The organism is Dyadobacter flavalbus, from assembly GCF_006149045.1.
Classification (GTDB): domain Bacteria; phylum Bacteroidota; class Bacteroidia; order Cytophagales; family Spirosomataceae; genus Dyadobacter; species Dyadobacter flavalbus.
Window position 1 is genome coordinate 749,730 of record NZ_VBSN01000027.1, and the last position, 57,671, is coordinate 807,400.

Annotated in this window: 45 protein-coding genes (2 of these 45 cut by a window edge); 24 read left to right on the forward strand and 21 right to left on the reverse strand. The window is 45.5% G+C overall.

What is annotated here, in order from left to right; translation table 11 throughout:
* The 10 genes from ruvA to FEM33_RS08475 all read left to right on the forward strand — a co-directional run.
* Positions 1 to 93 carry the 3' portion of a Holliday junction branch migration protein RuvA gene (ruvA, locus tag FEM33_RS08430; protein WP_139011591.1) on the forward strand. It extends 498 nt beyond the left edge of the window, so the window shows 93 of its 591 coding nt (coding positions 499–591); its start codon lies beyond the left edge, outside the window; the stop codon is at positions 91 to 93.
* 99 nt (positions 94 to 192) lie between these two features.
* Positions 193 to 7,347 carry a T9SS outer membrane translocon Sov/SprA gene (gene sov, locus FEM33_RS08435; protein WP_139011592.1) on the forward strand — a complete coding sequence of 2,385 codons (7,155 nt, stop codon included), beginning with the start codon at positions 193 to 195 and terminating at the stop codon, positions 7,345 to 7,347.
* A 75-nt stretch (positions 7,348 to 7,422) separates the two neighbouring features.
* Entirely contained in the window at positions 7,423 to 7,803 is a 381-nt protein-coding gene (gene gcvH / locus FEM33_RS08440) for a glycine cleavage system protein GcvH (protein WP_139011593.1), read from the forward strand.
* 77 nt (positions 7,804 to 7,880) lie between these two features.
* Positions 7,881 to 9,164 carry a dihydroorotase gene (locus FEM33_RS08445; RefSeq protein WP_139011594.1) on the forward strand — a complete coding sequence of 428 codons (1,284 nt, stop codon included), beginning with the start codon at positions 7,881 to 7,883 and terminating at the stop codon, positions 9,162 to 9,164.
* Entirely contained in the window at positions 9,161 to 9,721 is a 561-nt protein-coding gene (locus FEM33_RS08450) for a DUF4199 domain-containing protein (protein WP_139011595.1), read from the forward strand. The genes FEM33_RS08445 and FEM33_RS08450 overlap by 4 nt, the downstream gene beginning before the upstream one ends.
* A 67-nt stretch (positions 9,722 to 9,788) precedes the next feature.
* A complete protein-coding gene (locus FEM33_RS08455) occupies positions 9,789 to 10,304 on the forward strand; it encodes a DUF4199 domain-containing protein (RefSeq protein WP_139011596.1) in 516 nt (171 codons plus the stop codon).
* A gap of 38 nt (positions 10,305 to 10,342) precedes the next feature.
* Positions 10,343 to 11,071 (forward strand): gliding motility-associated ABC transporter permease subunit GldF, encoded by a 729-nt coding sequence (gene gldF, locus FEM33_RS08460; protein WP_139011597.1) that lies wholly within the window; start codon positions 10,343 to 10,345, stop codon positions 11,069 to 11,071.
* A gap of 231 nt (positions 11,072 to 11,302) precedes the next feature.
* Positions 11,303 to 11,848, forward strand: coding sequence for an RNA polymerase sigma factor (locus FEM33_RS08465; protein ID WP_229214147.1), 546 nt, complete (start codon positions 11,303 to 11,305; stop codon positions 11,846 to 11,848).
* Positions 11,845 to 12,726 carry an anti-sigma factor gene (locus tag FEM33_RS08470; protein WP_139011598.1) on the forward strand — a complete coding sequence of 294 codons (882 nt, stop codon included), beginning with the start codon at positions 11,845 to 11,847 and terminating at the stop codon, positions 12,724 to 12,726. The genes FEM33_RS08465 and FEM33_RS08470 overlap by 4 nt, the downstream gene beginning before the upstream one ends.
* Positions 12,727 to 12,805: 79 nt before the next feature.
* Positions 12,806 to 14,518 carry an FAD-dependent oxidoreductase gene (locus FEM33_RS08475; RefSeq protein WP_139011599.1) on the forward strand — a complete coding sequence of 571 codons (1,713 nt, stop codon included), beginning with the start codon at positions 12,806 to 12,808 and terminating at the stop codon, positions 14,516 to 14,518.
* Between the two features lie 81 nt (positions 14,519 to 14,599).
* Here the strand turns inward: FEM33_RS08475 and FEM33_RS08480 are convergent, their stop codons facing one another.
* The 4 genes from FEM33_RS08480 to FEM33_RS08495 form a co-directional block, all read right to left on the reverse strand.
* Complete coding sequence (locus FEM33_RS08480) at positions 14,600 to 16,408, reverse strand: hypothetical protein (RefSeq protein WP_139011600.1); 1,809 nt, start codon at positions 16,406 to 16,408, stop codon at positions 14,600 to 14,602.
* A 189-nt stretch (positions 16,409 to 16,597) separates the two neighbouring features.
* Positions 16,598 to 16,933, reverse strand: coding sequence for a HepT-like ribonuclease domain-containing protein (locus FEM33_RS08485; RefSeq protein WP_139011601.1), 336 nt, complete (start codon positions 16,931 to 16,933; stop codon positions 16,598 to 16,600).
* Positions 16,923 to 17,408, reverse strand: coding sequence for a nucleotidyltransferase family protein (locus tag FEM33_RS26690; protein ID WP_229214148.1), 486 nt, complete (start codon positions 17,406 to 17,408; stop codon positions 16,923 to 16,925). The genes FEM33_RS08485 and FEM33_RS26690 overlap by 11 nt, the downstream gene beginning before the upstream one ends.
* A gap of 14 nt (positions 17,409 to 17,422) precedes the next feature.
* Entirely contained in the window at positions 17,423 to 17,845 is a 423-nt protein-coding gene (locus FEM33_RS08495; protein ID WP_139011602.1) for a helix-turn-helix domain-containing protein, read from the reverse strand.
* Positions 17,846 to 18,036: 191 nt separating this feature from the next.
* Here FEM33_RS08495 and FEM33_RS08500 point away from each other — a divergent pair, with 191 nt between their 5' ends.
* Positions 18,037 to 18,285 carry a hypothetical protein gene (locus tag FEM33_RS08500; protein ID WP_139011603.1) on the forward strand — a complete coding sequence of 83 codons (249 nt, stop codon included), beginning with the start codon at positions 18,037 to 18,039 and terminating at the stop codon, positions 18,283 to 18,285.
* 126 nt (positions 18,286 to 18,411) lie between these two features.
* Here FEM33_RS08500 and FEM33_RS08505 read toward each other — a convergent pair whose 3' ends face one another.
* From FEM33_RS08505 to FEM33_RS08535, 7 genes are all read right to left on the reverse strand, one after another.
* The gene (locus FEM33_RS08505; protein WP_139011604.1) at positions 18,412 to 19,791 is read right to left on the reverse strand and encodes a putative oxidoreductase C-terminal domain-containing protein; all 1,380 of its coding nucleotides are present in this window, start codon (positions 19,789 to 19,791) and stop codon (positions 18,412 to 18,414) included.
* Positions 19,792 to 19,836: 45 nt separating this feature from the next.
* Positions 19,837 to 20,613 (reverse strand): glucosamine-6-phosphate deaminase, encoded by a 777-nt coding sequence (locus tag FEM33_RS08510; RefSeq protein ID WP_139011605.1) that lies wholly within the window; start codon positions 20,611 to 20,613, stop codon positions 19,837 to 19,839.
* A gap of 18 nt (positions 20,614 to 20,631) precedes the next feature.
* Entirely contained in the window at positions 20,632 to 21,810 is a 1,179-nt protein-coding gene (gene nagA, locus FEM33_RS08515; RefSeq protein WP_139011606.1) for an N-acetylglucosamine-6-phosphate deacetylase, read from the reverse strand.
* 179 nt (positions 21,811 to 21,989) lie between these two features.
* Positions 21,990 to 23,312, reverse strand: a complete 1,323-nt coding sequence (locus tag FEM33_RS08520; protein ID WP_139011607.1) for a sugar MFS transporter — start codon at positions 23,310 to 23,312, stop codon at positions 21,990 to 21,992.
* A gap of 50 nt (positions 23,313 to 23,362) precedes the next feature.
* Positions 23,363 to 24,757: a Gfo/Idh/MocA family protein gene (locus FEM33_RS08525; protein ID WP_139011608.1), complete on the reverse strand. Its 1,395-nt coding sequence runs from the start codon at positions 24,755 to 24,757 to the stop codon at positions 23,363 to 23,365.
* Between the two features lie 159 nt (positions 24,758 to 24,916).
* Positions 24,917 to 25,921, reverse strand: a complete 1,005-nt coding sequence (locus tag FEM33_RS08530; protein WP_139011609.1) for a Gfo/Idh/MocA family protein — start codon at positions 25,919 to 25,921, stop codon at positions 24,917 to 24,919.
* A 172-nt stretch (positions 25,922 to 26,093) separates the two neighbouring features.
* Positions 26,094 to 27,152 (reverse strand): LacI family DNA-binding transcriptional regulator, encoded by a 1,059-nt coding sequence (locus FEM33_RS08535; RefSeq protein WP_139011610.1) that lies wholly within the window; start codon positions 27,150 to 27,152, stop codon positions 26,094 to 26,096.
* Positions 27,153 to 27,606: 454 nt separating this feature from the next.
* Between FEM33_RS08535 and FEM33_RS08540 the strand changes: the two genes are divergently transcribed.
* The 4 genes from FEM33_RS08540 to FEM33_RS08555 all read left to right on the forward strand — a co-directional run bounded on the left by FEM33_RS08540 (position 27,607) and on the right by FEM33_RS08555 (position 35,349).
* Positions 27,607 to 30,693 carry a SusC/RagA family TonB-linked outer membrane protein gene (locus FEM33_RS08540; protein ID WP_139011611.1) on the forward strand — a complete coding sequence of 1,029 codons (3,087 nt, stop codon included), beginning with the start codon at positions 27,607 to 27,609 and terminating at the stop codon, positions 30,691 to 30,693.
* 26 nt (positions 30,694 to 30,719) lie between these two features.
* Positions 30,720 to 32,318, forward strand: coding sequence for a RagB/SusD family nutrient uptake outer membrane protein (locus tag FEM33_RS08545; RefSeq protein WP_139011612.1), 1,599 nt, complete (start codon positions 30,720 to 30,722; stop codon positions 32,316 to 32,318).
* Between the two features lie 142 nt (positions 32,319 to 32,460).
* On the forward strand, positions 32,461 to 33,870 hold the full coding sequence (locus FEM33_RS08550; protein ID WP_201747718.1) for a sulfatase family protein: 1,410 nt from the start codon (positions 32,461 to 32,463) through the stop codon (positions 33,868 to 33,870).
* A gap of 39 nt (positions 33,871 to 33,909) precedes the next feature.
* Complete coding sequence (locus FEM33_RS08555) at positions 33,910 to 35,349, forward strand: arylsulfatase (protein ID WP_139011822.1); 1,440 nt, start codon at positions 33,910 to 33,912, stop codon at positions 35,347 to 35,349.
* A gap of 24 nt (positions 35,350 to 35,373) precedes the next feature.
* On the opposite strand, the gene FEM33_RS08560 is transcribed toward FEM33_RS08555, so the two are convergent.
* The 3 genes from FEM33_RS08560 to FEM33_RS08570 form a co-directional block, all read right to left on the reverse strand.
* A complete protein-coding gene (locus FEM33_RS08560) occupies positions 35,374 to 36,081 on the reverse strand; it encodes an OmpH/Skp family outer membrane protein (protein ID WP_139011613.1) in 708 nt (235 codons plus the stop codon).
* Between the two features lie 62 nt (positions 36,082 to 36,143).
* Positions 36,144 to 36,761: a response regulator gene (locus FEM33_RS08565; protein WP_139011614.1), complete on the reverse strand. Its 618-nt coding sequence runs from the start codon at positions 36,759 to 36,761 to the stop codon at positions 36,144 to 36,146.
* A gap of 52 nt (positions 36,762 to 36,813) precedes the next feature.
* Positions 36,814 to 38,691: a tetratricopeptide repeat-containing sensor histidine kinase gene (locus FEM33_RS08570; RefSeq protein WP_229214149.1), complete on the reverse strand. Its 1,878-nt coding sequence runs from the start codon at positions 38,689 to 38,691 to the stop codon at positions 36,814 to 36,816.
* A 248-nt stretch (positions 38,692 to 38,939) separates the two neighbouring features.
* Here FEM33_RS08570 and FEM33_RS08575 point away from each other — a divergent pair, with 248 nt between their 5' ends.
* Together FEM33_RS08575 and FEM33_RS08580 are read left to right on the forward strand one after the other, a co-directional pair.
* A complete protein-coding gene (locus FEM33_RS08575) occupies positions 38,940 to 39,344 on the forward strand; it encodes a hypothetical protein (protein WP_139011616.1) in 405 nt (134 codons plus the stop codon).
* A 23-nt stretch (positions 39,345 to 39,367) separates the two neighbouring features.
* Complete coding sequence (locus FEM33_RS08580; protein WP_139011617.1) at positions 39,368 to 40,279, forward strand: hypothetical protein; 912 nt, start codon at positions 39,368 to 39,370, stop codon at positions 40,277 to 40,279.
* A gap of 17 nt (positions 40,280 to 40,296) precedes the next feature.
* Here the strand turns inward: FEM33_RS08580 and FEM33_RS08585 are convergent, their stop codons facing one another.
* Positions 40,297 to 41,484, reverse strand: a complete 1,188-nt coding sequence (locus FEM33_RS08585) for a M23 family metallopeptidase (protein ID WP_139011618.1) — start codon at positions 41,482 to 41,484, stop codon at positions 40,297 to 40,299.
* A gap of 162 nt (positions 41,485 to 41,646) precedes the next feature.
* On the opposite strand from FEM33_RS08585, the gene FEM33_RS08590 reads away from it, so the two are divergent.
* Positions 41,647 to 42,663: a GlxA family transcriptional regulator gene (locus FEM33_RS08590; RefSeq protein WP_139011619.1), complete on the forward strand. Its 1,017-nt coding sequence runs from the start codon at positions 41,647 to 41,649 to the stop codon at positions 42,661 to 42,663.
* Here the strand turns inward: FEM33_RS08590 and FEM33_RS08595 are convergent.
* The gene (locus FEM33_RS08595) at positions 42,660 to 46,835 is read right to left on the reverse strand and encodes a carbohydrate-binding protein (RefSeq protein WP_139011620.1); all 4,176 of its coding nucleotides are present in this window, start codon (positions 46,833 to 46,835) and stop codon (positions 42,660 to 42,662) included. The two genes, FEM33_RS08590 and FEM33_RS08595, sit on opposite strands and share 4 nt — an antisense overlap.
* 209 nt (positions 46,836 to 47,044) lie before the next feature.
* Here FEM33_RS08595 and FEM33_RS08600 point away from each other — a divergent pair, with 209 nt between their 5' ends.
* Positions 47,045 to 47,593 carry an O-acetyl-ADP-ribose deacetylase gene (locus tag FEM33_RS08600; RefSeq protein WP_139011621.1) on the forward strand — a complete coding sequence of 183 codons (549 nt, stop codon included), beginning with the start codon at positions 47,045 to 47,047 and terminating at the stop codon, positions 47,591 to 47,593.
* Between the two features lie 12 nt (positions 47,594 to 47,605).
* Here FEM33_RS08600 and FEM33_RS08605 read toward each other — a convergent pair whose 3' ends face one another.
* A complete protein-coding gene (locus FEM33_RS08605; RefSeq protein ID WP_139011622.1) occupies positions 47,606 to 47,872 on the reverse strand; it encodes a filamentous hemagglutinin in 267 nt (88 codons plus the stop codon).
* A gap of 136 nt (positions 47,873 to 48,008) precedes the next feature.
* On the opposite strand from FEM33_RS08605, the gene FEM33_RS08610 reads away from it, so the two are divergent.
* The 4 genes from FEM33_RS08610 to FEM33_RS08625 all read left to right on the forward strand — a co-directional run bounded on the left by FEM33_RS08610 (position 48,009) and on the right by FEM33_RS08625 (position 52,013).
* Complete coding sequence (locus FEM33_RS08610; RefSeq protein ID WP_139011623.1) at positions 48,009 to 48,686, forward strand: response regulator transcription factor; 678 nt, start codon at positions 48,009 to 48,011, stop codon at positions 48,684 to 48,686.
* Positions 48,683 to 49,951: a sensor histidine kinase gene (locus FEM33_RS08615; RefSeq protein WP_139011624.1), complete on the forward strand. Its 1,269-nt coding sequence runs from the start codon at positions 48,683 to 48,685 to the stop codon at positions 49,949 to 49,951. The genes FEM33_RS08610 and FEM33_RS08615 overlap by 4 nt, the downstream gene beginning before the upstream one ends.
* A 153-nt stretch (positions 49,952 to 50,104) precedes the next feature.
* Positions 50,105 to 50,884, forward strand: coding sequence for an SHOCT domain-containing protein (locus FEM33_RS08620; RefSeq protein WP_139011625.1), 780 nt, complete (start codon positions 50,105 to 50,107; stop codon positions 50,882 to 50,884).
* 259 nt (positions 50,885 to 51,143) lie between these two features.
* On the forward strand, positions 51,144 to 52,013 hold the full coding sequence (locus FEM33_RS08625; protein ID WP_139011626.1) for a mechanosensitive ion channel family protein: 870 nt from the start codon (positions 51,144 to 51,146) through the stop codon (positions 52,011 to 52,013).
* 48 nt (positions 52,014 to 52,061) lie between these two features.
* On the opposite strand, the gene ahcY is transcribed toward FEM33_RS08625, so the two are convergent.
* The 4 genes from ahcY to FEM33_RS08645 all read right to left on the reverse strand — a co-directional run bounded on the left by ahcY (position 52,062) and on the right by FEM33_RS08645 (position 56,550).
* Positions 52,062 to 53,378, reverse strand: a complete 1,317-nt coding sequence (gene ahcY, locus FEM33_RS08630; protein WP_139011627.1) for an adenosylhomocysteinase — start codon at positions 53,376 to 53,378, stop codon at positions 52,062 to 52,064.
* A 392-nt stretch (positions 53,379 to 53,770) separates the two neighbouring features.
* Complete coding sequence (locus FEM33_RS08635) at positions 53,771 to 54,361, reverse strand: carboxymuconolactone decarboxylase family protein (RefSeq protein WP_139011628.1); 591 nt, start codon at positions 54,359 to 54,361, stop codon at positions 53,771 to 53,773.
* Between the two features lie 114 nt (positions 54,362 to 54,475).
* A complete protein-coding gene (locus tag FEM33_RS08640) occupies positions 54,476 to 55,027 on the reverse strand; it encodes a peroxiredoxin (protein WP_139011629.1) in 552 nt (183 codons plus the stop codon).
* Positions 55,028 to 55,245: 218 nt separating this feature from the next.
* On the reverse strand, positions 55,246 to 56,550 hold the full coding sequence (locus FEM33_RS08645; RefSeq protein ID WP_139011630.1) for a UDP-N-acetylmuramoyl-tripeptide--D-alanyl-D-alanine ligase: 1,305 nt from the start codon (positions 56,548 to 56,550) through the stop codon (positions 55,246 to 55,248).
* Between the two features lie 87 nt (positions 56,551 to 56,637).
* On the opposite strand from FEM33_RS08645, the gene FEM33_RS08650 reads away from it, so the two are divergent.
* A protein-coding gene (locus tag FEM33_RS08650; RefSeq protein ID WP_229214150.1) for a T9SS type A sorting domain-containing protein crosses the window boundary here: on the forward strand, positions 56,638 to 57,671 show its 5' portion. It continues 1,234 nt past the right edge of the window; 1,034 of the gene's 2,268 nt are visible here — the first part of the coding sequence; its start codon is at positions 56,638 to 56,640; its stop codon lies off the right edge, out of view.

Sequence of the window (57,671 nt, forward strand, 5' to 3'; positions counted from 1 at the left end):
AAGGCAACCGCAGAAAAAAGTCTGGATGCAATTATCAAGCGGGAAGGACATTCGATTACCGTTGAAAACTTAATAAAGCTGGCACTACGTTAACAAGTATTGAAATGAAACCGGGTAAAAGTTTTTACGATAGCAAAATCGTTTTAATGGATTTGATTGTGGCTGCAACCTTCTTTAAATAAGCATATTCCCTTGTCATCAACGATTTACTCATTCCTTTTCAAGGCATTAACCATATCGACAGGAGCTTTGTTGCTAGCCAACATTTCTGTTGATATAGAAGAACCATATTCCGGCCAGGCGCAGGAATGGGCCATTATGGCGGATACGCTCAATGATTCTACAAAGAAGAATATAGACCGTTCCGGTAACCAGCTCATCATGCGCTGGAAAGATTTTTATTCCAACCGCGTTGCCGAACCCCGGCCGCGTTCTCCATTTTATCTGCGGGACCCGGCAAACATTTCCACTTCCATTGTACTTGACAGCGCAGGAAAGGTTGCCGTTTCTGAAAATATCCAGACACCCGACGGAAACCTTAAATTCCGTACACCGGAGCGCATGGATCTGGAAACTTATGACAAAATTCAGGAAGACCGTGCTTTCAGGAGTCTGTTGCGTGAATATGCCGGAAGGCAGGATGGAAAAAGTGCAATGGGAGCAAGGGGGCTGCTTCCAAAACTGGATATTCCGCCGGGCCTTTCCAAGCTGCTCGGAGATGATTTCATCAATTTCAAACCCACCGGATTTGTATCGCTGGATCTTGGCCTGATGCACCAGTTTCTGGATAATCCGGCCATTCCGATCCGCCAGCGGCGAAATACACAGTTTATTTTCAATGAACAGATCAGTATCAACTTTGACGCAAGACTGGGCGATCAGCTTGGTTTTCAGACTAACTTTGATACAAAGGCCAACTTCAATTTTGAAAATGCAATCAAGCTGAACTACAAGAATCCGGAAGAAAGCTTTATCCGGAAAATTGAGGCCGGAAACATTAACTGGGCCATTAACAGCCAGCTGATTCCGGGTGTTCAGAATTTGTTTGGTTTAAAAACCGATTTTCAGTTCGGAAGGCTGAATGCGACCTTTGTGGCTTCACAGCAAAAATCCAGCAAGGAACGGATTGTTTTGCGAGGTGGCGCGCAAAGCCGTGATTTTGAATTGAAAGCAGATACTTACGACGAAAACCGGAACTTCTTTCTTTCCCAGTATTTCAGAAATATATATGAAGGTTCTCTGCAGAATACGCCGACAATTACGTCCGGTGTTACGGTGACGAGAATTGAAGTGTACGTTACCAACCGGACAACCACAACAGAGTCGTTAAGAAATATCGTCGGTTTTGCAGATTTGGGTGAACCTGCACCTTATAAATCCGCCAATCCGAGCTTACAGCCTATCCGTTCCACTTCGCCGGCAGACAATGCCGCCAACGGGTTGTATAAAACACTTACAAGCACCGAATCATTTCGTCAGGTTGATAATGCCAACAGCGCAATAACCAGTCTTGGTTTTGAAAAAACGCTGGATTATGAACTGCTGCGCGGTGCCAAAAGGCTTATTGCAGAACGGGATTACACATTCAATCCGCAGCTCGGTTATATTTCCCTGACCAACGCGCTCCGAAACGATGAAGTGCTGGCCGTATCTTATGAGTACACATTAAACGGAAGATCATTTAAAGTAGGTGAGCTTACCGAAGATTATCAGGCAAGAGGCGATGATGAAGTAATTGCTCTGAAACTTCTGAAATCCTCAACAATCCGGAACAATACCAAACTTCCGATGTGGGACCTGATGATGAAGAACATTTATTCATTGGGAACCAGCCAGATCGACAAGCAGGGATTTCAGCTGAGAGTGATTTACAAGGATGACCAGACCGGAATTGATAACCCCAACCTGCAGGAAAGCAGCATTGCCAATGTTCCTTTGATACGTTTGATGGGGTTGGACCGCCTGAATCCTGTTAATGATCTCCAGCCGGACGGAAACTTTGATTTTGTAGAAGGCATTACTGTAGATAGCAAGACCGGAAGGATTATTTTCCCCGTTCTTGAACCTTTCGGAACAAACCTTTCCAAGAAGTTCGGTGCCGGCGAGGACCAGTTCCGCAGCAAGTATGTTTTCAATGAGCTTTACAGGACTACAATGATTGACGCCCAGCAAATTACTGAGCGTAACAAGTTTTACATCAAAGGTTCGTATCAGTCCAGCGGCGGAGCAGAAGTACAGTTGCCGTTTGGCGTTCTGGAAACTTCCGTTACCGTTACATCCGGCGGTGCCCCGCTTTCGCCCGGTTCCGATTACATTGTAGAAGCACAGATCGGACGCGTTCGGTTACTGAACAGCAGCGTATTAAATTCCGGAAGGGAAATTGTCATTGAGTACGAACGGCCGGATATGTTTCAGAACCAGATCCGTACTTTACTCGGAACCAGGTTGGATTATCTGGTGAACCGCGATATGAGTGTAGGTTTGACCGCGATCAAATACCGGGAAAGAACAGCCGGATTCCTGAAACGCGTGTCCATCGGAAATGAGCCGGTGAACAATACAATGATCGGATTTGATATCAATTTCCGCAAGGATGTTCCTTTCCTGACCAAATGGCTGGATGCATTGCCTTTACTGCAGACGAAGGAAATGTCGAGCATTCAGTTTAAAGGGGAAGTTGCCAAATTGTTTCCCGGGGTTTCAAAAGATGTGAACAACCGTTCGCTTGTCGACGACTTTGAAGCAACGCGTACCATTTATGACCTTTCCCGACAACCGCAAAAGTGGCGGCTGGCTTCCGTACCGCCTGAGTTCAGAACCGGGGTTGATGGCAAGACATTGAGCTATGGTTATAAAAGAGCCAAGATATCGGCATATACCGTAGACAATATTTTTGGAGGAGCACAAGGTTTGGGCGGCGGATACGAGCCGCCAACTAATATTGATGATAATGACCGCAAGAACTTTTACGAAAGACTGTTTCTTCCGAATGAAATTTTTCCAAACAGAGCCATTGCAGGTTTGGTGACTTATCCGCAGAACATTCTTGATATTGCTTACTATCCGAGTGAAAAAGGAATGTATAACTACAATACAGACCTGAATGCGGACGGACGTCTGAAAAACCCCGTTCAGAACTTCGGCGGATTGAGCAGGGCAATTACTTCAGATAATGACTTTGACAATGCCAATATTGAAAGCATTGAATTCTGGATGCTGGATCCGTTTATTACAGGTGACCAGGGAAGAGTAAGAGACGGTTTTGAAGGTGTACCTAATACAACCGGGGGAAAACTGATTTTCAATCTCGGGGATATTTCGGAGGATGTAATTCCGGATGAACGTTACAACTTTGAAAACGGCCTTCCGATTGTGGACAAAATCGTCGGTACCAATGTGGATTCTACTGCCTGGGGGTATGTAACCAAATCGCAGTATCTGATCAATGCATTCAGCAACGAATCCGGTGCACATGAAAGACAGGATGTAGGTCTGGACGGAATGAACAACGATGAAGAAAGGGTATTTTACAAACAATATCTTGACAGACTTCCTGCCAGTCTCAGCCCGCAGGCGAGAGCAAGAATCATCGCGGACCCCTCAGGTGACGACTTTCAGTTTTTTCTTGGAGCCGATCTTGACAGTGCCGATGCGAAAGTACTGCAGCGTTATAAAAACTACATAGGCATGGAGAACAATTCTCCTGAAAGCCGCGGAACTGCAACGGACGTTACACCGGCCTCAACCAATGTTCCTGACGGTGAAGACATGAACGTTGATAATACCATTAACGACAATGAATCGTATTATTCCTATGAGGTTGATCTTAAGCCTAATCAGCTTGCAATCGGGAACGGATATATTGTAGATAAAACGGTAACGGATGGGCAGAACTGGTATTTGTTCCGTGTTCCGATCCGGGAATTTACAGGCGTTGTCGGTAACATGAACGGATTCAAGTCAATCCGGTTTATGCGGATGTATCTGACCGGTTTTCAGCAGCCTGTTGTTCTCCGTTTTGCCCAGTTGCAAATGGTCGGACAGCAGTATCGGAAATACACTTCCAATCTGGATGCGCCCGGACTTCAGGAAGTTCCGGAACCGTATGATGCGAAATTTACGGTCGGAACAGTCAGTATTGAAGAAAACAGTGATACCAAGAGTGGAACAAACAAATACGTTTACAAAATTCCTCCGGGCTGGCAGCGTGATCAGGACAATACACAGCGCCCGCCGCTTTTGCTGAATGAACAATCCATGAACCTTTGCGTTACCGATTTGCGCGACGGAGATTCCCGGGCTGTTTATAAAAATGTGAGTCTTGATCTTTTGTTCCGTAAAAGGCTGCGCATGTATATTCACATGCAGAATGAGCAGAATGAGAACAAAATGGTTGGTGCATTCATGCGAATAGGAACGGACCTTACGCAAAACTATTACGAAATAGACCTTTCCACCCTGCGGGCTACCTTGCCTGGGGATCAGCCCGATACGGAGGTCTGGCCTGAAGAAAATGAACTGAACATTGCGCTTGCGGATCTGATTGAAGCCAAAGCACAGCGTAACAGGCAAATTGACAGAAACCTGAGCCTGCCTTATACAATCACTACTTCCGATGGCCGCTATAAACTTACGGTAGTCGGAAACCCGGATTTAAGTTCCGTAAGGGTTATGATGATCGGGATGCGTAATCCGAAATCGGTTGATGAACGCCCTAAAACATTTTGTATCTGGGTTGATGAAATGCATGTGGAAGGATTTGATGAAAGAGGCGGAATTGCAGCCATCGCACAGCTGAATGCCAAGCTTGCCGACTTTGCAACAGTAACTGCTTCCGGAAGACTGGAAACATTTGGTTTCGGAAGTGTTCAGCAGCGGATAGGAGAGCGGTCACGTAACTTCACGACGGAATACGGATTTTCATCCAATATTGCGCTTGACAAATTGCTTCCGCAGAGCTGGGGGTTCAGTATACCGCTTTTTGTAAGTTACGACCGGCGCAACGTCAAGCCGCATTTTAATCCGCTTGACCCGGATACTCCGCTTAATACATCACTGGATAATTTGTTGTCTGATGAAGACCGGGACGGATACCGGCGTCTGGTGGAAGAAAATACCGTCAAGCGAGGGATCAATTTTTCCAACGTGCACAAGGTTAAAGTAAATCAGGGAGCCAAGAACCATTTTTATGATTTTGAGAATTTCTCTTTTACCTATGCGTTCAGCGATGACAAACGACGGAATATTCTGACACAGGAATATGCACAACGCATGTACAAAGGCGGGATTTCCTATGTGTACAGCAGTCAGCCAAAGGCATTTGAGCCATTCAAGAAATGGACTGCAGTAAGCCGCTGGACTGATCTGATCAAGGACTTCAACCTGACTTTGCTTCCAAATACCGTTTCGATCCGTACGGATGTAGACCGTCGCTTCCTGAAAACGCAGCTGCGGAACGCGGACCTCACGACCGAAGGCATACAGCCGCTTTATGAGAAATATTTCTGGTTCAACCGTTATTATGATTTCAGCTGGAACCTGACGAGGAACATCACCTTGACCTACAATTCATCGGCCAATTCCATTATTGATGAACCGATGGGCGATATTAACACGGCTTCGAAAAAGGATTCCTTATGGAGCAACTTCAAGAAACTGGGCCGGATCAAGAATTTTGACCAGAAAATTGACCTTACCTATCGTTTGCCACTGGATAAAATCCCGCTTACGGATTGGATGACGGCGGACTATAAACATTCGGTGGCTTATCAGTATCAGGCAAATGCTTTGGGTCTGAAAGATACAACCGGACTTCCTTTCGGGGATATCATCCGCAACAGCCGTGAGCGCGGTATCAACGGAAAAGTGGATTTCGTGCTGCTGTACAACAAGCTCCGGTATTTGAAATTTGCCAATACACCAACAGTGGCACGGAAAAATTTTGCCAGAAGCCCGGGCGATATCGAAGACATTGACATGCGTACAACGGATGTTCTGAAAACCCTTACGCGGGCATTGATGACGGTAAGAGGAATCAATGTAAGTTACTCGGTCCTTGAAACAACTTCTTTGCCGGGTTATCTGAGAGCGCCGAAGTATTTTGGAATTGACAATACCAATGCGCCCGGACTGCCTTTTGTACTTGGTCAGCAGGACAGGAATTTCCAGATGAAAGCTGCGGAAAAAGGCTGGATTACCAAAAGTGAGCAGCAGAACATGCCGTTTCAGCAAACCATTGCCAAGAACTTCTCGGCCAATACGACGCTGGAACCCTTCAAGGATTTCAGGCTGATTATAGAAGCGCGGCTGACGCGGCAGGATGCGTATCAGGAATTTTACCGTCCGGATGCAAGCGGCAATTTTGCCTCGCAGAGTCCGTTGCGGAACGGGCAGTTCAGCATGTCTTTCATGTCTTTCCGGACTGCATTTGCCAAAATGAGACGGGACAATTCTTCTCCGGTATTTGACAAGTTCAGGGCATACAGGGCCATTCTCAGGGACAGGCTGAATCAGGAAAACCCGACTTCGGGCGAGTATAACGAAACTTCGCAGGACGTACTGATTTCTTCTTTCTTTGCGGCTTACAGAGGCAAAGACCCGTTGACAGTCCGTACCAATCCGTTCCTTAAATTCCCGATGCCAAACTGGGATTTAAGCTATAATGGCTTGTCGCAGCTGCCGATGTTCAAGAAACTGTTCAGTTCATTTTCTCTGAAACACAAGTACATGTCCAATTACAGCGTGGGTAATTTTACTTCTTCGCTTGATTACGAGGCTTTATACGTGAACCTTGCAGTCATGGGTTATCCATTGTCTTCCCGACTGAACGAACTCGGACAATACATTCCGGTATTTGCCATGAGCACCATTACGTTGGCAGAACGGTTTCAGCCGCTGGTCGGCGTGGAATTCAGGACACAGAGCCGGGTTACAGCCAGAATCGAATACAACAGAGACCGTACGGTTGCGCTGAATATTTCCAACTCGCAAATGGCGGAACTGTTTAATCAGGACGTAACGGTCAATATCGGTTTTACCAAAAACAACGTAGCGATTCCGTTCAAGATCAACGGCGTAAAAAAGAAACTGAAGAATGACATGACCATGCAGCTTGCCATGACATTCCGGGATACGCGGTCCATTCAGCGGAAATTTGACGGAGAGAACATTCCGATTGCGGGAAATATCAATTTCCAATTGAGGCCGACTGTTAATTATCTGGTAAATAACCGGTTAAGCGTTCAGTTTTATTTCGACAGAACTTTCAACGATCCGCTGGTTTCCAATTCGTTTTATCGTGCAAGTACTTCGGGTGGCGTCCAGCTGAAGTTCAATCTGGCAGAATAACATTTTGATTTGGAAAATACGTGCTACATCGTGTAATTTGCGATTCAAAGATTTCAAAACTTACCTTAATATACCATGAATTTCCCGTCAGAACTTAAGTATACAGAAGATCACGAATGGATTCGTATTGAAGGAGATACCGCTATCATCGGAATTACAGATCATGCACAGAATGAACTGGGTGATATTGTATATGTAGATATCAATACTGTCGGGGACGCTCTGGAAAAAGGTGAAGTATTTGGCTCTGTTGAGGCCGTAAAGACGGTTTCTGATCTTTTGATCCCGGTTGCAGGAACTGTAACTGAAGTAAATGAAGAACTGGACGGAGAGCCTGAACTGGTGAATACAGATCCTTACGGCCGCGGATGGATGGTGAAAATAAGTTTGTCAAGTCCCGGCGATGAAGACGGTTTGCTGTCAGCCGAAGATTATCAAAAATTAATAGGCGCCTGAAATTAGGTTGAAGCTCCATCAGGAGCTTTTTTTTTGAAACCGGTTTGATTCCGGCAATTCATTCTTGTTAGATAAATATGAAACTACTAGTTCGCTCTGTTCAGATTGTTGATAAAAAGTCTCCGTTTAACGGACAAATAAAGGATTTGCTGATTGAAGATGGTATAATTAAAGAAATTGGTGAAAATCTTTCTGCAGGTTCAGCCGAAATTATAGAAGCCGGTAAAATGTATGTGTCCGCCGGATGGCTGGATATGCGCGTTGCTTCGCGTGACCCCGGATTCGAACATAAAGAAGACCTTAAAAGTGTGCGGCAGGCAGCAGCGCACGGCGGCTTTACCGAAATTGTGCTGCTGCCCAACTCGCAGCCGGTTGTGCATAGCAAGGATACGCTGAATTACATTCGTCAGTCGGGAACGGATGAACTGGTGAAATTGCATGTGGCCGGATCGGTAAGCCGGAAAGCGGAAGGCGTAGACTTTACCGAAATGATCGACTTGCATGAAGCCGGTGCCATTGCATTTACGGACGGCGAGCATCCGGTTCAGAATGCGGACCTTTTCCTGAAAACAATCCTGTATCTTCAGCCGATGAATGCACTGCTCATGAACAGGCCGGAAGAAAGACAGCTTACACTTTACAGCCAAATGCACGAAGGCGTAACCAGTACGCTGATCGGTATGAAAGGAATGCCTTCGCTGGCCGAAGAAATGATGCTGACGCGCGATCTGAAACTGCTGGAATATGCACTGGAAAAAAGCATGTATAAAACAGACGTTCCGGCGCTTCATGTTTCCCTTGTTTCTGCAGCCGAATCCGTGGAGCTGATCCGGGAAGCAAAGAAAAAAGGGCTTCCGGTTTCCTGTGATATTGCAGCGCACCAGCTGGCATTTCACGATACGGACCTGATCAGCTTTGATACCAACCTGAAAGTAAATCCGCCTTTCCGCTCCGTTGCCGATTCGGATGCGATTAAAACCGGACTTGCAGACGGAACCATTGACGCGATTGTTTCGGATCACAGCCCGCATGACGAGGAAAGTAAAAACGTTGAATTTGATCATGCCGATTTCGGAATAACAGGGCTGGAAACGGTCTTTTCACTTGCCATCATGCATAGCGGCCTGAGCGTTGAAGATATTGTTGAAAAACTGACTGCTGCGCCGAGAAGAATTCTGCGGTTACCGGAAAGCAGCATTAAAGAAGGCATAAAAGCAAACCTGACTTTTTTTGAACCGGAAACGGAGTGGGATTTTAGTAAGAGCTATTCCAAATCAAAGAATACGCCATTTTTGGGAAAGGCGCTGACGGGCAAGGTAAGAGGAGTAATCAACAATGGTAAACAGGAGTGGTACAAATGAAATCAGTCATAGCATATTTTAACAAACCGATTCTTAAAATTCCCCTGCTGTTCGGACTGATAACGGGGCTGTTGGTTTTCGGGTTTTTTCTGGGTTTATACGCAATGGGTATCGTGCCGCTTGGCAACAATAAAGTGCTGGATTTCGGCATACATATCATTATGATTGCAGTGGCCTGCTGGTATTTCCGCAAGAAAGTCGGAAACGGGTTTCTGCATCTTTGGGAAGCACTGACGATCGGTTATGTCGTGAATACGATCGGTGCGCTGATTGCGGGCTGGCTCATCTATTTTTTTGTGACGTATGCAGATCCTTCTGTTTTCACAGATTACATTGCCCAGATGAAAGCATTGATGCTTGAAGGAAAAAGTGAACTCGTGAAAAACATCGGAGAAGCGGAATTTTCCAAAATGTATAACGGCGTAGGCGGCATGGAGCGGTCGGAGATTATTATGGATGAAGTGAGCAAAAAAACGGTAATGGCCATTATTCCCATTCTGATCATTTCGCTGATTTTCCGCAAACAGAATTACGGCGTTTTTCATAATAAACCGTAAATTTTACATCCGGAGTTTATCCTGAGGTTCCGGAAATGGAATTTGAATAAACCTTAAAAGCACTGAAATGGAAGAAAGAGCATCTACAGCCCGGGTTGCGCTTAAATACGGCGTTCTTACGTCCGTCATCATTATGGTTTATACCACGATTATAAACGTCTCAGGATTGTCGCAAAATCAGTACCTGACTTCACTGACGTTCATTTTTATGATTGTCGCCATTGTTCTTGCCATGAAGGATTACCGCGAGCAGAACAAAGGATTTATGTCCTATGGTGAGGGCCTGGGTCTTGGCACGCTGGTTTCGGCAGTAATGGGGCTTCTGAGTTCTGCCTTCAACATGTTTTACATGCAGTTTATCGACAATACCTTGCTGACGCAGGGAATGAATAAAGTCCGTGAGGACATGGAAAAAAGAGGCATGGACGATTCGCAGATTGATCAGGCCATGGAGTTGTCGCAGCGGTTTATGTCGCCGGGCATCATCTTTTTCATGGGCGTTTTAGGTTCTGTTTTAATGGGACTTGTAGTTTCTCTTATTATCGCTGCCATTTTACGACGTGAAAAGCCGGTATTTGAATAGCTTTTCCAGTTACAACAGCCTGTTAAAAATCCAGATTTGTGTTAGCAATTTTCCAGAAAGAAATAGGGAGTTTTTTCAATTCACTGATTGCCTACATCGTGATGGCAGTCTTTCTGACAACCGTTGGTTTGATCGTATGGGTATTCCCGGATTCCAGCATACTCGATTACGGTTATGCCGATCTTGGCTCATTCTTTCAGCTGGCACCTTACGTTCTGCTGTTTCTGATCCCGGCCATCACCATGCGCTCGCTGGCCGAAGAATCCCGGAACGGCACGCTTGAACTGCTGCTGACGAAACCGCTTCAAAACCGCGACCTTATTTTAGGTAAATTTCTTGCAAACTGGTTTCTGGTGCTGATTACGCTGTTGCCGACTTTGCTGTATTATTACAGCGTGTACAAGCTTGGAAATCCGGAAGGAAACGTTGATTCAGCCGCTGTTTTCGGATCTTACATCGGTTTGCTGCTTTTCAGCGGCGTTGTGGTTGCTATGGGCTTGTGGGCTTCTTCCGTAAATGACAATCAGATTGTCGCATTTATTCTGGGCGTTTTTCTTGCTTTCATCTGGTATATCGGGTTTGGCTCGGTAGCGGCATTGTTCGGGACCGGATTTGTTGCACAGATACTTTCCTGGGCTGCGCTGGACGAACAGTACCGCGCGCTCGGAAAAGGGCTTATCGATTCGCGGAACATTATTTACCTGCTCAGCCTGATTATATTTTTCCTTTGCCTTACTTACTGGCAGGTCGAAAAGCTCAGAAAGTAAAAGAACGGCCTCAGGCATTTCTCCGATCTAATCCTGTGAATTAATCGTATATGGTTAAAACACACGAAGATGACAGCTTTTACACTCACGACACATGCAGCCTTGCCTCTTCAATCGTACGGATCTTTTTGCCGGTATGATAAAACAATTAATTACAAAGCGTCAGCCCTGTTATTCCGAAATTTTACTAGATTGCCGACAAGTATTATACAATTAAATGTTAAGCAACTCTTGGCGACTAGCAAGGTAAAATACTCGGAAGAGGAATTGGTGGCAGCTCTGAAAAGAAATGAGCGAACCGCTTTTGAATTTCTGTACGATCACTACTCGGGAGCTTTGTTTAATATCATTTCCAAAACGCTGAGGGACGAAGAAAAAGCGGCTGATGTATTACAGGAATCTTTTCTGAAAATCTGGAAAAATATTGCATCATACAATCCGGAAAAGGGAAGGCTGTTTACATGGATTATGAACATTGCCCGGAACGGTGCAATTGACGCGGCAAGAATGGAGGGAAGAAAGCCAGTCATGGATGATATTGAAAACAAGGCAGTTCTGAATGAACCTGACGTGGATGAAGATTCACTGGCATCCAGTTCGGAAATGAAGGCAATCGTGAACATGCTCAGGCCGGAAAGGAAAATCCTGATTGATATGGCTTACTTTCAGGGCTATACGCATGAAGAAATATCCGAAGAACTGCGTATTCCTTTGGGAACGGTAAAATCCAGAATCCGGACAGCATTACAAGAGTTAAAACAATACTTTGCAGCATGAACATCCAAGCATACATAGAGTCCGGTATACTAGAAGAGTATGTATTGGGCACTGTTTCTCCGCAGGAAAAGCAGGAAGTGGAGTGTATGTCTCATATTTACCCTGAGATTAAAGAAGAGCTGCTGAGAACGGAAAGCGCATTGGAAGAATATGCACTGAAACATCAGACTGCGCCGCCAGCCTCACTGAAAGAGTCCATTTTTGCCAAAATGGATTTCGATACTCCTCAAAACACAGCTGAAACGAACGCTGACGAATCGCATGCCGATTCGGTGAATGCGTCTGAAAATGTGCCGGTTTTGCCTGTTTCAGAAAAAACAGAAGATTCCAACGTAATCACCAATGCATTTGATCGAACCGAAGTACGGGAAGTAACACCGCTCTGGGCTCGACTAGCCGTTGCAGCTTCCTTGCTGCTTGCATTATTTGCGGCCTGGTCGGCCAATGAGATAAACGGATTGAAGAAAAGCAATGAAAAGGTCGTTGCTGAAATGGAAAGTATAAAAAGCCAGTACGTCGATAATCAGCAGCTGACAAACCTTTACCGCAATCCCAAGTATAAAATCGTTCAGATGGCCGGGCTTCCCAAATCGCCTGAAAGTTCGGTTGCCGCATTCTGGAACCAGCAAACGAACGAGGTTTTATTGGACGTACGCAAGTTGCCGGAACCGCCGCAGGGCAAGCAATATCAGTTATGGAGCATTGTGGACGGAAAACCGGTCGATATTGGCATGCTGGACAATCAGTTTTCAGGAAAAGTTCTGAAAATGAAAAATACAAAACCCGGATCGGCAGCTTTTGCCATCACGCTTGAAAAAGAAGGCGGAAATCCGACGCCTACCATGGAAGAAATGTACGTCATGGGAAAAGCGGTATAATTGTTCTGTCTTAAGAAATTCATAACGCTCATTGTAAAGCCTCGTCTTTGCAATGAGCGTTCTTCGTGTATAAAACCTTATGAAACGCCGGAACTTCATTCAAAGCATTGCCGCAGGAAGCAGTATTGTGGCTGTAAATCCTGAAATCAGCGAAGAGTATGTCGCACAAAAGCAGTCGGAAGCTAAGCCAAAAACTGAAAACCTGACGGCGGATGTTGTTATTGCCGGCGGCGGACTGGGCGGGTGCGCCGCTGCGCTTGCCGCTTTGCGGAATAACCTTTCCGTCATTTTAACCGAGGAAACGGACTGGATCGGCGGGCAGGTCAGTCAGCAAGGCGTTCCGCCGGACGAGCATCCATGGATCGAAACGCACGGCGCGCCAAAGGCTTACCGCGATTTCAGAAATGCAATCCGGCACTATTATATCCGCAATTACCCGTTAACGGAAGCCGCAAAGAACGGCAAATACCTGAATCCGGGAAACGGGTCGGTCTCAAGATTGTGCCACGAACCGAAAGTAGCCGTGGCCGTTCTGACGGAAATGCTGGCGCCGTACATCAGCCGCGGAAAGCTGACGTTGCTGCTGGAACACAAGCCCGTTTCCGCAGAAGTAAACGGCAATAAAGTAAAATCGCTGCATGTGCTGGGCAAGCGCAGCAAACAGCAGGTGAAATTGACGGCTCCTTACTTTGTGGATGCGACTGAACTCGGCGATTTACTGCCCATGACAGGAACCGAGTTTGTAACAGGCGCCGAGGCGAAAAGCGAAACCAATGAACTGCATGCGCCGGAAAAAGCAAATCCGGAAAATAATCAGGCTTTTACCGTTTGCTTCGCCATGGATTATTGCTACGGTGAAAATCACGTGATTGAAAAGCCGGCCGAATACGATTTCTGGAAAAATTTTATACCTGAAATGAAGGCGCCATGGTCTGGAAAGCTGCTTTCACTTTCGTATTCCAATCCAAAAACCCTTGAACCGAAAGAACTCGCATTTCATCCCACAGGTATGAATACCGGCGACAAACTGAATCTCTGGAATTACCGCAGGATAATCAGTAAAGACAATTTCACAATCGGAAGTTACGGGAGCGATATTACGATTGTAAACTGGCCGCAGAATGATTATTTCCTTGGAAACCTGATCGGAGCAAGTGAAAAGGAATTTGAGCGCCATGTGGAGCGTGGAAAACAACTGAGCTTGTCATTGCTTTACTGGCTGCAAACCGAAGCGCCGCGCCCGGACGGCGGCAAAGGCTGGCCCGGCATATGCTTCCGGAAAGATATCATGGGAACGGCAGACGGATTTGCCAAATACCCGTATGTGCGTGAATCGAGGCGTATTAAAGCCGTGTTTACGATTAAAGAAGAACACGTAGGCGCTGCAAACCGGGCCATGATCACCGGAAAAGAAACCGGAAACAAAGCAGCCGAATTTTACGACAGCGTAGGAATCGGTTATTATCACATTGACCTGCATCCGAGTACGGGAAAAGACAACTACATCGATTTCGCCTCATTGCCGTTTCAAATTCCGCTCGGCGCCCTGCTGCCCATCCGAATGGAAAACCTGCTTCCCGCCAACAAAAACATCGGCACCACGCACCTCACAAACGGCTGTTACCGCCTGCATCCGGTGGAATGGAGCATCGGTGAAGCAGTTGGATTGCTTGTGAAATATGCGACGGAGAAAAAGGTAATTCCGCGGCTTGTGCGTGAGGATAAGGGGTTATTGGAGGGATTTCAGGGATTTTTGGAAAGGGAAGGAGTGGAGCTGACTTGGAGGGCATAAAGTTTGGATAAGCCGTGCAGCTTAGAACCGTGAGAGAAAATCAGCTTACGTATTCAAATTAATGTGGACAATAGCTGTCAGCTATGGCTTACAGTGTACATGAATTTCAATTCCATTTTCCGAACAACTATTTATCAAGCTAGAAATTATCCATAGAAGCTGGATAACTTGGCTTCGCTCTCGGAAAGCGATATTATTTTGCAAATTTTGTAAGCGGTCTTGTAGTAAGCCCTTGGAAATAAAATCGATCACAAGAATAATCTCTTTTCTTACATTAGCAGAAACTAAGATTTTTTCGTATGCAGTAACGGCAGCATCAACCGTTCCACCATTTCTTAGCCGAGGAATTTTAGTAGTAATCCCGTCTAATATATAGTTTTTACTCCATTTAGTATTCTTTGTAGTTGATAGCTGATCATCCGATGGACTAAAATTTCCAATGTTTTTCAACGCTTGACCAACAATGTCATGAAAGCTTGACGCCGAAAGTTGCGTATCACCATTTTTGGCGTGTATAAAACTAATCTTGTTATCTTTTAAGGTTATAAAATCTGCCCACTCGTCGCCTAAATCATCTAAAAACGCATAGTCCGAAGCTGGAACTAGTATATTGTCTATATAATGGAAGATGCTAGTCGTACTGAATCCAACTGATGTTGTATTGAAAGTACCCTTCTCACTTGTAGTTGTTAAAAGTGCGCTATTACCTGTGAATATTTCTAGGAAGTTATCAATAAAGCCTACCAACTTACTGTCCTTAAATAATTTTCTACTAGTGTAGACTAAGCTTAAATCTTCAAAATTTATGATATAATCATTGTGTCGATTGAAGTATTGTAGCAAATTTTCGGTTGATCCATCATTAAATTTAAAGTTTAAATTTTTTGCTTTCTTTGAAGAGAGGGTGATTGATTTTCGATTCATCATTACAACAATATCTTTAACAAGCTTGTTAGAGACTTTGTAGAGTACATCGCTTCCTGAAACAACTTTTTCAATGTCAAAGACATTTTTTAATGATTTTAAAATCTCGAGCAATGGAATTACTCTTGATTTATCTTCATTTATATAAAGTTCACACCCAGTTATTTCTTGACTTTCGATATGATTGTTAAGGCGAGTAAGACTAAAAAGCAGTGAAATAGGAGTTAGCAAGCCTCTGTTACTTTCGTAGTCAATAGGAGTGGCAAAAATATTTAAAAATGAATTTTTTTGGACGTGTGTGCGAATCCTAAGTACGGTGGTTGCAGCCCAATTAAGTAATTCATTTAAGTAGCGTTTCTCTCCATAATTTGATATTCTTGAAGTATTCAAAGCAATAGATGTCTTTTCCTCATTATTGCTTAACCTAAGAGAATTAACAACATATTTACTGGCTCCAAAACCAGAAAAGGATTTTCTTAAATCATTTGCTTCAAGTGTCTTTCCTTTTATTGCATCAGAAGAAACACTCGTGTTATTTAATGTGAAGCGCTCAAAATTAGTGGAATCTTCAACGAATAGGGTTGCTAATGTTGAATAGTCAAGAGATACAAGATCTTTATGAAGCAAATCCTCTCTGCTAAAAACACTTTTTTTAGAGATTAACACATGATCCTTAAAATCTACTATCAAAAGATAGGCGATTTTTTCTTCCTCCCATCTTGGGATAGGCTTGTCAATGAAAGAGGGGATAGTTACATATTTGAAAACACAAATAGAAAATTCAAGAGGAATACCTCGAATTTGCTTGCTTTGCTTCTTGATATTTAGAAGATAGTTGCCGCTCTTGTTACGTGATATATCTACAAATAGATCAGTTATATGTGCGTTTGAGTAAAATGAATTTGTGTCCTTCGTGTAGAAATAGGCATTTTCATTTAGGATGATCCGATCTAGAGGGTTTGACATGATGTTAAGTTTAAAGAATATCTGATATACAGTAGGGTGCAAAAAGCACGTAAATTTTCTATATAAAAGAAAGTATTTACTCTTTAACTTATTTAGCGGTACATGCCTTCGAACGAGAAGAGACGACTAAGTATAGACTTGCCTAGATAAAATTGAATATATGTATTACAGAATAGGCTGAAAAGCCTTCTACTTAATTAACTCTTCTATTTCAATTTGCAATACTGGTAAATGCTTAACTATAATCCCCCAAATAACTTCATCCGAAACCGAATCATAACCATGAATGATCCGATTACGTACATCAACAAGCTTTCGTGAATTAGTAATTTGAACGGAGTTGTCCTTTTTAATAATGCGATTCATTGCCTCGCCGATGATTTCAATGTTTCTTTCAACGGCGCGTTTTGTGCGTAAGTCGGCTTGATAACTTGCAAATAACATTGGCCGGTCAGCGAAGAAGCTTTCAATTTCTGTAATTGCATTGAGCATGTCGTATAGCCAAGTTTTGATCTCATTGTCCATACACAAGCTGCTTTTGCTTATTTATATTTTGCAAAAAATATGGGTTTTTGATCGCTTTTTCTTCCAGCAAATCAACCGGGCGTTTGAAAATATCTTGTAATGAGAATTTAAAATCAAAATAGTTGTCTGCGTAATCTTCAACTTGCATTGGAGTGAAATCGACGATCAGATCAATGTCGCTGTCTGCGTCGAAGCGATCAGTCAGAACGGAACCGAACGCATATAAGCTTTTCACTTTGTGTGCTCTACAAAGTTTCACAATAGCTTCTTTGTACATTTCCAGCTTGTTCATTTCATTGTCTTTCCTTTTCAATTTATGAAAATCCTTTGGCCAAATTTCTACAATTTCGCCGTCTCTCATTACTACCAAAGGGGAGTTCTTTTGTCTTTTAAATTCAAGAACACTTTCAAATGTCTTTTTCATTCCTAGAAGTATCTTCTTCTCCAAATCCAGGAATTTTTCTTCTTCTGTCATAGCAATTAGGAGTTTTACTTCACGCCAATTAGCCGCTCCAACCGCAACATCATTTCATCCTTCTCTTTCAACATTCTTTCATAAAGCGCAATTTTGTCTTCATGAAGCTGCATAAGTTTATCAATAGGATGAAAAGTAGGATTGTTATTTATGGCATTCAGCATTGAGTTGCCATGAAATGTATTGGCAATAATATTCACCGCATTTTCTTCATCAAAATTCCGAATGGCTTCAATGGGGATTTTAAGAATTGCCGAAACTTGTTCCAGAATGTCGGCATCGATCTTTTCTCTTTGTTCCAATAATGAGATTTTTTGCTGGTTCCATTCGTCGCCAAGTTCGAAGGCAAGGAAATCCTGTTTGATCCCGAGCATTTCGCGGAAGCGTTTCAGGTTGCGGCCCTCGTGAATTTTTGGATTGGAGTTAGTATGTGTCATGCGGAAAACGGTTTCTTTAAAAAGGCAATTTATACAAATCCATCGGTAAATGTTTGAGTAATTTACGCGCATTTGATTGTAAAATACCGGCCGGATAAATTGGGTACCATTTGCAGGAACCGGTGCTTTGCTGCAAAACAAACAGATTGCTTACAGCAACGATTTGTTCCACACATTTGAAATCGGAAGAAATGCACACAGAAACACACGCTAACGAAGCTGCGGATTGGAAGTTGATTGCATATGGCCGGGAAGTAAGTGCATTGCTGAGCAGCAGCAACGCCGAAAGCTGGAACCGTGAACTTTGGACGATGTTCAGCGGATTCATGCTCGCTCAAAGCGAAACGGGCCATACGCCAAATCTGAGCAACACCTATTTTTCTTTTAAAGAACTGCTTGAATTTTTTGAAAAAGTAGAACGGATCAGAAGAGGAGAGTAGGTGAAAAGGAAGATTTTAAACGTCAAAAATTATCACTTACTAAAATTTCAAATGAGTCAATAAAAAAACAAGCGAGCAGATTACAATCCACTCGCTTGCTGTACTAAAATATTGATTTATAATCAATTACTTCGCCTCTTTCAAAGCCTGCGTAGTTGTATAATACTTCGCGATCATGTTCGGAACTTCCCATTCAGGCAGTTTGCCGGCTTTCAGGTATTCCATGTATTTGTTGGCGACTTGTGCAAAATGCGCTTCGTGTCCGTTGTCGTACTTTTTGGGTATCGTTACTTCCCAGCCGGCTGCATTCTTTTTCAGTTCTATGCCGGGATATTTGTCCTGAACCGACTTGAACGCTGCGGTTACAGCATCTTCATACGCTTTGCTTTTATCCGTTTTTTCGATGTACAGAACCGGCTTGTAATTCTGCTCTTTTCCCTGACGTACGATCAGATTGGCCTTGGAACCTTTCATGATCGAGTAATGCGTGTCGCCGGTTCCTTCCGGCGCCTGAAAATTCCAGATTACCGAAACTTTTGCATGAACGCCTTTCAGCGTGTAATGAAGTTCTCCGTTGGAATACACATTCAGGGTGCTGTCTTTTACGTCCTTGCTCAGAAAATCCGGATATTTGTCGCTTTTTGTAACAAGTTTGAACTGCGAAGGCGTCAGTTTGGTAGCGGAACGTTTGGCCGATAACAGATCAATATCTTTCTGATAATCCAGCGTTGTATTCGGGAAACAGCTCCATTGCACCAGATCCACAAGATGTGTCGTCACATCGACCATTCCTTCGCCTTGCTGTTTCACGTCAAAAAACCACGTCGGCCTCACAAGCGGCTCGCCTGAAATGTATTTGAAAAAATGATGCACACTTTCCTTTGCAACCGCAGGGTTTTCAGCCGTTCCTTTTTGCAGTTCACCGAAAATCGCCGGAAGCAAGGCAAGTTCGCGCTGCAATGCATTGGTGATTTCGTAGCGCTCCGTCATAATGTCGTACAGAAGCACTTTATTTTTTTCTGCGCTTGCAAATGCTTCTTTCAGCTTGTCGAATCCGGCGGCATCAATCGCCATCGGCTTGTCGGCAAGGACATTCAAACCGGCGTCCACCGATTTCTTGATAAAATCCGTCTTTTTCTGATTATTCCCGGCCAGTACGACTACATTTCCCTTTTTCTCGGAAAGCATTTTTTCCAGAAAATCATTTCCGGTATAGACTTCCTCTTTCCAGTGCGTCGGATTTTCAGTCTGTGTATTGTATTTTTCAACTTTGTCAAGGTAAGCCTGTACATCCGGGCCTTTTGTGGCATACACATGAACAACGGAATCCACATCCGCATACATCGATTTCTGAACCAGTGCCGCATGAAAATGGCCGGGTTCCACGACAATCAGGCTTAAAGGTTTTTTCTGTTCTTTTTGTTCTCCTTCTTCTTTCCTGGAATTACATCCGTAGTTTAACGTCATTGCGCTCAGTAAAGCGATGGTCAGGATTTTCTTTTTCATTTGAATGGATTCAGGTAATATTGGCAAGATAATCGCAAAGCTGAACTATGCCTGACTATAAGACGAAATTTCTTTCAGTTTCCCTGAACTTGCCTTGTCAATAAATAGAATCGCATTCGGATGTTTGCGTAGAATCGTTGAAGGAAATTCTTCCTGGATATCCTCGGCTACGGTATGGTAAACAGCCTGCGCTTTTTTCTCGCCCGGCACGATCGCGTAAGCATATTTGGCTTTCAGTAACGTTGGAATTGTTAGCGTCAGCGCAGTTTCCGGCACTTCCCCGAATGTTTCAAAGCAGGCGTCATTCACCTGTTGCTGGCGGCAGGCATCGTCCAGTTCCACCATTTTCACTTCCAGCGGATCGTTAAAGAAAGCGACATGCGGATCATTAAATGCCAGATGACCGTTTTCACCAATTCCCAGACAAACGATATCAATCGGGTTTTCTTGAAGCAACTGCGCATAGCGTTCACATTCCTTTTCAACATCCGCAGCATTGCCGTCCAGATACGAAACGGAATGCAAGGGAACGTGATCAAACAATTTTACTTTCAGGAAATAGCCAAAATTCTGCGGTGCATCGTTGGGCAGATTAATATATTCGTCCATGTGAAAAGCATTGATCCTTTCCCATGCAATGCCTTTTTCTTCTTTGAGCGCAGCCAGAAATTCATTCTGCGAAGGTGCCGAAGCAAATATGATATTGACAAATTCCTGGGATTGCTGCAATTCACGGATTTTGTCCGCTACCATTTTTGCCGCAGTTTCACCCATTTCCTGCCTTGTATCAAAAATCCTGATTTCCAGTTGATCGACTTTCATAGTTTGTGGTGTTAATAATTATACTTGCTTTTCATAAATGATTTTCCCCTGAACAATCGTCATCTGAACCCTTATATCCTGATCGAAAATGACAATATCCGCATCTTTGCCAGCCGCCAGCGATCCTTTCTGACTTGCCCCCATAATCCGGGCCGGCGTCACCGTCATCATTCGCACGGCATCCAGCAGCGAAACATCCGCCATATGAACCATATTCCGGACAAGCCGGTCAGTCGTAGAAACACTTCCTGCAAACGAAGTACGGTCCGGCAGCTTGGCAACGCCATCTTCCACAATGACTTTCAAACCATTTTTCAGAGAACCGAGCGTGCTTTCGCCTTCGGGCATTCCGGCTGCACGCATCGCATCGGTTATGAGTGCAATGCGGTCGGCGCCTTTTATCTTATATATCAGTTTGAGCAGCGGTGCCGGTAAATGCACGCCGTCCGCAATGATTTCCACGTCCATGTCCAGCAAATAAGCGCTTTCAATCGTGCCTGCATAGCGAAATGCGTTTCTGCGCGTAACGCCCGACATCGCCGAGTAAAGATGCGTAGCCAGCGAATAACCGTTTTCATACGCTTCCAGCACTTCCTCATAAATGGCATCCGTATGCGCAACGGCAGCCAGAATGCCTTTCTGACGAAGCCTGCGGCCAAATTCAATGGCACCGGGCAGCTCCGGCGCTGCACTCCAACGCGTAATGGAACTGGAATAGGCGAGTACTTCTTCGTATTCGGCCGGATCGGGGTTGCGGATGTAACGCGGGTCCTGCGCGCCGCGCTGGCTCAGCGCAAAATAGGGTCCTTCCAGGTGCATACCCAGGAATTGAGCACCTTTCCGGTTTGCGGCGTTTGCCTGTTTGTAAAAATCCAGCGTCTGAAGCAGATCTTCTTTTTCGCTCGTCAGCGTTGTTGGAACCATGGACGTAGTGCCGTATTTGGCATGCGTTTCCGCAATGGCCAGAAAAGCTTCTGCGCTGCCATCCATAAAATCATGGCCTCCGCCGCCATGCACATGCAGATCAATAAAGCCGGGTGCTATGTAATTTCCGTTTGCATTGATAATTTGTGCATCCGGAAAATCGACGTTTTCTTCATGCACACCCAAAATAACGCCATTTTCAACAAGCAAAACCCCATTCCGGATATAGCGGTAAGGTGTAATAATATCACCATTAATTATTTTTAATCGCATTGGTTTTTGGCTGTTAGCTATTAGCCGTTAGCTGTTAAATTTTCAAATGTTCCGTCAGGAACAAAATACCGGTAGCACGTCGGGTGCACGTCGTATGCATGTCACGTCATGTGCACGTTGTATGCATGTCGCGCGCACATCATGTCGCACGCCGTATATCATGCCGGGCATGTTATAAATTATAAATTCCAGCGGCGCAGTTTGTGCCCTTTTACAGCATAAAAAACCAGATAAAGGTAACACGGAAGCAAAACCCAGTAGGCTTGCCGCACATCCAGTTTATCCGCAAAATAGCCGTAGAAAAGGGGCATAATGGCGTTTCCGCAAAGTCCCATGATCATAATGGAAGCGCCCAGTTTGGTAAATCTTCCCAGATTGTCCAGCGCCAGCGGCCATATCCCGGCCCAGACCAGCGAATTGGCCAAACCCAGCAACACAACAAACCAGATGGAAATATCCGCACGATGCCCCAGCAGTTCCACCGGGCCGCGGGCAAAAATGATCAGTAACGTAAAAGCAGTTCCAAGCAGCGTGCAAATCCGCAGCGCATTCACCTGACTAAGGAATTTCGGAATCAATGTAATTCCGATCAGGTAGCCGCAAATGGTACAGAAAAGCGTGTACGAAGGAAAAACCTTGGCTTCCAGAAGATCAATTCCCATGGAATTGGCATAACCGATAATGGTATCAATGGCAATTACCTGCGTCCCGACATGAAGAAAAATCGCAATGGCACCCAGAATCAAATGCGGAAACTGGAAAATACTCGTTTTCCCGGCATTTGCACTTGCAATTTCCTGACTTTCATGTTCGGTGTCAATTTCAGGCAACGGCGATTTGTAAACCAGAATACCGAGTACAAACAGAAAACTGCCCAAACCAATATACGGATTGATAACCCGGCGGATCAGTTCGTCAAGCGCTGCGCTTCTTTCAACGTCCGTCATGGAACCGAGCTGTGCAAAAAGATCCGTATCCGTTGGCCGGAGAATAACGGCAGCAAACACGATCGGTGAAAGAATGCCCGCCGCTTTGTTACAGATTCCCATCATGCTGATGCGTTGCGCCGCCCGCTCTTTCGCGCCAAGAATTGTTATGTAAGGATTGGCGGCCGTCTGAAGAATGGCCAATCCGATTCCTATTGTAAACAACCCTAGCAAAAAGATTTCATACGTTCGGGTCATGGCCGCCGGAACAAAAATAAATGCGCCCAGCGCCATGGCCCAGAAACCGAACATCATTCCTTTTTTAAAACCAACCGATTTCAATAAGTAGGAAGAAGGCACAGACATGACGAAATAGGCGATGTAAAAGGCAAATGCAACCAGATATGCCTGAAAACTGGTGAGCTCGCAGGCAATCTTGAAATACGGAATCAGAATGGAATTGACCCAGGACACGAAACCGAATATAAAGAACATCAGTCCGATCAGAAAAATGGAAATGGTCGTTTCCCGGCTCGAAAGATTTTCAACTTTGATGGCTGCGGCTGTACTTTTCATCTATTTGAATTAGGTGCTTGGATTCGCTTCTTTCTGAAATCTTGCTTGTTTTATACGGTTGGTTCCCAGCCTTTCTCGTATTCACGTTTCCACAACTTCGCTGCTTCCTTGCTGTTTTTAATATGACCGTTGGAAGGATCGATGTGAAGCGTTTCGCCCGTACGGATCGCAATATTTCCAAGCTGCGCAAGCAATGTGCTTTTATGTCCGCCCACGATTTCTGCATTCAGCGTTGCACCATTCTTGATTCCTTCAAAAAAGTTCTGGATGTGCAGGGCATCTAGTCCCTGCGAAGGGTTCATTTTGTTTCTCGGGTCAATGACAAAATCATTTTTAACCTCTTTAACCAGCTTGTTTTCCAAATCGTAAACCTTATACGTATTGCCTTCGCCGATCTGCAGAGAGCCGGTATCGCCGTAAAATATAACGCCCACGCTGCTTCCTTCAATGGTTCGCCCATTGCAGCTTCTTCCTTCCCACGTCATGGCCGTGTTATTGTCAAATTCCAGATTGATAACCTGTGTGTCCGGCGCTTCCCAGTCGTCTTTGTAGCGGTAACGGCCTCCGGCAGAGGTAACACGCGTCGGAAAATCGACCTGCAAACCCCAGCGCATCAGATCCAGCATGTGCGTTCCGTTGTTAAGCGCTTCGCCTGTTCCCCAGTTCCAGAGCCAGTGCCAGTTGTAATGCACGATATTGTCTTTATATGGCCTTCTCGGCGCGGGTCCCTGCCATAGTTCAAAGTCGAGCCACGAAGGAACAGCCACTTCTTTTCCGATGCCGATGGAAGCGCGGTTGTTTGTATACCAGCCTTTTACAAAATACGGCCTGCCGATTGCACCGCTGTGCACTTCCTTGATGGCCGCCGCCACATTCGGCCACGAACGGCGCTGATTGCCCATCTGGATGACATTCTTGTATTTTTTGGCAACCGCCACCAGCATTTCGCCTTCGGCCGGATTATGACTGCAGGGTTTTTCAAGATACACGTGCTTGCCCGCTTTGGAAGCCAGAATCGCAGCCGGTGCATGCCAGTGATCGGGAGCGGCAATCACCAGCGCATCCATATCCTTGTTTTCCAATGCTTTCCTGAAATCGGGCGTATTGGCAGGCTTTGATTTCTGAATATCGTTGACGGTTGCAATGCATTTTTCAGCCGCTCTGGAATCAACATCCGAAATGGAAACAACCTCACAATTAGGTTGCAATGCATAATTGGAAGCCAGCGCAAGACCGCGGCTGTTGACGCCCATCATGCCGACCTTCACTTTTTCATTCGCGCCCAAAATGCGTGCGTAACTTTTTGGCGTAAAGCCCGGCAGTATCCCGCCGAACGTCAGCAGCGCACTTCCGGCAAGTGTTTTCTTGATAAAATCCCTGCGGTTATCAGCGGTTGCTTCATTGCCGGACTGGACAATACGCTTTGTATGATCTGAATTTTGCATATGGTTAATGGTTTAATGTAATGTTATAAGACATTCAAACTGCCGGATTTACTTTCCCGGCACGAAAGCGACCGTAAAGACAATTTTGTTTCAGGCCTGATCCTGTATTTCGCTTTGGTAACGACTATGTGCAGCCGGAATAAAAAAGCGGTCGTATTTTTATTTTTTGCGCGCTTTGCTCAATACGCTTTCCAGCGTTACATTTTTGCCGCCTTGTCTTTTGCTTTCATCGGCAGCTTCCATAAAGGTGAATATTTCTATTGTTTCTTTGGAAGTAACGGGCACTTCGCCGGTCTGGAAATACTTGATAATGTCTTTAAGCAAAGGTTCATAGCCGCCGTACGGGCCGAGGGTTTTGTTGCCGTCCTGCGTAAATACCGTTCCGCCGTAGTCATGCTTACCGGTACGCGTTCCGCGGAATGTTCCCGTTCTGCCGTCTTCCCAGATGCCCACAACAATGTCGGTATCCGGCGTACTGACGCGGGTCACGCTCTTGCAGCCGGTTCCCATTACGGTATAAAGCGCTTCGATGCCGTGAATTCCGTACCAGAAAAAATCAGGATGTGTTTTTTCAAGAACGGCAGGACTGTACGTATCGGCGCCGAGTACTTTGCTTTTATCAATGCTTTCAATCCCTTTCATATAGCGCAAGGATGAAGCTGAGAAAACAGGAATCTTGTATTTCTCCGAAGCTTCATAAATCGCCAGCGTATCTTTTAATGTTCCGGCAACAGGCTTGTCGATAAACATTTTTTTACCGGCTTTGAAAACTTCCAGCGCCTGTTCCAGGTGAAGACGGCCGTCATTGGTTTCCAGCAGGATTACGTCCGTTTTGCCAAGCAGCTCCTGAATGGAACCGGTTATTTCCACACCCAGCTTTTTTACATCTTCCATATAGCCGGGAATGCGCTTGGTGCTGGATTCAATGTCTTTGCTTCCGTACGGATAAGCGGCTGTAACCCGGTACCCGTCATAAACGGCATCCGGCTGTTCGGCATTCAGGGCTTTGGTAAATGCAATGCTGTGCGACGTATCCAGCCCGATTATTCCGACTCTTTTTCCATCTGCGGGCATCGCTTTTAAAGGAAAATGACCGAGCAGATTCAATCCTACTCCGGTGACAACGGAATGCTGAATGAATCTTCTTCTGCTGAGAATATGCATAAACTGAAAAGTAAAATTGTTAGTGAATGGAAAAGGGCTTTTAGTGTCGGGTACGTACCCGTAAATATACAAACCTTTTTTTATTTACAACTGAAAGCATGATTTGTTTGCAATTTATTTTGTCCTTAATGCCTGATGTAAATACAATCTTTTGTAAAAACGGCCATATGCCTCAGTTCTGGTAAAATGCCTGATTTTCCTTGGTAATAATGTCGATGGGCATGAAATGTACTTTTTCTACTGGCGAGCCCAGCACCAGCGTCTGGTATAACGCCATTAGTCCGCGGAAACCCTGTTCTTCGGGTTTATGGCAAATCAGGAAATCGATCAGGCCTTCTTTCAGGAAGCGTATGTTTTCTTTCAGGAAATCGTAGCCGATCAGCGAAATGTCTTTCCGGCCTGCATTTTCAAGAAAAGAAGCGACAGAAAAAACCCTTGAATTAGTCACGAAAATGGCTTCTATATCTTCATGATCATAAAGAACGCGCGTAAGCTCTTTGGCAACGGAAAGCTTGTCGGTATCTTTTATATCAACCCGTATAATTTCGCATGGCTGGCTGTGATCCTTAAAATACGAACGAAAGCCTTCTTCAATCTGCAGATAACTGTAATTGTCCGTTTCTTTCGAAATATTGACTACAAGTACTTTATGGTTTTCCTTAAGACGATACGTAAGCAGCTTGGCACCGACATACCCGCTCTGGAAAAGGTGCGGACCAATGTAGCACAGATTATCCTGTTCCGGAACGTTGGAATCAATGAAAACAACCGGAATTTTAAGTTTCTGACAGGCCTGGATCAATTGTCTGGACTCATCAATAAACGATGGCGCAAGCAGAATTCCCTGCACTTCCTTTTTCAGGATCAGTTCGGCCTGTTCGGTAAATGAATGCTTGTCGTTCAGGTCGAAGAAAAAGGTTTGCACCTGAATGCCGTATTTCCTGATCTCCGCTTCTGCACGCATGATCCCGCGAAACGGCGCTTCCCAGAAATCCGTTTCCTCCGAAACACGCGGGATCAGCACGGCCAGTGAAATAATCTTGCGCGAGGCAAGCCGGCTGGCAAGCACATTCGGCTGATAATCCAGCTCCGTTATGATGTCATTGATCTTCTTTTTGGTCTTTTCGGAAACGCCCGGACGGTTGTGAATGACGCGGTCCACAGTAGCTATGGAAACGTTGGCACGCCGGGCAATTTCCTTTACTCCGGAATGTGTGTTCTCTTCTTTCATCGGTTCTGGTTAATGCCGGATCAATGCGGAATATTAATGATTTTTTCTGAATCCTTCGCAAACAATGATCTTTTGCAACCGGTACAGGACAAAAAGCCAGCTAACCAAATACTCTTCCATGTTGCTGTTTCCAGTAGAATTAAAGGATTAGCTGTATTTATATAATTTATCAAATAAAAACGGCATGGCAGCATGCCTGCATACGGAACAGGTTTGATTATGTCGATGCATATATCTTATTTTGTCCATCAACTTAGTAGAGTAATCATGCCTTTTCATTTTGATAAATCCAGAACCCGCGTATTATGAATACCGCTATCAGTTTTTCAAAGAATTTTTATTTCGGCAGTATGCCCCCACTTTTCGTTGCGGAAGTACAAAGCAGCTGCCACTTTTCTCTCCGGTTGCAATAATCAGTTTATCGTATTTCAATGTCTCTCAATTTCTAACCCTTATGTATTTAAATTTCTATAAAACCTTCTTTCAGCGGAGCAAAGCGGCATTTTTTCTGGCTGCCTTACTCTTTGGCCTGCATGCCAATGCCCAGAACGTTACTGTAAAAGGAACGGTTACTTCCGCTGCCGACCGTTCGGCTTTGCCCGGCGTTAACGTAATTGTCAAGAATTCTCTGAACGGAACCACAACGGACGTGGCCGGAAAATACGAACTCAGTGCGCCTTCGGACGCCGTGCTTGTTTTTTCGGGCATCGGGTTTGTGACGCAGGAAGCGGCTGTAAATGGTAAAAGCATACTGGATTTGCAGCTCGCCGTGGATACCAAACAGCTGGAAGAAGTAGTGGTTGTAGGGTACGGAACGCAAAAGCGTACGAGCCTGACCAATTCCATTTCGCAGATCAGCGGCGAGGAGGTGACGCGCAGGCCGGTTTCCAACATTCAGCAATCCTTTCAGGGCGTGATGCCAGGCGTTACCGTAACGGATCTGGGCGGCTCACCGGGAAAATCCAACGCAACGATCCGCGTGCGCGGAATCACTACTTTCAACATAAACAGCAGCAGCACAAGCGGTTATGATCTTGGAAAAAATGACGCACTGGTGATTGTTGATGGGATTGAACAAAGGTTAAGCGACATCAATCCGGACGATATTGAAACGATTTCGGTTCTGAAAGATGCTTCTTCGACGGCCATTTACGGATCGCGGGCAACAAACGGTGTTGTGCTGGTTCGTACCAAAAGAGCCAAAGGAAGCAAGGTGCAAGTGGATTATCACGGCTATTATGCCATTCAGAAATCCAATAATGTACCCAAAATGATGGGGCTGGAAGCCTATATGCGCGAGCAGGTTGCCGCTTACACCAATGCCGGCGCTACGTTGCCCGCACGCTTTACCGAGCAATCCATTCAGACGTGGATCAATGCAACGGACCGTGAAAAATATCCTTTGCCGAACACATGGTTTGACATCATGCTGAAAGCCGCTCCACAGCAAAATCATACATTTTCAGTAGCCGGCGGAAATGAAACCCTTCGTACAAGGCTGAGCGTAAGATACCAGGATCAGGAAGGTGTAATCAATAATTTCGGAAATAAAATTGGCGAGATCAGACTGAACTCCGATTATGAAGTTTCCAGAAGACTGCGTGTGAGTGCCGATGTAAATTACCGTTTTAACAAAACGGAAAGTCCGTCGACGAATCCGACGGCTCCGCTGAACAACTTTTTTCATGGAACGTTGTGGGCCGTTCCCAAATATCCGGACGGCACTTACGGACTCAGCACGCAGGGGAATAATCCGCTGATGTTTAATGAGATCGGCGGGCAGTCGAAACAGCATACGGATTATCTGGCCGGTTACATCAAAGCCGATTTCGACATTGCGGAAGGACTTACTTTTTCATCCCAGCTGGCAGGAAGAGGTTTTTTCACCCAGCAGAAAAACTACATCAATTCTTACGTCAATACCGATAAGAATACCAACATTACCAAAACCATTGCCAACAACAGCCTCACGGAAGTAAGGGATAACCTCAAAGAATATACGCTGAACAATCTTTTGACTTACGAAAAAAGCATCGGCAAAAATAACTTCAAAGGATTGCTCGGCTATTCGCAGATCGGCAACACACAGACTTTTTTATCCGCATACCGCGAACGTTTTTACAACAACAACATCGGTTCCATCAGTGAAGGCGCCAATGACGGTACCAAAAACAATTCAGGAAGGGATGCCGTTTACGGATTGCGTTCGTTTTTCGGACGTGTGAATTATGATTTTGACGAAAAGTATCTGCTGGAAGTCAATGCGCGTTATGACGGCTCGTCGAAATTTACCGGAGACAAGCAATACAGTGTTTTCCCTTCCTTTTCGGCAGGCTGGCGGATTTCAAAGGAAAACTTCTGGAAGCCGCTTGAAAAAGCAGTGAATGATCTGAAATTCCGGGGTTCGTGGGGTGTTACCGGAAACCAGTCCGTGGATTTGTACAGTTATTATGCAGCGCTTACCGCAGCGGGTTACAACTTTGGCGGAGCGGCCGTGCCGGGTTACCGCCCCACAACGCTTGCGAATACCGGTCTGGGCTGGGAATCCACTACGCAACTGGATTTAGGTCTTGACGCTTCGCTGCTGAACAGAAGACTGAACCTTACCGTGGATTATTACCGGAAACTGACGGACGACATCCTGCTCAATCTGGAAATCCCTGCTACAATCGGCCTTACAGCGCCGCCGCAGAATGCCGGTTCCGTTGAAAACAAAGGCTGGGAATTCAGCCTGAATTACAGAGGCACGCCGGCAAGTTCCGGTTTCCGGTATAATCTGGGTGCCAACCTCAGCATCAATGAAAACAAAGTTACAGACCTGAAAGGCACCGGCCCGTATATCACCGGTTCCGACATTGACCCGCGCTACATCATTGCAAAAGGATTGCCGATCAACACACTCTGGGGTTTCAAAACAGACGGGCTTTTCCAGACCGAGCAGGAAATTGCCGAGTATAAAGCGACGTATGCCGCCAATACGAAGCCCGGCGATGTAAAATATGTGGATCTGAACAAAGACGGCAAGATCAATGCCAATGACATGACGGCCATCGGCAATTCCTTTCCGAAATATACTTTCGGCTTCAATTCCGACTTTTCATACAAAAATTTTGAGCTGAGTATTCTTTTTCAGGGTGCTGCAAAAGTGGATGCAAGGCTGGCCGGCGCTCTGGCCGAAATGGGAAATCAGGAAGGGTTTACGCACGAAATTTATACCAACAATTACTGGACGCCGGAAAATACGGATGCCCGTTTTCCGCGGCCGATCAAATTTGACCTGAGAAACGTGGCGACTTCTGACCGGCTGGTGCTGAACGGCTCTTACCTGAGGCTGAAAAACGTGCAGCTTGCCTATACAGTGCCTTCTGAAATATCCAAAAAGATTTACCTCAACAGGCTTCGCATTTATGCTTCTGCGACCAACGTATTTACTTTTTCCAAACTCAATGAATGGAACCTTGATCCCGAAGCACCTTCCGGACGAGGCGTTTATTATCCGCAAACGGCACTTTATACCATCGGCTTAAACCTGCAACTCTGATTTTTCCGGACCTAGCATTTACAATCATGAAAAAGATATATATCAGTAAATTCCTGTTTTCAATTGCGCTGGCGGGCACGGCTTCCGGCCTTGTATCCTGCGACAAAGACCTGCTGAACACCGTTCCGAACGACCGCCTTTCTGTGGATGTTTTCTGGAAAAGTGAAAACGACGCCCGAATTGCGGTAAACTCGCTTTATGCAGATCTGGACAGTACCAATATCATTTCCTGGGACGCCATGACGGACATTGCGCATACCAATCAGAACTTTAATGTGGAAGCGTATGTGGAACTCGGGACTTACGATGCAACGAGTGCCAAAGTATACGACGAATGGCGCAAGGCATACCGCGGCGTTCAGGCTTCCAATTACTTTCTGGAAAACGTTGACAAGATTCCTGCTGCAAACCCTGCGCTGATCAATCAGTACAAAGGAGAAGCGAAGGCGCTGAGAGCTTATCAGTACATCAAACTGACCGGTTTGTTCGGGCCGGTGCCGTTGATTACGAAATCGTTAAGTCTGGAAGATGCCAAACAGGTCGCCAACACGCCGGTGGAAGAACTCTGGAATTTTATCGATAAGGAACTGAACGAAGCTGCGCTGCTTTTGCCCGCAACTTACGCCGCTACGGAAAAAGGCAGGGTTACAAGCGGAGCCGCACTGGGATTGCTGGCAAGGGCAAACCTGTATGCAGGACGTTATCAAAAAGCAGCCGAAGCAGCAGACAAAGTGATAAAATCCGGCACGTACGGACTGTATGAATCCTATGAAAAGCTGTTTACATACGCAGCCGAAAACAACAAGGAAGTATTGCTCGACAGGCAATTTATAAAAGATACGTATTCCAATACCGTATTTCAGTTGCTGGCACCTTACAGTCAGAAAAACAGCGGCAGCACGTTCGTTCCTACAAAAGCGTTGGTGGATATGTACGAAACCGCAGGCGGAAAAAAGATCACGGAAGCAGGCAGCGGTTACGATCCTTTGAAGCCTTATCTGAACCGTGATCCAAGACTGCGTTTTTCTGTTTTTCTGGAAGGCGATATTTTGCCGAGCGGAGCTGTTTTCAACCCGAAGCCGGGCAGCGGAACGGCGGATGCAGTCGGCAGCACTTACATTGCTTCGGGTACGGGTTATAATATCAAAAAATACATCAATACCGACGATTACGCCAATCCTGCAAACAGCGGTATCAACATCATTCTGCTGCGCTACGCCGAAATCCTGCTGTCTTACGCAGAAGCCAAAATCGAACTTGGCCAGATTGATGCAAGCGTGTATGCCGCAATTAATGCCGTCAGAAATGGTAGAACGGACGTAAAACAGCCTTCAGTAAGCAATGCTTCGCAGGCGGCGCTCCGGGAACTTGTAAGAAGGGAACGGACTGTTGAACTGGCTTTTGAAGGACAGCATCTGTTTGATATACGCCGGTGGAAAACAGCAGAAACGGTCATTCCTGGGCCGGTTTACGGTATTTCTTATGTAAATGAGCAAGGCAAGTTAACAACCGTTCAGGCTGTGGCTGTCAACAAGGTATTTGACCCAAACCGTCATTACTTATGGCCTGTTCCGCAGAAAGAACTTAATTTGAGCCCGCTGCTGAAACAAAACCCAAACTGGTAAAAACGGAAGGATTATTGATTTACATAATAGCTTAAAGCTAATGGCTCACAGCTCACAGCTCACAGCCAGCAGCCACATATTTTTATTTTAAATTCTACTGTTGATGATCAGGAAATTCAAACTGCTTTCAATTCCTTTTTTTATGCTGGCCGTTGCAGTTGCGATGACGGCAATGACCAATAAACCGGCTGCAAAAACGCCCAATATTGTGCTGTTCTTTATTGATGATCTCGGTTACGGCGATCTGTCCGTAACGGGCGCATTGGGTTACAAAACGCCTAATCTGGACAAAATGGCCGTGGAAGGAACCCGTTTTACCAATTTCATGGCGGCGCAGGCCGTATGCAGCGCATCGCGTGCCGCATTGCTGACAGGCTGTTATCCGAACCGGGTAGGGGTTTACGGCGCTTTCGGGCCTTCTTCACCGCTGGGATTGAGCCCGAAAGAGGAAACCATTGCCGAACTTGTAAAAGCGCAGGGTTATGCAACCGGAATTTTCGGAAAATGGCATTTAGGCAGCGATCAGGAATTTTTGCCTCTTCAGCAAGGATTTGATGAATATTACGGCGTTCCTTATTCGCATGATATGTGGCCGCTGCATCCGTGGCAGGAACAGGCAAAATACCCACCGCTGCACTGGATTGACGGAAACAAGCCGAGTAAGGAAATTAAAAATCTGGAAGATGCCAGCGAACTGACGCCCGTTATCACGGAACATGCGACGGCATTTATCCGGAAGAACAAAAACAAACCGTTCTTTCTGTATGTGCCGCATCCGCTGCCGCACGTGCCACTGGCTGTTTCAAGCAGGTTTAAAGGAAAAAGCGAGCGCGGCATCTTCGGCGATGTACTCATGGAACTGGACTGGTCTGTGGGCGAAATTATGAAAGAACTGAAAGCACAGGGACTGGATGAAAATACATTGGTGATCTTTACAAGCGACAACGGTCCGTGGCTCAATTATGGCGATCATGCAGGCTCGTCGGGCGGGTTCCGGGAAGGAAAGGGAACTTCCTTTGAAGGCGGGCAGCGTGAACCCTGCATCATGCGCTGGCCTGGCGTGGTTCCGGCCGGCAGGGTTTCCAACAAGCTTTTATCAACCCTCGACATCCTTCCGACGATTGCCAAACTGACCGGCGCAAAGCTGCCGAAAGAAAAGATCGACGGAATCGAATTCACCGCTTTGCTGAAAGGCGATGAAAGTAAATCCCCGCGGGAAGAATTCCTGTACTATTACCGAAAGAACAGTCTTGAAGCCGTTAGAAAGCACGACTGGAAACTGGTTTTTGCACATCCTGGCCGTACTTACGAAGGATCGTTGCCCGGCCAGAACGGCAAGCCGGGGCCCAGCCCGGAAGATCATGCATTTCCTGAAGCGCTTTACAATCTGGAACGTGATCCCGGCGAACGTTACAATGTGCTGGAACAAAATCCGGAAATCGTAGCCGAACTCAGGAAAATAGCCGATGCGGCGCGGGAAGAACTGGGCGACGATTTACAGCAGAAAACAGGCAAGAACGTAAGGCCGGTCGGAACAGCAGTACGAAAATAACCGGACCGAATTTTCAATAAGTATCAAAAGCATTAAATGATGAAGAAATTCCTTTTTCTTGCATGCATGGCCGGCTTACTTTCTTTGGACATGCTGGCGCAGGTTTCAAAAGCTGAGAAACCCAATATCATTTTCATCCTTGCCGACGATCTCGGTTACGGCGATGTTGGTTTCAACGGTCAGAAGCTGATCAAAACACCAAATATTGACCGGCTGGCCAGGGAAGGAATGATTTTCAGTCAGTTTTATGCAGGAACTTCGGTCTGTGCGCCTTCGCGTTCTGCCTTGCTGAGCGGCCAGCATACGGGCCATACGTACATCCGCGGCAATAAAAGCGTTGAACCGGAAGGGCAGCAGCCTATTGCTGATTCGGTTGTTACATTGGCCGAAGTATTGAAAAAAGCAGGCTATATAACAGGTGCATTTGGGAAATGGGGATTGGGGCCGGTTGGCTCGGAAGGCGATCCCAACAAACAGGGTTTTGACAAATTCTACGGTTACAATTGTCAGGGCCTTGCACACCGCTATTATCCGGATCATCTCTGGAACAATTCTGAAAAAATTACGCTGAAAGGAAATCAGGATTTGCTTTATAACAAAGAATATGCGCCGGACATCATCCAGAAAAATGCGTTGAGCTTCATTGATGCAAAAGACGGAAAACAGCCATTTTTCCTTTTTCTGCCGTACATTCTGCCGCATGCCGAGCTGGTTGTGCCGGATGACAGCGTTTTTCAGTATTACAAAGGAAAGTTTAATGAAAAGCCTTTCAAAGGGGCAGATTACGGTCCGAATGCAAAAAAAGAAGGGTATGCTTCTCAGGAATATCCGCATGCGGCATTCGCCGCCATGGTCGCACGTCTGGACTTGTATGTAGGACAGGTTCTGGAAAAGCTGAAAGAAAAAGGGCTGGACAAGAATACGCTGGTTATTTTTACGAGTGACAACGGCCCGCATGTGGAAGGCGGCGCCGATCCGGTTTTTTTCAACAGCTCCGGCGGGTTCAGAGGCGTAAAGCGTGATTTGTACGAGGGCGGCGTCAGAGAACCATTCGCTGCACGCTGGCCGGGCGTTATCAAGCCGGGATCAAAAAGCGATTACATCGGTGCTTTCTGGGATATGCTTCCGACGTTTGCCGAACTGGCGCAGGCCAAAGCGCCCCGCAACATTGACGGGATTTCCTTTACGGATGCCCTTTATGGAAAAAATACGCAGAAAAAGCATGATTACCTCTACTGGGAATTTCACGAACAAGGCGGAAAACAGGCCGTACGGCAAGGCAACTGGAAAGCCATTCGGCTGAAAGCAGCAGGCAATCCCGACGCACCCGTAGAATTATATGATTTATCCAAAGATCCGGGCGAAACAAAAAACATAGCTTCGGAATTTGCTCAAAAAGCAAAAGAACTTGGCCAGATCATGAATCAGGCGCATGTTTCGTCCGCGATATTTCCTTTCGGCAACGTTGCAGCCAATTAGGTTTATAAATTATCAGACGGCATTTCAGGGCACGTAAGTAACCTGCAGAACCCAGCCGTTGGAACCGTCCGCATTGGCATGCTGCCATCCGACGGAAACCGGCAGATGTTTCAGAAAGTAAATACCGAGACCGGCAGAAAGCTGACCTTTCGGGTGTGCACCTGAAAGCCAGTCGGCCAAGATATGTATCTTTTCATACCATATGCCTGCATCGAGGCCAAGCTGAACGCCGTCTATGGGCCCTTCTCCCAAATAGCCTCTGTTTCCAAGATATGCTCCGGCCGCCAGTTTGTAATGTTCATCGTATAACGAAGCGGCAAGATTGGCGTAACTGTAATAAACAAAGTGCTTTTTACCTGAAAAATTGGATCCGGCAAGTCCGCCGATTCCGATTCCCAGAACTTCGTTCAGTTTGAACAGCTTCTGGCTATTAACCATCAGCAACGGCGCATAAGGATCAACTGTACTGGTGTCATTTTTGGTAAAATGATGCAAGGATTTGTCGTAATCCACATTGACGACGTTAAAACCGGCTTCCCAGAATTTCCCCAGTCCGTAAGTTACCGTCGTCGTGGAATTGATGATATCCTGAAACTCGAACTGCTGCTGGACACTGGCTTTATGCTTGTCGGTTATTTCAGAAGAAGATACATTAAAGATGGTCAGCTGCGCGTAAGCGGCGGATATTGAAAAGCAAAAAGAAAGAGCAAGCAAGTAAACCGTTTTTTTCATGCATTTGTGGATTTGGCCTGCTACTTAGCTATAAAATCCTTGCCAGAGGCAGCCAAACTCACTCAGATCAATCCCTGACCCGCTGCGAGCTTGATCAAAGAAGCCGTATTGGAAACCTCGAATTTCATCAGCAGATTCTGGCGATGGCTGTTGACGGTGGTAACGCTGATAAAAAGCTGTTCTGCAATTTGCGGATTCGTCATTCCTTCGGCGATCAGCAGCAGCACTTCTTTTTCTCTGCGCGTCAGGAACGGAATTGTTTTTGGAACCGGAACGGATGCATTCTGATCAAAATTGACATTCATGAAATAACCGCCCGCGCGGACCTGCCGGATTGCTTCCAGAATTTCTTCCCTGCCCGAACTCTTGATCAGGTACCCTGAAGCCCCGTTCTGGATCATGCGCGAAACATACGCACGTTCGCTAAACGTACTCAGTGCCAGTGTTTTTACATCCGGAAACTGCTCTTTGATTTTTTTACACAATTCAATGCCGTTGATGTCGGGAAGATTAATGTCCAGAAATGCTATATCCACTTCGTTGTTTTTCAGAAAAGCAATGGCATCAATGGCATTGGAAACCGTTCCCACAACAGCAATTTCCTCACTGTCGGACAACAGTGATTTCAGCCCTTCCAGAACCATCGGATGATCGTCTACGATCAGGATCTTCACACTCATGTTCAAAAATAATTAAGATTATGCCATCTTGAAATCTGCGGATTGATCCTGTTCAAACCACAATTTCTATCAGTACCGAAGTGCCTTCTTCCGGTGTGGACTGAATATCAAGCCTGCCGTTCAGATAATCTACTCTGGCCTGCACGTTACGGATTCCGGCTCCTTTGTTCTGATCCAGGTTGTTTACGTCAAATCCCTTGCCGTTATCTTCAACGGTCACGCTGACATTGTTTCCGACGCGGGTAAGCTGGACCTGCGCCTCCGTTGCTTCCGCATATTTCAGCACATTGTTGAGCAGTTCCTGCACAATCCGGTACAATACGATTTCCACCGAAGAATCCAGCCGCTTGTCAAATCCGAAATCCTGCATCGTTACGCGCAGCTGTCCGGAAGAACTGATGCCTTCACAAAAATCGCTGAGCGCTTCAATAAGGCCAAATCGGACCAGCGTTTCGGGCATCATGCTGTGCGCTACGCGGCGCATTTCGCTGATTGCGCCGTCCAGTTGTGTGAGTGCCCGGGTAAAGGTCATAGCGCTTTCCTCAGGCAGAATTACATTTCCTTTCACTGAATTCAAAGTTAATTTAATACCGGATAATAAGCCGCCCAGCCCGTCGTGCAGGTCGCGGGCAACCCGTGTTCTTTCTTCTTCCTGTCCTTTCAAAATGGCATTGGTCGCAACGAGCTGTTTTTCCTGCTGCAATTGCAGTACTTCATTTTCTGCAATCTGTTTCCGGATCGTGATATTTCTGTATACAAGTGCCGAGATCAGTGCTAGTACAATCAGTCCTGCCGCCAAGCCATAAATCAGTGTGTTGCGCGTCTGCTTTTCCTTTTCAAGCGTTACAATCTGTTTTTCTTTCTGGGCCGTTAAATATCGGGTATCCAGTTCCTGAAGTTGTTTCTGTACGTCAATGCCCTGAATCGAATCATTAAGAATGGCGTATTTCATCAGGTAATCATAAGCGGCTTTGTAATTGTTCTGGCGGGCCAGATCCGTTGCATAATCTTCATAAAGCTCTACGAGATGATCCGTCATTTCATTCTCCTCGGCAATTTTCAGGGCTTCGCCTGTATATTTTGCCGACAGTTCCGGCTGCTTGCTGTCTTCCGCAACGAACATCAGCGCCCGGAGGCATTCCATTTCCAGAAATACATTGCCTGTTTCTCTGGCGAGTTTCAGTCCCTTTTCTCCGAATTCCCTTGCTTTATCCAGCTTTTTCAGGCCCCGGTTGGTCCGGCACAAACCGCCGTATGCCTGAACGACAAAAATGTCCGAACCTATTTTCTGTGCTACGGCCAGACCTTCGGAGTAATAAGCCAGGCTCTGTTCATATTTTTTCAGGTTGAAAAGGCATCCGCCCAGATTGGTCAGAATGTCGGCGAGCTGAAGACTGTCGTTCATGGGCCGCGCAAGCCGGAGCGCTTTCTGTTTGTATTCCAAAGATTTGTTAAACAGATTGGCATGTTCAAAAGCCGTTCCGATATTGACATATAACCTCGGCAAAAACGTTTTCTGGCCCAGCTTTTCAAACTGGTCGGCCGATTGCTGGTAAAATCGGATGGCGTTGGTAAAATTTCCCATGTACGTATAACTCGCCGCAATATTGGCCATACTTTTACCAATGTTCAGCGGGCTTTTCATTTCACGTGCAATTTCCAGACTTTCATTATTCAGCCTAAGTGCCTGCTCAAATTTTCCCTGTAAATTCAGAATATACGTGTAATTGGAACGGAACTTGAATTTTCCTGCCGGGTAATTCAGTTTCCTGCTCAGTGCCTCCGCTTTCAGATAATATTTGGCTGCACTGTCCAGATTCTGGTTTTCCAGATACTGGCCGTATTCCACATAGGCCAGAACCCGGTTTGTATCTTCCTTACTCTTTTGAATTTTCTCCAGAATGGCATTCGCTTCGTTGTCTTGTGCCAAAACACTATTGTAAATCAACAAGATAAGGATTGTAAAAAAGAACTTCATTGATTCTCAAAAGGAGTATGGGCCAGAAAATTACGATTGTAAAATTCCTAAATAAAACCTTTTAATAATATCCTCTAAAAGCATGATTTTTCAAAATCCTGTTTTTAGAGGATTGATTCCGGCCTCGCTGTGCAGCTACCTTTGTTGTGTCAAAAGACAATTTATCTCATCCAAAAAAACAACATTAAAGTTTTACAGCCATGAAAAAGATTTTTTTATTTCTCTTCCTGACTACATTTTTCTTCTCTTGCAAAGATGACAAAGACAAAGATCCTGCACCGGAATTAAGCGCGCAGGTTGCCGGAACCTACAAAGTTTCCAAACTGACTGTGGATGGTGACAGTTACCCGCTCGATCAGGTGGAAATTATCGTACAGCTTGACAAATCAACGCCGGAAACAGTAACCGGTGAAATGCGCCTGAAAATTGACGGCGAGGCGGAACCCGATTCCGACCTTGGGACGCTGAACCTTAAAAATGTCGGCAGCATGGGCGTTGACGTTTACGAAGGAACCACGAAAGTCGGTAATATAAAATCAGATGTGCTGACGCTCTTTGTAGAGTTTGAAGGTCAGAATTTTGAAATGGTTGCCAATAAAAGATAGTAACCGGAATACCCTATTTAGCCATGAAAAATAAAATATCGTTATTGATTACTGCCGCTTGCCTTTGCTTTTTGAACTTCCGGTTTTCAGAAGATTACTCCGAATTCGGAGTGACCAGCGAGGATGTTCAGGAAAAGTTCTGGAGTACGCTGCAAAGTGAAAGCGTGTATGCACCTTATTTAAACAGTTCTGCAAAGGCAGCATGCCGTTCGATTTCACCTGACCATCAGGCGGTGGCTGTGCAGAAAGCGGGAAATCTGATCAAGTTATATTATGGTTCGCAGGATTTCAAAAAGCGTTATAACAGCTGGCTGGCCAAAAGTTTTCCGCAGGAAGAAGTCAAAGTAAGCGAGGAAAGAAAGGCTGAAATCAGGGAAAATAAAATCAGGGATATTAAAAACCTGAATGCAAAGGATATGGAACCGATTGTTGATATTCAGATTCAGGCCGGAGAATCCATTACCGGCATGGAAAGCATGTTGACAAGCCTTCCGACAGACCAGCGGGCCGAATTTAAAAAACAGATTGAAGACAGCAAACGTACCGTAGCATTTTTCAAAAAAGTAAAGCCGCTGCTGAAATCCGATTTTGAAGCATTTAAAAAGCAGTATGCAGCATTTCTTGCGCAGGACGAAATTGCGCAGGCCGAGCAGCAGCTGATCCGCAACAATAAGAGCAATGCGGAAGAATTCGAAAAATGGAAGAGCCCGGAAAAAGTACTTTCTGCACGGTTGACCGAATTTCTGGAAAAAAGCAAAGGCGTTGACTTTGCCGCAAAGACAAAGGAAGTCAATAACCGGAAAAAGTTTGTCAATGCAGCTTACGAGAGCCAGAATGATATCTGGAAATTCTGCTACCGGATCGGACCTGCTCCAACCAATGCAGCACGTGCTTTTGCACAGCAATGGCTGGCAGAATTAAAACAGGCAGGTTAATGACTTTTGGCCGATCATTATAAATCTTTGTTTGACCTGCTGATCCCGGAAACCTGTTTGGGATATGCTTCAAGCGGCACTGTTGGAATATAGCCAATGGTGCCGCTTTCCGTTGCTACGCGAAAGCCCTTTGCCATTTCTCCAAGGATCCTTACAATCGTAAAAGGCGGCAGCGCCATAATCCGCTCCGCTTCCTGAAACTGAGGCGAAGCAAACAAATTGGCTTTTTTTCTGATTTTTACCGTATCGCCCAGCCAGCGCGATTGTTCGGGCAGGCCGGGAATTTTCTCTTTTCTGTCGTTGATGAAAGGCAGCGGATTTACAGCTCCCGAGCCATGCGAGTAAATGCCGAAATGAAGATGCGGCGCCGTTGTGATGGCATTTCCGGTATTTCCCACCAAACCCAGCGTGTCGCCTTTCAGTACGCGTTTGCCGACTGAAACCAATTGACTGTCCAAATGCGCATAATACAGAGAATACGGACTTCCCGCTGACGACAGGAAAACGATCTTTCCGCCAAGGTTGTTGGTTCCGGTTTGTGTGATGAAACCGTTTTCTGCCGCCACAACCGGCGTTCCGCGCTTTGCCTGAATATCAATCCCTTCATGCCGCCTTGCCCCGCCGTCACGGTCTACGCCCCAGACACTGATTACATGCGACATATTATGGCCGGCAACGGGAAACCCGAGTGAAGGCAAGGTTGTCAGCGCAAGCGAAACACTGGCTTTGTCATTTAATCCTGTCTGCAGGCGGAGCAACAGCGTGTCTTCGTCTTCATTCAGGTACGTAAGCGATTGCGCTTCTTTAGCCAGGTATTCCAGCCGCTGCGGTTTGCCGTTTTTTCTGATGCGGTACAACTCTACAAACAATCTGGAAACGGTATCATTTTCGCTGCGCATAGGCGTAATGACCAGCTTTCTTCCGGCCGGGATTTTGAGTCGGATGGCCTGTGCCGGAACGGAATCACCCAGGTAAAACCTTTCCTGGTAAGGTACAACCGAAAATACGGAATCACTCAAAACCCTTTTGCTTTCTTTAAACCAGGTTTGCCCGGCCGGCGTTTTCTCAAGTTCTGCCTTGTAGAGTTCTCTTTCGTAATGTTCCAGCGGCGTTACCGGAAACCAGTGCGAAACGGGCGCAGGCTTACAGGCAAACAGGTAAACGGCTGTCAGGAATACAGCAAATAATTTAATAAACGCCCTCATTTTTAAATACTTGGTTGTTCTGTCGGTTTATACCAAATTCATGCCATCTTCAAACGGAGCCGGAATTTTTACAGGTAAAATAAAAACGTTCGAAAAGTAGATAAACAGGGGTATTTGAGACAAATTTTTTTAAATTGGCATGCTCTATTCCACCTTGACATTATGATACGATTAGGTCTTTTAATTACCAAAAGGTACCGCCTGCTCAGCGTTGCCGCCATACTGGATGTATTTGAATCGGCAAATATTTTCCATGAACAGCAAAACAAAAGTCCTTTCTTTGAAATAACCTTGTTTTCTTCGGATGACCAGCCCGGCGAGTTCAACGACCTGTACACCATCCAACCGATCCGAAACGCTGTCCAGCAGAATCTGATCCTGATTCCGGCATTTGGGCCGGGCGATCTGCAGGTTTCTATTGCAAAAAATCAGGTGTGTATTCCCTGGTTAAAAGAGCAGTACGCAAACGGTGCCGAAATAGCCAGTTTCTGTACAGGCGCATTCCTGCTTGCGATGGCTGGTTTGCTGAACGGAAAAGAAGCTACGACGCACATTGACGCAGCCCTGACGTTTGCTTCCAATTTCCCGGAGGTAATCATGAAAAGTGATGCCGTAGTTACGGATGACAAAGGAATTTATACGAGTGGAGGCGCCACCAGCAGCTTTCATCTGATGCTTTATCTGATCCAGCGTTATTGCGGGAAAGAAGTTACGCTGCGCACGGCCAAGATGTTTGCCATTGACATGGACCGTGAACAACAGACTTACTTCGGGACTTTCACGCCCTTGCAAAATCACGGTGACGGACTGGTGAATATGGCGCAGCAAAAGATTGAAACGGCCTATCAGGAAGGAAGGACAATAGAAGAGCTGATTCAGGATATTCCCGCCAGCCGGCGCAATGTAGTCAGGCGTTTCAAACAGGCCATCGGACTGACGCCGATTGAATATCTTCAGAAAACCAGGATTGAAGCGGCTAAAAAACTGCTGGAACAAACCGATCAGAGCGTGCTGGAAGTCATGCTGAATTCCGGGTACAACGACCTCAAATCGTTCAGGCAGCTGTTTAAGAAAAGTACGGGCGTAACGCCCAAAGAGTACCGCGACAAGTTCAATATTTCACGTATTGACGGCATGCGCAACAACCGGATGTCGAAGCGCATGCCGCAGAATATTTAATCGATTTTGGCTATTTTACGGAAAGCACTTTCATTTCCCTGTTTGACTTCCACCACGTAAACGCCGACAGGCATACTGGTCAGGTCCAGCTTGTGCGACAGCTTGCTGCCGGATTTGTGAACCTGCGTCTTCTTGTGTAAAAGACCGGTTTTCGAGTCAAAAATATTGATTTCCAGTGTTCCGGTATTTTCATTGGCCAAATCGATGTTTACAAAACCGGATGCAGGGTTCGGGTAAACCGTAACATCTTCATGAAGAACCTTTTCAACCGGTGCCAGTGCAGGAGCCAGTGTTTCGGCGGCTGCTTTTCTGGCGTTTGTGTCGCTTACGCCTACAATGAAAATCGGCGTTTCGCCCACGGTAACGGTTAGGCTTCCGCCATTCACAGGCACTTCCGTCATGGCCATGTTATCGCTTCCTGCCGTTGGTGTGTAAATTCTTGCAGTGGTGGCACCGTTCAGGTTGAGCGTATATTCTTCAGTGCGGCCCACTTCGTCAGGAACAGCCAGAATAAACAATGACTTGCCATTCAGTTCATAGCGGTCCACAACAGGATCGTCGTTGATTGTTTCTTTGTATACGTATTCTCCAAACAGTTTTTTAGTCTGGAAAAGATAATCTGCCGAAGGTCTTCGCGTCTGGTCATTGTTCAGCAGCCCGGAGGTTCCGAACATTCCGCCGGAGCCATTGTCATCATATAACTGGTAAAAGAACAGTTTCTCAATGCCGTTGCGCGCAGAAAACAGCGAAGTTCTCAGAATCCAGTCAGCCTGTGTCTGCATTGCGGATTTATTTCCGATCGGAATGGCTTTCAGCGGGCTGGTCTGGCTGATGTCGTAACCGGATTCCGTAATCCAGACCGGCAAATCGTTGGAAACTTCCTGAGCTACTTTTACAAAGTTCTGAAGGATCTGGTCTGCATTGGTTACCTCAGGTGCGGCTCCGCGTGTGGAAGTCCCGCTCTGGCTGGATGAAGTGTTGTCGGTATAAATGTGGAAGTTGATGATATCCCAGCAAAGGTTTACCGATCCGTCTGCATTGTAACCGCGGAATTCCTTGCACCAGTCCACCATTCCTTTTACAAAATCAGGTCCGGTTACCAGTCCGGCAATGACTACTTTCATGTTTGGATCCGCATTTTTGATACCGACTGCTGGCCCCATTGTATTTTTGTGGCCATCGTAGAATGCAGATAGATTGGCTGCATATTCTCTGGCTGTCTGGTATCCTTTGCGGCCTTTCCACCATTTATCGCGTTCGTTGTCGCATTCAATGTATTTGACCAGATCGAGTCCGATGCGAACGGTGTTCGGGTAATCTCCAAACCAGCGCGGCGTTGTTGAAACACTCAGCAAAGACGGGTCTACATTTTTATTGCTACCGTAACGGGCTGCATACTGAAAGCCGACTCTTGCCTGCTCAATGTAAGAGAGCGGATCTTTGAAATCTTTTCCGTAACGTACAGGCACATTTTCATGATCCTTCAAACTGTCCGGATAGGAACTGAGCATCCAGTTCGACAAGGTTTTCAGGCACGCAAGCACTTCGATATTTTCCTGCTTGCATCTTTCGTAGATCAGGTCATAGTTCCAGCTTCCGCTAAGCGTTGGATTATAGGAAAAAACACCTTCGGCAGATTCCAGTTTTTCCCAGTCCATATAATGACGAAATCCTGAAAAGCCTTTCACTGCATTCATTTTGGATTCTACGAGTTTTTCGGCATGTGCTCCGTCCTGGAAATTCCATTCATAGCCATTGACACCGATCATGTCATTCAGCTTGATATTTCTGGTCCTGAACTGTTTCTGTGTTTGAGCAGGAGCCGTGTAATTTCCGTAAAACTCAATTTCCGTAGGCAAGGTATGCGGAACCTTTATAACCAGATACCGGATATTGGTTACCGGGGAATCCAGCTTGAACGGATCATTTCCCGTATTTGAGCGATCCGGGTAGGGGCCAACCCAGCCATTGTAAATTTCTCCTGTAAAAGTAGCAATCGGAATCCGACGCCACTGATCGTCGATAACAGACAAAATCATGGGCTGATCAGGTGTTGAACCTGTATAATCAAAGAAGCGGATGTGATCCAGCGAAATCTGCTCGCCTTCCAGCAGCGGATAATATGCCTCGTAATAATCAATGATTTTCCCCCAGCCGGTATGCACGTTTTCCTGCGTATTGCCGTCGAAAAGTCCTTCCAGACCATTGGCTGCATTGGTTAGCTGATACCAGCGTTTCGGGTCAATCGGGATTTTTGTGCCATATGTCGGATCAGAAGGCCTGGAACTTCCGGTGACTGTAAAGCTTCTGGATACATCCAGTGCAGGCAAGTAGTTATTGTTTCCTGCCTGTGACGCAGTAATTGTAACATCGCCGGCACCAACAAGCGTAACCCGCCAGCTATCTCCGCTGTTGGAAACAGTAGCGACGGCTGGATTGGAGGAAGCGAGTATGACAGGTGTTTCATTATTGTTGCTTGTAGCCGTAATGTTAAAGCCGAGATCACCTATGTTTTTATCCGTGATCGGAGCCATGGTTATCATGGACTGGCCTTGTACGGAGCCAGGAACCACTTCCAGCCAGTTCAGGTTGAAAGCACCGCGTTTGGCATATATGCGTAACACCTGGCTTCCGGCAGTGAAGTTCGCAGTTGTACGGATTGTTGACCAGTTCTGCCAGCCGCCGGTTTGCGGCACATCCACCTGGCCAAGAATATTTCCGGCAGCATTCCGTATTTCAATCAATCCGTTGCCGTAGCTGTTGGAAATCCTGAAATTAAGCGTGTGAATGCCTGATGCCGCAATGTTGACGTTGTAATCCATCCAGTCACCGTCATTGATATAACTAACGGCATAACCCGAATCAACATCAGTAGTCGGTTCCAATCTTGCATTATTGGTAACATCAAAGCTTTCCGCTTCCAGCTTTCCCGGTAATGGCCTTGCATTTTTTACCTCAAACCAGTTGAGGCTGAATATTCCTTTTTCTGTAAATAACCGCAGTGTCTGGTTTCCGGCTGGCAATGCAGCAATCATATTGACCGTTTTCCAGCCTTGCATGCCGCCGGTCTGAGGCAGTTTTGTTTGTCCGAGAATTGTTCCGTTTTCTGCTTTGAGAGAAATGGTTGCATCCGGGCTGAACCCGTTGGCAATCCTGTAACTGAACGTGTAAAATGCCTCTGCGGGCACCTGAACTTTGTAATCCATCCAGCTGCCGTCTTCCAGCCAGCGTACATTACTGCCGCCGCCAGCATCCGAAGCAGGTTCTGTAAGCGCATTGTTCATGGTGTTGAAATCCTCCGCTTCTATTTTGGCGGGCAGCAATGTTTCCCTGTCAGGCGTCACAAACAGAACGGGTTCAAACCAGTTCAGATTGAAAGCGCCGGATTTGGCATACAGGCGTATAACCTGGCTGCCAGCCGGAAGAGTTACCTGTGTAGTAATGGTAATCCAGCTTTGCCATCCACCCGTTTGCGGCACACTGACTTCGCCAAGTACATGGTTATTGAAATCCTTTATCTCTATTATTCCGTAACCGTAACTGTTGGCAACCCTCAAATGGAATGTATACAAACCCGCAGATGCCGTCTTGAGATTGTAATCCATCCAGTCACCGTCATCAATGAAACCTACATTCAGGCCGCCCAGCGTATCGCCGGTGTTCTCGGTCTGAACGCCGTACATGAAATCGTAATGCTCGGCTTCTATTTTTCCTGCTGCGGATTTTGACGCCTGCGCTTCAAACCAGTTGAATCCGAAAGTGCCTTTTTCGGCATAAAAACGCAAGGTCTGGTTTCCTGCGGGTAAAAAGGCAATCATTTTAACACTTTGCCATCCCTGCATGCCGCCGGTTTGCGGAAGTATTGTCTGGGCAAGAACAGTGCCGCTGGCAGACCTGAGTGAAATCGCTGCATCCGGACTGAAACCGTTCGAAATGCGCAGCGTGAAAGTATAATAACCTTCGGCTGCAATGTTCACATGATAATCCATCCAGCTTTTGTCGCCAATCCAGCCGATATCTAGGCCGCCGCCGATATCCGCAGTCGTTTCGGTCCCGATTCCGGACATGGCAACGTAATCCTCAGCTTCTATTTTGCCAGGAAGTAATTTATAGGATTGTGCCTGAGAAAGAACAGAGCAAAACAGGAATATGAAAAGTAGAATTTTTTTCATTCCAGGTAAATGTGGGAATTTAATTGTGTGCAATTTATTAGCTGAAAGCATTATTGAATAGTAGAAGGTTTACTATACAAAATTACAAATAATTTTTTGTAGTAACAGCTTCTGTTAAAGCGTAAACCAAAGTATTTTACATGTTATATGGAATTTAATCTCACGGGAACAATTATTTGATTGCAGTTTTCAAAACAATTTGTGTGAAAATGAAGCAAAATTGGATCGAACTAATAAAAGGTGACATTACACAGCTGGATGTGGACGTCATTGTCAATGCGGCTAATTCGTCATTAATGGGCGGAGGAGGCGTTGATGGCGCCATTCACCGCGTCGGCGGTCCGGCAATTCTGGACGAATGCCGGAAAATTGTAGCCAGACAAGGCGGTTGTAAAACCGGAAAGGCCGTCATCACAACCGGCGGTAACCTGCCTGCAAGATTTGTTATTCACACGGTAGGGCCGGTATGGAATGGCGGCAACAATCAGGAAGCTGAGAAACTGGCTGACTGTTACCGCAATTCATTAATACTTGCTGTTGAAAATAAGTGTAAAACCATTGCTTTTCCCAATATCAGTACAGGTGTTTATGGTTTCCCGAAAGACAAAGCAGCAGAAATAGCTGTAAAAACCGTTTCTGAATTTATATCAGAAACGGACGAAATCCGGAAAGTAACGTTCGTCTGTTTTGATCAGGAGAACTTTCTCTATTTAAGCAACTTTCCGGAAGTTAAAAGACCAACCGGTTCCGGTTTGTGAACAGTTAGCCGTTCACAGAAAAGCAGGAATTTCGGGCTCTCCGCCGGGTGCCGGTAATGGATCAACTTCCGGAACTACGGGCTCAACCGGCGGCAGTTCAGGGCTGGGTTCAACCGGCGGAGTTTCCGGTTCTTTTTCAAACGGAGGTGTTTCTTCGGGGACATCCGGCGAAGGAACTTCCGGTCTTGGATCAAACGGAGGCGTTTCTCTGGGGTCCGTCGGGTCAATATCGTTTGACGGTTTGCTTCTGTATTCGTTAGCTATCTGATAAATATCCATTTTGACTGATGTATTTTTAATTGTTAATGATGATTCGGTTCTTAAAACAATTGTGCCGAGTCCGGTTCACGAAGACAAGCGATTTCGTATAGGGAATTCCAGATTCTTTCCAGTTTGTTAAGCTAATTTGCAGGCTATGAAAATACTGATTATTGAAGACGAGCCGGAATTGTCCGACGTTATCCGCGAATCGCTGGAAATGGAGCATTTTCTGGTGGAATCCGCAGAAGATTACAGATCGGCACTGGATAAAATCATTTCGTTCCATTACGATTGCATCCTGCTGGACATTATGCTTCCGGGCGGCAGCGGGCTGGATTTATTGCAGGAACTCAAAGATCTGGACAAATCGGACAATGTCATTATTATTTCGGCCAAAGATTCGCTGGATGACAAACTGAAAGGCTTGAATCTGGGTGCGGACGATTATCTGACAAAACCTTTTCACATTGCGGAGCTTACAGCAAGGGTAAAATCGGTATTGAGAAGAAAATCGTTTCAGGGAAAAAACTTCATCGAACTTTCCAACCTCAGACTGGACGCTGGGGAAAGAACTTTACAAATTGACTATCAGTCAATTCCTCTTAACCGCAAAGAGTTCGACATCCTTATGTACATGATTGTGAACCAAAGCCGCCTTGTAAACAAAACGGCACTTGCCGAGCACGTCTGGGGCGATCATATGGACGAAGCAGACGATTATGAATTTATTTATTCACAGATCAAAAACCTCAGAAAGAAACTCAAGGAAAACAACGCAGGCGTAGAAATACAGGCTGTATACGGCATCGGCTATAAACTTGTTCAGCTGTGAATCTGCTCAATTATACCCTTCGTTATCTGGCGTTTGCCCTGTTTGGCATCATCAGCGTCTGGGCAGTCATATTTTATATCAATATGCTGGATGAAGTTTACGACAGTCTGGACGACGGGCTGGACAATTACAAGTTGCTGATTCTGGAAAAGGTGAAAGAAGATTCCACGACCTTATCCAGAACGGACTTTGGTGAAGCCAATTATGAAATCCGGGAAATTTCCAGAATTCAGGCATTCCAGGAAAAGGATTCCTATCGCGACACGCTCATGTATATGATGAACGAAAAGGACCTTGAACCCGTACGCATGCTGACGACCGATTTCAAATACAAAAACCGTTTTTACGAGCTTAAAGTCATTTCTTCCATGGTGGAGGAAGATGACCTGATTGAAGACCTGTTTTTTGCGCTGATATGGCTGTATGTGGCGCTGATCGTGAGTATTCTGGTTGTAAATAATTTTCTGCTGAAAAAAGTATGGAAGCCGTTTTATCATTTGCTTGAACAACTGAAGCATTTTCAGCTTGGAAAAGGCGAGCCGGTAAAAACGGCAGAAACGGATGTAAAAGAGTTTAGAGAACTAAATTCCGCTGTGACTTCACTGGTCCTGCATACACTGGAAACTTACAACAGCCAGAAACAATTCATTGAAAATGCCTCTCACGAACTCCAGACGCCCGTTGCGATCAGTATTAACAAGCTGGAAATGCTTGCTGAAAAGAATGATCTTGGCGAAGCGGGTCTGGAAGCTGTCGGTCAGGTTATCCAGACGCTGGAAAGGCTTACACGGCTGAACAAATCGTTGCTGCTGCTTTCCAAAATAGAAAACCGCCAGTTTCCGGAAATGGAGGATGTTTCTGTAAATCATCTTTTTGCTGTGTTGAAAAACGAGTTTGAAGACTTTGCCGAGTACAAAAACATAACCATCGAAATGCATGAGAACAGCCGGTTGAACGTATCCATGCAAAAGGATCTGGCGGCGGTACTTGTATCCAATCTCCTAAAAAATGCCATTGTCCATAATCATTCGAACGGAAGTGTAAACATTTACATTGAAGCGGATCATTTCAGCATTTCAAATTCGGGAAATCCGGAGGCACTTGATAAAGACAAAATCTTCCGGCGTTTTCATAAAAGCAGTTCAGGTAAAAACAACACAGGACTGGGCCTGGCGATTGTAAAGGCGATTGCGGATCTGTACGGGTTTGGAATAGAATATGTGTTTGAAGAAATGCATACGATTACAATCCATGTTAAAGGTTAGTGCATCCTTTTTGTTAGGTGAGAAGTAAGATGTGAGAAGTAAGATGTGAAATGTGAAATGTAAAATGTGAAATGTGTTCTGTATGGGCTGAATTGAAATCAGGGCAATTATGGCATTGTTTTTATGACGTATACTGAAAAGAACTATTTGGATATGAAAGCACTTACAAATGAGGGCCAGCAAATTGTGGAAGACATTGCGGCTAAATATAACCTCCAGACAGCAACTGTTGAATCTTTGTTAAATGCCGTCATCAGCGGAAATGGAACCATGGCGCAGTTCAACATTCCTGAGCTGGGCGGATCGGGGCAATGGATGAAAGGCGGAATGACCATGGTCGGAGATATGTTCAATAACTCGGCGCGGACTACGGTTGACAAGCTCTGCAGCGAACTTTCAAATCTGGTCAGTACCAGATTATTGTTTGAAGAAACATCTGAAATACCTGAAAAAAAGCCGCAGGTAAGCAGCAGATATTCTGCGGGTTCCGGCAGTTCATGGCCTTCCATTTTTGGAAATCCGACAGCCAGCGGGTCACAGAATAATTTCAGATACGCTTATTTCGCCAGAGTAAAGCGTCTGGTGATTGAAGAAAACGGCAAGCAGACTATTTACGATACCAAACATCATGAGATTACAGGTATTTCACAGCAGCAGGGAAGCGGAAGTTTGTACAAGTTTACAAGTCAGGACGGGCCGGTTGATCTGAGCAGCCTGACAATCATTTCCGAGCCTTCGGCACAAATGCAGCCAACGCCTGAAATTGCATACGATGTTACTTCAACGGCTGACCTGAGCACGGAAAATCATGGACATAGCCCGCAGGATATTATTATTTCCACAATTGAAAAAGTAAACATGCTTTTTGAAAAAGGCCAGATAACGGAAGAGGAATTTAAAGCGAAAAAAGAAGAGCTGCTGTCGAAGTTGTGAGCTGATGTTGGCGGTTAGCTGTTAGCTTTTAGCCGTTAGCTCTTGGCTCTTGGCTGATTGTTGAAATTTTTTGTAAAAGGTATTTGCTAAAAGCAGTTACAAACCAAAAAATTGAATCTTAATGTTAATAGCAGTTAAAAGCTAAATGCTAACAGCTAATAGCCAAAGGCTAAAAGCTAACGGCTAACAGCTATACAAATATTCAGTAAAAATTCAGCAATTTTGAAGTCTGATTTTCGTCAGGTTAAAATTGCAGAAAATGATTTTATTACAAATCTCAAAATTTATACAGCCGGTTGCAGTCAAGCTGGAAAGCTGGGCTTATGCAAGTATCAGATTTGTCCCGAACCTGATTATTGCCGTTATCATTCTGGTTATTTTCCGGTATTTGTCGCATTACGGCAGCCGGATTACAGAAAAAGCACTGACGCGGGCTTCACAGAATATTGCACTTGTAAGTCTGATTTCAGCACTGACCAAAATAGCGATCATTACAACCGGTTTGTTCTTTGCATTGGGAATGCTCGGGCTGGATAAAACGGTAACGTCACTGCTGGCAGGAGCCGGCGTGCTGGCACTTGCGCTCGGTTTTGCTTTTCAGGATCTGACGACCAATTTCATTTCCGGTGCTTTTATCGCCATTCAGCGCCCGATCAAAGTCGGTGACGTTATCGAAACCAACGGATTTACAGGAAAGGTTTTATCCATCGGGCTGCGTTCCGTGAAGATGGACAATTTTGCGGGACAGCATGTGGAACTGCCAAGTAAAGACATTTTTCAGAAGCCGATCGTAAATTTTACTTATTCGGGCGAGCGAAGGGTTCAGCTTCTTTGCAGCGTTGCCAATTCTGAAAATTTAAATTTTGTAGAAGGTCTGGTGCTTTCTGTCATCAACGGTCTTGACTTCCTGCAAAAGCAAAAACCGGTAGAACTGAACTTTACTAAATTTGGTGACAACGGAATTGAATTCGAAGTGTTCTTCTGGATTGATCAGAGCAAAGCAGGGCCGGGGCCGGCAAAAAGTACAGCCATAAAAGCTGTGAAGAAAGCCTTTGATGAAAACAACATTGCTATTCCGTTACAGAAACGGAGCCCGGAACCGACACTGCAGGCAAAAGATCAGGCATAAAAAAAGGCTTGCCGGATTTCTCCGGCAAGCCTTTTTCAAAAGCAAATATTAATAACGGTATGTTTCCGATTTGAAAGGGCCTTCGGTAGTAACGCCGATGTAAGCCGCTTGTTCTTCGGTAAGCGTTTCCAGCTTTGCGCCAACGTGGGCAAGGTGGAAAGCAGCTACTCTTTCGTCCAGCGCTTTTGGAAGTACATATACTTTTTTCTCGTATGCAGCTGTGTTTGTCCAGAGTTCAATCTGGGCAAGTGTCTGGTTTGAGAAAGAGCATGACATTACAAATGACGGATGACCCATTGCACAACCCAGGTTTACAAGACGGCCTTCTGCAAGAACGATAATGTCTTTGCCTTCTACCGAGTAAATATCAACCTGTGGTTTGATCTGGGATTTGGTATGACCGTATGCTTTGTTCAGCCAGGCCATATCGATTTCATTGTCAAAGTGACCGATGTTACAAACAACGGCTTTGTCACGCATTTTCAGGAAGTGACGGTCTGTGATGATCTTGTAGTTTCCGGTTGCAGTAACGAAAATGTTCGCACGTTCTGCGGCTTCGTCCATCGTTACAACTTCAAAGCCGTCCATAGCAGCCTGAAGCGCACAGATCGGATCAATTTCAGTAACCAGAACCCGGCAGCCTGCACCGCGAAGCGATTCGGCAGAACCTTTTCCAACGTCTCCGTAACCTGCTACAACGGCAACTTTACCGGCAAGCATCAGGTCCGTAGCGCGGCGGATGGAATCCACAAGTGATTCGCGGCAGCCGTACTTGTTGTCAAATTTGGATTTTGTAACCGAATCATTCACGTTAATGGCCGGCAAGTGAAGCGTACCGTTTTTAAAACGCTCGTACAAGCGGTGAACGCCTGTTGTAGTTTCCTCGGAAAGTCCTTTGATGCCGGCGATCAGCTCAGGATATTCGTCAAAAACCATATTGGTAAGGTCTCCGCCGTCGTCCAGGATCATGTTCAAAGGCTTGCGTTCTTCACCAAAGAAAAGTGTTTGTTCTATACACCAGTTAAATTCTTCTTCATTCATACCTTTCCACGCATAAACCGGAATGCCTGCTGCGGCAATCGCTGCTGCTGCGTGATCCTGCGTAGAGAATATGTTGCATGATGACCATGTAACCTCCGCACCAAGTGCAGTAAGCGTTTCGATCAGCACTGCAGTCTGGATCGTCATGTGAAGACAACCGGCAACACGTGCACCTGCAAGCGGCTGAGACGGGCCATATTCAGCACGGATAGCCATCAAACCCGGCATTTCAGCTTCTGCCAGTGTAATTTCTTTACGGCCCCATTCGGCCAGCGAGATGTCTTTTACCTTGTAAGGAATGTACGTTTCTGTTGACGTTGCCATTATTTTACAGTTTAGTTAATATCTTTAATTTGATACAAAATTAAGTAGAAAAACCACTGACCTTAATAAAAACAGATACAAATTGAGAATAAACGTCTGAAATCAGATATTTTATCTTGGAGACATGGTTAATGAGAGATTTGTCAGTGATGCAAAGGTGAATATCCGCTCCTTTCAGATATTTTGTCTGTCACTTCCGCATGGTATCCGATTTATGCCGTTTGCCAACGGATTCTGCACATGGAGCGACACCGGTTTTCGGTTCCGAAACCGGAGTTACATGGATGGAACCGGACGAAACAGCAGATTACGGTTGTGAAGTAAAAACGCTTTTGTCGGTAAATAAAAAATCCAGGCCTTCTGAGCCTGGATTTTTTATACATGCTGAAAAACTATACAAGCACGGTAAAGCTCTTGAAAATAGCGCCGACCCTTACCGCATCGAAAATGCGCGCCTGCGTTCCGCCATGATTCAGAACCGACTGCTCGTGTGAAGTTACGCACATTTCGCAACCGTTAAGCGCCGAAACCACAAGGCTCAGCAATTCAAAGAATTCCTTGCCCAACACCGGATTCACCATAATGCTCATTTTGATGCCGGCAGGCGCATTGTCATAAAATTCCTTGTGCATGAAATGTCTGAAACGGTAAAAGACATTGTTGGCATTCATTAACGAAACGCATGCTGTTACTTCTGCAATTTCCTTTTCGTCTGCACCTTCATTGGCCGCAAGTTCCTCTATGGCTGTAATCAGCGCCGTATTTTTTTCATTTACTGCAACGGCCAGCGCAATCAATAACGCCTCTTTGCGGTTCAGCGTCTGCGATTTCAGAACATTGCCGACATTGATTTTAAGATCTTTAAGATAACGGTGATCCAAAGCAGCCAGTTTGTTGATCAGCACGCTTTCAAAGTCAGCCGGAAGGTTGATCTCTTTATACAGAGAATCTTTTGTATTTCCTGTTGATGTAAATGGATACATATTGTTTTTGGATTGCAAGAGGCCGGATTCCTCTGGTGATAAATGAAAACAGTTCACAGTTGGAAGCGCAAAAGGGTGGCTGCCGGCTGTGAACTGTACTTATGTAACTTGGGATTAAGCGATGGTCGCTTCTCCTTTTTGCCAGTTGCAAGGGCAAAGTTCGTCAGTCTGCAAAGCATCCAGAACGCGGATCACTTCGGATACGTTACGTCCAACTGAAAGGTCATTAACGCTGACCCAGCGAACAATTCCCTGCGGATCAACGATGTATGTTACGCGGTAAGCAACTTTTTCATTGGCTTCAAGAATGCCCAGTTCTTCGGCAAGTGACTTGGAAGTATCTGCAAGCATCGGGAAATGAAGATCGCGAAGATCGTCGTGGTTCTTGCGCCATGCAAGGTGAACAAATTCGCTGTCGGTGGAAGCACCGATCAGGATTGCGTCACGGTCTGCAAAATCTTCATTGTGTTTGTTAAACTCGGCAATTTCAGTTGGGCACACAAAAGTAAAGTCTTTCGGCCACCAGAACATCACCATCCATTTGCCGGCGTTTTTGTGGTCTTCCGAAGTAATATCATAGAATTCATTTCCTTTTTCAAGAGAAACAACAGATGTTTTTTTGAATTCAGGGAATGTTGATCCCACTGATAATAATCTATTAGCCATAATTGCTCGTTTGTTTGAAATTTGTACTTTTTAATGTTGCAAACTTACGTGCACGGGCAATGCAAGGCAACTCACACTATGGTACTATGGAAGGAAAGAGTTGTTTAAATTGAATGAATTTAGTTTTGTTTATATAAATACGGATATTATAAATTTTTTCAATACGCGTATAAATTTTTGTAATATAATTATACTAATATTTACTTAAATAATAAATGTCATCCGGGCATAACGCCGAGCACACTTTCCAGCGCCATTCCGCGTGAACCCTTAATCAGTATGTACGTATTTTCCTGCGGGTTGTCCATAACCCAGTTATGCAGTGAAAATTTGTCGGGAAAATAGTAGGCTTTCGGCAAAACCGGCAAAGCATGCTGCATCAGTTGTCCGGAAAGTATGACGATGTCGAATTTTTCAGCAGCAATCTGTTTTCCGAGTGCAAGATGCTCTTCCGGAGCCGCATCGCCCAGTTCAAACATATCGCCAAGAATCAGCATTTTACGTGGTGCTTCCATCCGGGCAAAATTGGCAATGGCAGCCTGCATGGATGACGGATTGGCATTATATGCATCCATAATCACCGTATTGCTGCCTTTTTTGACAACCTGAGAACGGTTGTTGTCCGGCTCGTAAGTGGCTACGGCTTCCAGCGCATCTTCATCAGAGATTTCAAAATGCTTTCCAACGGCCAGTGCTGCGCAGATATTATCAAAATTATAGTTTCCGGGAAGATGCGTCGTTACTGTTTTTCCATAGTTGCTAAAAATCACAAAAGGTGTTTCCTGAACAAGAACCGGATTCACCGGACTGTTTTCCGAGCAGTAAAAAACGATTTCACCGAATGCGCGCCGTTTGCTGATCATTTCCATAACGGCATCATTCTTTACATTGGCAAAGACGATTCCTTTTTTCTTGGACAGGAAATCAAACAGTTCACCTTTTCCCTTTTTGATTCCTTCTATTCCGCCGAAACCTTCCAGATGTGCTTTTCCGATGTTGGTAATCAGTCCATGCGTAGGCTGCGCAATCGTGCACAGCAGCGCAATTTCTTCCTGATGATTGGCGCCCATTTCAATAACGGCCATTTCATGCTTCGCCGGATTAATGGAAAGCAGCGTAAGCGGAACGCCGATGTGGTTATTGAGGTTGCCGCGTGTTGCGTACGTATTGTACTTCATGGAAAGCACCTTTGCAATCAATTCTTTGGTCGTGGTTTTGCCATTGGAGCCCGTCAGTGCAACGACCGGAAATGCAAACGTTCTGCGGTGATGCCTGGCAAGGTCCTGCAATGCTGCGAGCACATTTTCCACGAGCAGAAAGCGCGGGCCGGCGACTGTTTCGGGATTGTCCACAACGGCATAAGCCGCGCCTTTCTGCAATGCTTCCTGCGCATACAGGTTGCCATCGAATTTGTCGCCTTTCAGCGCAAAAAACAGGCCGCCTTCACTGATCTGACGTGTATCCGTGCAGATTCCGGCGCCGGCTTTAAATATGTCATAAAGCGTTTCTGTAGAAGTATACATGAATTAGAAGTTCAATATAAAGATATAAGTGCTTATTTCGTTACGTTTAAGAAGCATAAGTTACAAGCCTGTAAACCTGCAAAACTAATGGATTATTCCTCAACGATGCGAACCAAATATACCTTCTGTATTTTCTTTGTTCTTTACTTCATGACCGTTTCGGGCGCACGTTCGCAGCAGATCTGGTTCAAAATGGATACAGTTACGACGCTTTCGGCCAATAATAAAAAACTGATCAATCCATGGGCCGGCGGGCTGAATGCTTCCCAGTATCAGAAAATGCATCTGGATAACGATGCGGATGAAGATCTGGTTGTTTATGACCGTACCAACAGCAAAGTCACTACTTTTCTGGCAGCCGCTGATCCCGCCGGTTCCGGAAAAAAAGTATTCGTGCATGCGCCGTATTATGAGTCCCTGTTTCCGCATATGGACAACTGGATGATTCTGGCAGATTACAACGGAGATGGATTGAAAGATCTTTTCGGCAGCAATCCGTTTGGCATCAGCGTTTACAAGCAGGTAAAAACAGGAAATGCGTGGCATTGGGAACTCATGGAAGATGCGATTTATACACGCGGTTATAATTCAAATATCAATCTGCAGGTTTACGGAACGGATATTCCGGGAATTACAGACATTGATGACGACGGCGATCTTGACCTGCTTACTTTTGATTCTCAGGGAACAATCATTGAGTTGCACCAGAATCTGAGCATGGAAAAGTTCGGCGTTCCGGATAGTCTGGGAAATGAAGAAAATACGGTTTTCAGAAGAAACGGCGAATGCTGGGGAAATTTACGAAAAGGCAATAATGAGGATTTTATTTTCGGATTTGATTGCGGCGTCACCGATAGTGAAGGCGGGCGCGTCATGCATGCAGGCAATTCCATCTTGCTGAACGACCTGAACGGAGACGGCAAAAAAGACCTGCTCGTTGGCCATGTCAGCAATGAACACATTTCTTTTCTCACCAATTCAGCTTCCGGCTTGATTGCCGATTTTACAGCTTACACCAATTCCTATCCGCAGACAGATCCGGTTTTAATGCATATTTTCCCGGCTGCTTACATGGAAGACGTGGATTTTGACAGTGTAAAAGATTTGCTGGTTGCACCGAA

Coding starts and splice junctions, on each gene's coding strand:
- FEM33_RS08595 (WP_139011620.1), bottom strand. CDS start 46,835: ATGAAAAAAATTCTACTTTTCATATTCCTGTTTTGCTCTGTTCTTTCT.
- FEM33_RS08610 (WP_139011623.1), top strand. CDS start 48,009: ATGAAAATACTGATTATTGAAGACGAGCCGGAATTGTCCGACGTTATC.
- FEM33_RS08480 (WP_139011600.1), bottom strand. CDS start 16,408: ATGTCAAACCCTCTAGATCGGATCATCCTAAATGAAAATGCCTATTTC.
- FEM33_RS08540 (WP_139011611.1), top strand. CDS start 27,607: ATGTATTTAAATTTCTATAAAACCTTCTTTCAGCGGAGCAAAGCGGCA.
- FEM33_RS08555 (WP_139011822.1), top strand. CDS start 33,910: ATGAAGAAATTCCTTTTTCTTGCATGCATGGCCGGCTTACTTTCTTTG.
- ahcY (WP_139011627.1), bottom strand. CDS start 53,378: ATGGCAACGTCAACAGAAACGTACATTCCTTACAAGGTAAAAGACATC.
- FEM33_RS08455 (WP_139011596.1), top strand. CDS start 9,789: ATGGAAGAAAGAGCATCTACAGCCCGGGTTGCGCTTAAATACGGCGTT.
- gcvH (WP_139011593.1), top strand. CDS start 7,423: ATGAATTTCCCGTCAGAACTTAAGTATACAGAAGATCACGAATGGATT.
- FEM33_RS08635 (WP_139011628.1), bottom strand. CDS start 54,361: ATGTATCCATTTACATCAACAGGAAATACAAAAGATTCTCTGTATAAA.
- FEM33_RS08520 (WP_139011607.1), bottom strand. CDS start 23,312: ATGAAAAGTACAGCCGCAGCCATCAAAGTTGAAAATCTTTCGAGCCGG.
- FEM33_RS08450 (WP_139011595.1), top strand. CDS start 9,161: ATGAAATCAGTCATAGCATATTTTAACAAACCGATTCTTAAAATTCCC.
- FEM33_RS08445 (WP_139011594.1), top strand. CDS start 7,881: ATGAAACTACTAGTTCGCTCTGTTCAGATTGTTGATAAAAAGTCTCCG.
- FEM33_RS08605 (WP_139011622.1), bottom strand. CDS start 47,872: ATGGATATTTATCAGATAGCTAACGAATACAGAAGCAAACCGTCAAAC.
- FEM33_RS08640 (WP_139011629.1), bottom strand. CDS start 55,027: ATGGCTAATAGATTATTATCAGTGGGATCAACATTCCCTGAATTCAAA.
- FEM33_RS08505 (WP_139011604.1), bottom strand. CDS start 19,791: ATGAAAAAGAAAATCCTGACCATCGCTTTACTGAGCGCAATGACGTTA.
- FEM33_RS08550 (WP_201747718.1), top strand. CDS start 32,461: ATGCTGGCCGTTGCAGTTGCGATGACGGCAATGACCAATAAACCGGCT.
- FEM33_RS08565 (WP_139011614.1), bottom strand. CDS start 36,761: ATGAGTGTGAAGATCCTGATCGTAGACGATCATCCGATGGTTCTGGAA.
- FEM33_RS08600 (WP_139011621.1), top strand. CDS start 47,045: ATGAAGCAAAATTGGATCGAACTAATAAAAGGTGACATTACACAGCTG.
- FEM33_RS08530 (WP_139011609.1), bottom strand. CDS start 25,921: ATGCATATTCTCAGCAGAAGAAGATTCATTCAGCATTCCGTTGTCACC.
- FEM33_RS08580 (WP_139011617.1), top strand. CDS start 39,368: ATGAAAAATAAAATATCGTTATTGATTACTGCCGCTTGCCTTTGCTTT.
- FEM33_RS08545 (WP_139011612.1), top strand. CDS start 30,720: ATGAAAAAGATATATATCAGTAAATTCCTGTTTTCAATTGCGCTGGCG.
- FEM33_RS08625 (WP_139011626.1), top strand. CDS start 51,144: ATGATTTTATTACAAATCTCAAAATTTATACAGCCGGTTGCAGTCAAG.
- FEM33_RS08575 (WP_139011616.1), top strand. CDS start 38,940: ATGAAAAAGATTTTTTTATTTCTCTTCCTGACTACATTTTTCTTCTCT.
- FEM33_RS08585 (WP_139011618.1), bottom strand. CDS start 41,484: ATGAGGGCGTTTATTAAATTATTTGCTGTATTCCTGACAGCCGTTTAC.
- FEM33_RS08470 (WP_139011598.1), top strand. CDS start 11,845: ATGAACATCCAAGCATACATAGAGTCCGGTATACTAGAAGAGTATGTA.
- FEM33_RS26690 (WP_229214148.1), bottom strand. CDS start 17,408: ATGACAGAAGAAGAAAAATTCCTGGATTTGGAGAAGAAGATACTTCTA.
- nagA (WP_139011606.1), bottom strand. CDS start 21,810: ATGCGATTAAAAATAATTAATGGTGATATTATTACACCTTACCGCTAT.
- FEM33_RS08535 (WP_139011610.1), bottom strand. CDS start 27,152: ATGAAAGAAGAGAACACACATTCCGGAGTAAAGGAAATTGCCCGGCGT.
- FEM33_RS08475 (WP_139011599.1), top strand. CDS start 12,806: ATGAAACGCCGGAACTTCATTCAAAGCATTGCCGCAGGAAGCAGTATT.
- FEM33_RS08485 (WP_139011601.1), bottom strand. CDS start 16,933: ATGGACAATGAGATCAAAACTTGGCTATACGACATGCTCAATGCAATT.
- FEM33_RS08510 (WP_139011605.1), bottom strand. CDS start 20,613: ATGAAAGTCGATCAACTGGAAATCAGGATTTTTGATACAAGGCAGGAA.
- FEM33_RS08560 (WP_139011613.1), bottom strand. CDS start 36,081: ATGAAAAAAACGGTTTACTTGCTTGCTCTTTCTTTTTGCTTTTCAATA.
- FEM33_RS08525 (WP_139011608.1), bottom strand. CDS start 24,757: ATGCAAAATTCAGATCATACAAAGCGTATTGTCCAGTCCGGCAATGAA.
- FEM33_RS08500 (WP_139011603.1), top strand. CDS start 18,037: ATGCACACAGAAACACACGCTAACGAAGCTGCGGATTGGAAGTTGATT.
- FEM33_RS08495 (WP_139011602.1), bottom strand. CDS start 17,845: ATGACACATACTAACTCCAATCCAAAAATTCACGAGGGCCGCAACCTG.
- FEM33_RS08645 (WP_139011630.1), bottom strand. CDS start 56,550: ATGTATACTTCTACAGAAACGCTTTATGACATATTTAAAGCCGGCGCC.
- FEM33_RS08620 (WP_139011625.1), top strand. CDS start 50,105: ATGAAAGCACTTACAAATGAGGGCCAGCAAATTGTGGAAGACATTGCG.
- FEM33_RS08590 (WP_139011619.1), top strand. CDS start 41,647: ATGATACGATTAGGTCTTTTAATTACCAAAAGGTACCGCCTGCTCAGC.